Source organism: Natronogracilivirga saccharolytica, assembly GCF_017921895.1.
Classification (GTDB): Bacteria; Bacteroidota; Rhodothermia; order Balneolales; family Natronogracilivirgulaceae; genus Natronogracilivirga; species Natronogracilivirga saccharolytica.
In genome coordinates, this window is the sequence record NZ_JAFIDN010000009.1 from 115344 (window position 1) to 173014 (window position 57671).

A 57671-nucleotide genomic window follows, 5' to 3' on the forward strand; every position below is an offset into this window, starting at 1 on the left:
TCTGTCTGCTTCAAAACTATGGGTACAATGTGGTTATCGCTCACGGCGGCGGTCCTTTCATCAAGCAGGCACTTCTTCAGGCAAACATTGAGTCCGAGTTTATTGACGGACACCGTGTGACCACGCCCGAAGCGTATGAGCATGTGGAAAAGGCTTTAAAGGGTCAGGTTAACGGCACACTGGTAAAGCTGATCAATCAGTCCGGATACAGAGGGGTCGGGCTTTCAGGGAAGGACGGTAAAATTGCCACTGCCATCAAACGGCTGCATAAAAAGGAGGTTGACGGTCATGTCGAGGAGTACGATCTGGGACAGGTCGGCGATGTTGTAAGCATCGATACGCAGCTGCTGGATTTACTTTTGGAGCATGAGTTTATCCCGGTTCTGGCCTGCCTGGCCGCTGATGTGGACAGCAATGAGTACAACGTGAATGCCGATATGTTTGCCGGACACCTTGCCGGAGCTTTGAAGGCAGAAAAGTTTGTCGTTCTCACGGATGTTGACGGTTTGATGCGCGATATTGATGATCCCGCTTCACTGGTCTCAGAGCTTCAGATATCTGATATTTCATCACTGAAAGATAAGCAGGTCATCCGGGGGGGAATGATACCAAAAACCGAAGCCTGTGAAATAGCGCTGAAAAATGGCGCTGCCGCCGCAGTAATTATTAACGGAACCGATCCCGACCAGCTGCTTTCTGTTGGCAGAAGGGAACCGGTTGGAACAACCATAGTCTCCTGACTTATGCAAAAAATTAAAACCGCAGTTGTCGGAGCCACCGGCTATACCGGCTCTGAAATTGTTCGTATTCTCTCGCAACATCCCCGTGTGGAGCTTTCTCTGATTACTTCAGAATCCCGCGCCGGAGAAATGTTTTCTGACATACATCCCTTCTTTGCAGGGATAGTTGATCAAAAACTGGAAAAAGCCGAAAAGGTCGCGCAAACGGATCTGGATGTGGTGTTTCTGGCATTGCCGCATGGTGTTTCCATGGACTATGTAAAACAGTTTGCCGGACAAGATTTCCGGATTGTTGACTTTTCAGGTGATTTCCGGCTTCCAACTCCCGAAATCTATGAGCAGTGGTACCCCAAACAGCACAGTTATCCGGAGGGTTTTCCGAATGCTGTTTACGGATTGCCGGAGCTTTACGCTGACCGTATCCGCAACGCCGGCCTGGTTGCCAATCCGGGTTGTTTCCCGACCGGAGCCATTCTTGCCCTGGCGCCTCTGGTGCAAAAGGGGATCATAAAAAAGGACGGCATCATTATTGATTCCAAAACCGGGGTTACCGGAGCCGGGATCAAGGCCTCGGCCACCAATATGTTCTCCAATGTGAATGACAATTTTAAAGCCTATGGTGTAAAGAAGCATCGCCATACCATTGAAATTCAAAGTGTACTGGAGGATGTCGGAGGTGCTCTCGGACCAGTGCAGTTTACACCTCATCTGTTACCTGTAGACCGTGGAATTTTGTCAACGGTTTACTTGCGTCCAGACAGCACCGGAAGGAAGCTGCTCGATGACAACAAGGGAAAAGACGAGACCGGGAAACAACTACTGGAAAGTATTTTTAAAGAGTTCTACAAAGGCAAGACGTTTGTCCGTATGTGTGGGCAACCTCCGGCACTCAAGGATGTCCGTGCCACCAATTATTGCAATATATATGTTGATTATGATGACCGAACCGGTAATATCATGGTCATCAGTGCCATTGACAACCTGGTCAAGGGTGCTGCCGGACTTGCCGTGCAGAACATGAATGTTATGTTTGAACTCGATGAAACCTCCGGCCTGACCCATATACCGGTTAACCCCTGATGGTTTCCTGATGAATCTCTGATGGATCCCTGATTAACCCCTGATGGTTTCCTGATGAATCTCTGATGGATCCCTGATTAATCCCTGATTAATCCTTGATGGTTCTCTGATAAATCTCTGACTTCCCGGACATTGAGCTGATGATGTAATTACCGGTTTACAGCGAATTCAAAACAGTAAATATCATGATTAAAAATATTACCAATGTCAGAGGGTTTACTTGCTGGGGTGCCCACTCCGGAGTAAAATCTCTGCGCAGAGATCTTGCAATCATTTATTCTGAAGTTCCGGCCAGTATCGGAGCGGTATTCACGCAAAACCAGGTTGTAGCCGAACCGATAAAAGTCTCCAGGGAACATGCGAAAAACGGCCTTGCTCAGGCTATTGTAATCAATGCCGGTAATGCCAATGCCTGTACAGGTGAGCAGGGCTACGAAGGAGCAATGGCAATGGTCAAAGCCACAGCCGAGACGCTGAAGATTGATGAGGAACTGGTGATCGTATCTTCCACCGGTGTCATCGGTGAGCCGTTTCCTACCGAAGATATTGTTGAGGGAATAAAAGAAAATGCCCCCAAGGTGACCAGCCGGTCCTCTGCCGGCTCATTTGCTGCAAATGCAATTCTGACAACGGACACCTTTGCAAAGGAAGGTTTTCTTGAATTTTCCGTTGACGGACGAGAGGTTAATTTGGCAGGAATTGCCAAGGGATCAGGAATGATACATCCCAATATGGCGACCATGCTTGCCTTTATAGTTACCGACGTCGATATCGAACCGGCTTTGCTGCAGAAGGCAGTTTCAGAAACGGTTGATGATACGTTCAATATGATTACTGTTGACGGGGACACATCTACCAACGATATGGTTGCTGTTATGGCGAACGGAAAAGCAGGTAACGAGCGCCTGACCAGTGAAAAAAGCAAAGATTACAAAGTGTTCCGGAATCATCTGCAAAAGATGATGCAGCATCTTGCGAAGCTGATTGTATCCGATGGTGAGGGCTCTTCCAAATTTGTGGAGTACCGGGTGGAAAACGCACCGGACAAGACGGTTGCCAGGAAACTGGCACGTGCCATTTCAAGTTCCAACCTGGTAAAGACGGCCATGTTTGGCCGGGACCCCAACTGGGGAAGAATTGTATCAGCGGCCGGAAATGCGGGAGTAACTTTTGATTACACAGGCGTTGATCTTTACCTGGGCAATGAAAAAGAACGGGTCAAGGTTCTGGAAAAGGGTAAACCTGTCAATTACGACCGGAATTTCATGAAAAAACTCCTGCGGGAATCGCATATAAGCGTCAAAATGGACATGTGCGATGGAGAGGCAAAAGCTGTTGCCTGGGGGTCTGATCTGACAACAGATTATGTACTCTTCAATTCCGTTTATACTACCTGATCTATGAATCCGGTTTATTTTTTTTCTCTTCTTTTACGGTCAGGTACACAACAAAAATACTGCCGATGATTATGGCAAAGGTGACTTCAAGAAAGGTACCGGCGTCGAAATCGTTTTTGCTTTGTGACCAGAGATAATGAAGTAGCAAGTAGCCGGCCATAGGCGACAGACGAAACAGGATTTTCTTCATAATTGTATTACTCATTAACGTTAAAAGAGTAGGGGTGCGCCCGAAAACGCACCCCCTGTGATACTTACGTGCAGACTCCGTGTCTGCGGCTGTATGTTTCATCTTCGCCACAGCGTCCGGATTCATCGTCAGTAACCCTTCTGTAAGAGCCCCAAATAGCTCCCAGGAGCCAGATGGTACTTTCCAGTATCACGTCTCCGGCAGTGATATCCCTCATTTCCTGCTGATTCAACGGAGTAAGTGTACCTTGCGGGTAAGATATACTTTTCATTTTGCGTGCCTCCCTTGATTAGTCATCTGTGCTGCCATAACCGGCTTCGTATCCGGAGTTCCAGGCATCCACAAGATTTTGTCCGCCTGAATTCCAGATACTGCTTATTTCATTATACAGCAGGGTAACACCCACCGGAATCAGCCAATGAGGTGCACCTCCCGTGACTGCTTTTTGTTCGACAGAACTGAGCATTTCAAACGGTAAACCTTTTCTTTCTTTCATAGCAGTACCTCTCGAGTTAAGTTATGGGTTTGGGGTTAAGTGCAAGTTATTGCTGATCACTGTATATATAAATACATTGAATGCAAAAGATGTCCCCCATTTGTGCTCTTCAGGCTTTTTATATCAAGCTCGGCCTCATTCAGGAAGCCGATCATTACTTTTCCGGGCTTTTCGTACTCATAGCTGCGTCTGAGCCGGTTATAACGGATCGGACAGTCGAGCTCCTCCCTTATTTCATCCAAAAGGTGGAAAAGCCATCGCTCCGAAATCCCAAGCTTTTCAGCCAGCTCTTTCGGCGATCCCGTGCTTTTTTTCCTGATGAGAATGTCCAGTCTTTGAATTCTGCTCAGATACAAGTTTAATGCCATGATCATATCCTGTTTATATATGTTTCCGGTTTGTGGGGAAATCCGTTTTGCCCCGGCATCTGTTGCTGCCATAATCTGAAGTATTGTTTTTTCCTTACAATGAGATCCTCATGTGAACCCTCTTCCACCAATTCTCCGTTTTCAAGCACACATATTTTGTCGGACTGTATGACTGTACTCAACCTGTGTGCAATAAGTATGACGGTTTTGTTTTGCGAACGGAAGTGCATTAATGCCTGCTGAACATACCGCTCCGACTCGGAGTCGAGCGAGGAGGTGGCTTCATCCAGGATGAGTATTTCGGGATCCCTGTACAAAGCGCGGGCAATTGCAATACGCTGTTTCTGGCCGCCGGACAGGGTGGCACCGTTTTCTCCCAGATGTGTTTCAAATCCGTGCGGAAGCTGTTCAATAAACGGAAGGAGCCCGATTTTTCCGCATATATCGACTACCTTCTCAAAATCGGGGTGAAATTCACCCACGGCAATGTTTTCAATGATGTTGCCTGAGAACAGGTCAATTTTCTGAGGCACAACAGAAATGAATTGCCTCAGACTGTGCGTCTCGATGTGATTGATGTCATATTGGCCGATCGTGACACGCCCGGATGTGACCGGATACATCTTTTGCAGAATACTTGTCAGAGTGGTTTTACCTGAACCGCTTTCTCCCACAAACGCAGTCATTTTTCCTACCGGAATGACGATGCTCAACCCACGGAATACATCTGCACGGCTGCCGTACCTGAAGTGAAGATTTTCAATACGGATATCGCCGGCCATATCCTTGTTCAGCACAATCTTCTGACCTGCCTCCTCCTTGTCAATATCCATTATCTCGAACAGACGGTCAGCTGCAATCAATGCATCCTGAATGGTCTTGTTCATACCGATTAGTTCATTGACCGGACCGGTGAAGTATCCTGTGATCGCATAAAAAGACAACAGTTCACCCGGTGTCAGTGCACCCTGAAGTACAAAGTAGGCACCTGCCCACAGGACAATAATCGTAAACGATCGCGATGTCAGTTTTGAAGCATTACCTGAGAAAACCGAGTTGAGTCCGGAGCGGTAAATGGTCTTGAGAAGCCGGATAAACCTTGTTTCGGTGCGGATATTGGCGAAATCCTCCAGTCCGAACTGTTTGATGGTGGAAACCGAGTTCAGCGATTCAACCAGCTGCGCCTCAAGATCGGCGGCATCTTCCATCAGCTTTCGCTGCGTCTTTTTGTTCAGCCAGTTTGTGATGACATAGACCAGCAGATAAGTCGGAATGATTGCCAGCATCAGAAGGCCTAGTTTCCAGTAATAGGTGAACATCAGTCCGAATGAGAACAAAACGATGAAAACGTTGACCAGAATGGTTATGGCAGTGTCATTGATAAATGCCCGGATTTTCACGGCATCACCGATCCGTGAGGTAATTTCTCCCACTCGCATTGTGTCGAAAAAATGCTGAGGCAGCGAGAGCAGATGCTTGTAATACCCGAGAATGAGACGGGCATCAATGAGCTGACCTGTTTTCAGGGTGAGTACCGTCTTTATGACGCCGGTTGTTAACTGAAGCAGCAGGAGCATTAGCATTGCGATGCCCAGAAGATGCAGCAGATTCCTGTTACCGTCCGGCAGGACATGGTCCACAATGAGCTGAACGTAAATGGCTGTAGATAGACCAATAAGGGTGAATAAGGCGGCACCCAGGGTCGCCTGCAGCAGTATGCTGCGATGCGGCTTGAGCAGATACCAGAGCCTTCCGGCAATTGAGGTCTTGTAATTACCCTGCTCAAACGACTCACCGGGCATGATCAGTACAAGTACACCGGTCCACTCTTCCAGAAAATCTTTACGCGGTTTTTTTATCAGATTGCCCTCAGCGGGATCCATTATGACAATGTATCGCTGCGTAACCTTGTAAATAACCACATAATGGAATATCGTTTTTTTGATGCATACATGGGCTATTGCGGGCACGGGAAGCTCCGAAAGGCTCTCAGGACCTCCTTTGACTCCCTTGGCAGTCAAGCCCAGCTTTCCGGCCGCCTCGATCAGCCCCAGGATATTGGTTCCTTTTTTGTCCGTCGAAGCAAACTGCCGGATTTTGGAAACAGGCATATCCAGCCCGAAATGCCCGGAAACCGAAGCCAGACAGGCGGCGCCGCAGTCGGTTATGTCGCGCTGTTTAATTCTTATGTTTCTGCCTGACATTGTATCTGATGTTTAATTTTCTGGTGTGTTATCCTGCGTCGTGTCGTACCAGATGGGGTTAATCCAGTCGTCAATGCTGTCATGAAGCAGCTGCAACAGGCTCCTGCGGGTGACAATGAACCTTGCCTGCACCGTCATACCCTTTTTGATATTTCTGCGGATGCCGTTTGCCAGCTCCAGGTAGTCCCGGTCGAGTGTGCAGCGCAGGGTGAAGAAGAGCCGGCCGTCACTTATCTGAACGTCTTCCGATATAGATGAGACGGTTCCGTGCAGCAGTCCCCATTCATGGTGGTTGAATGCATCCACCTGCAGGCGGACAGACATACCTTCCCTCAGCAGTCCGATATCTGCTGATGCAACATGCACTTCGGCGATCAAGGCCGTGTCGGGTGAAATCTCTGCCAGCACCTGGCTGTTGTGCACAAAGCTGTCGTGAAAAGCGCCGAGGACATTTTGCAGGGTTCCGGAGACAGGGGAGCGGATGCGGTGCTGCTTTTTCTCAGTCAGCAGCTGATCATATTCGGAATCAAGCTGGTCTTTTTCCTCAATGAGCATTTCGCGGTCCGAGCTCCAGCGCTGCCGCTGCTGTTTGATGAAAAGCTTGTGCCGGGCTTTGCTGTTATCCCGCTCGCTGCAAACAGCTTCTGCTTCGGTTTTGCTTGCCGCTGCCACTGCAAAGAGCTCCTTTTTCCGGTTGCATCGGTTTTGCAGGTTATCCGTGACCAGCTGCTGCAGAACAAGCTGTTGTCTGAGCTCTTCCAGGGATTGCTGATACCGGGGTGTCACTAACCCGGCAGGTTGTATGGCAGGAATTTGCTGCCGGTCAATCAACAGTGTGAGGTCATCTATGAATGCGGCAACCCGTTTCCTGCGCAATCGATTTGCCCTGATGCGCTCCCTGATAACCGGCGATTCAAGCACCGCTATGATGTCGCCTTTTCCGACACGGCTGTTTTCGTAGATCTCCCATTTCCGGACATATCCCGGGACAGGCGAATAGACCGGTACGATATCCATTACCGGGCGTATCATGCCGTGCCCGCGCACTCCTACATCTACCTTTATCAATGGCAGTAAACCCAGTCCGGCGAACGCTATCGCCAGCAAAAACACATAAAACACACGTGTGCCGGTGCCATGGCGTGAAAAATTATTCTCCTGACTGTTTTCGATGATCTCTTTCGGAAATAGCTGACTCATGTTATGATCCGGGTCGTATCAGGCCTTAAATCACATTTTTCACCGTTATTTCGGTAAACCGGATAACCGAAGCCTGATCAGTTAGGGTTGCACTCTGTATTTGAGTTACAGAGAACCCTGGGACCAAATCATTTCTATTAAAAAAAATTAATTTATCTCTCTTTTATTAGTCGAAGCCAGCAGAGAGAGGGGAGACAGGAGTCCCGGGAGTCTTTTGATGTAACATTGTTTGGATCAGTGTGCGGACAGAATTCGGACGGAATTGACATCAGGGATGACATCAGGTCTGCTCATCCAGTATATCCTTAACCCAGGTCATGGCAGCCATCATGGAGGGCATTCCAAGCGTTGGAAGCGTAAGAAGGATTACTTGCAGAATTTCCTCTTTTGCCGCCCCGGCTTCAAGTGCCTTGCGTGTGTGCGAATGAACGGCACCTTCCTTTTGCGCTCCTGAAGAGATTCCAAGCTTGATTAACTCTCTCGTTTTTTTGTCTATCGGGCCGGCCTGATGCACGGCATCTCCCAGGTTTTCATAGGCTTTATTTATTTCCGGATAGGTCTCAGTGAACTCCCGGAATTTTGCAGGTTTTCTGGGCATGGCAAAATCGTCTTAAAGTTTTAATAGTTCTGTTTTCTTAGTTCTTCCAGATCCCTGAGTACAAAACGGCCGGTTAGCTGTCCCAGGAGGTTGTACAACGTGGTTTCAGCTCCATTACAAACTTTTTTCTCAAAACCGGCAATCCACAAACCCGGATGATGCTCCAGAAACTGCCGCTGCTTTTTTCTCCCGATGTCCCGTGATCCGTTTTCCGATTCAATTCCATTCATGATCAAAAAAAACATGAATTCCAGTTCAATCCGGATATGATCCGGAACTTCCCTGACAGCAACTTCCATTCCTTCCGACTCATACCATTGCAAAGCGTTCATTGACGAATCGGTCATCAACTGCTCATTCTGATCCAGATACATGGAACCATACGGAGGAGCAAGCAGTGAGAAGGGGCCGACAAACAGCCGGGCATGATCTGTTTTGAGTTTTTCCAGATCGTCAGGACCTTCCAGATTCCCGATTGTTCCGGTCCCGGAAGAGTCTGATGATCCCTTATTTTCTTCCCGTCCGGATTGGATGTCAGACCGGATATCCGGATAGGCTTCCAGTACCGCATCGTGCAATGTTGCAATATGTTCAGGGATTTCTTTATCCGGTGGCCGGTATGCGTCAGACAATCCCTTGTAGACAGCAGCCCGCAGTTCATCTTGTTCTTTTTCCATTGTTACGTAATATGGTCCGTACAAAGTTTCTCCGGGGACATCATAATATCCCGATACCGGCTACGGGTAATATAGCTTGTTCCGGCAGTGATGCAAACATCTGATTACGCCTTGCTTACACGCACCCGGACCGTAGCGTAATAGGCGGAGGTTCCGGTAAGCCGGTCGTATTCTGCAGGAATGATCTCATTGTTGTTTCCGCCCCGCGCTTTCTTTCCGAACTCAAGCGAAGCCCTGCGTCCGAAGGCCCAGTGTCCCTGTCCGTAGCTTTTGGCCACAGTACCGGGCCGCACACCTTCCCACAGCCTGGCTTTGCAAGTAATGCTGTTCTCCTTGAAGGACATCACGATGTCATCTCCCTCGGATATTCCAAGCCTGCGTGCATCCTTCGGATTGATTTTCGCAACGTCCTGATTCGCAACATCACCGGGATCAACATCCTTGAACTCATAATACCAGGGACTGTTCGCCGAGCGTCCCTCCCGGTTGAGCCTGGATTTGTGATCAACCAGAATCAGTCCGTCATTGTTGCCTTCATCTATAATCACAGGGGGCTCATAATGCGGAATGAATGCCTGCTCTCCGCGCGCTACATAATTGGCTGATTCCATAACCTGGTCGGTAGTAAGCCCGTGCTTTTCGGCATGCTGAGTAATAGCCCGTTTGAGGGGTTCGGAATAGAATTCAAACTTGCCGGATTCCGTCGGCATGTTACCCCATCGCCGTTTGAGCACGTAAGGGTCTGAATTCCATACACCGGTATTGTAAAATGACTCCCAGCTTTCGAATTTGTCCCCACCGCGGTGCCGGTCCGGATTCCAGTAATTCTGAGTGATATGTTTGGTCGCAAAGAGCTCCAGTTCCTCACCGTTCTGAGGTTCGGCACCGGTTTCCGGATCACGATACGTCTTGTAATGATCCAGAAGATTGGGAAACCCTTTTTCGGCCAGTTTTTCGGCAATCATCCACGGAACTTCGGTTTCATCTGATTTGACATTCCAGAGCCGGTCCACGACACGCCGGTGGAGTGTGACGTGCCGGTGCCTGTTGCCGTGCCGGACGACCGGAGCGTTTTTTTCAAACATTCCGTTAGCGGCCGGAAGCACGATGTCTGCAAACCAGCTGACCTCGGAAGGGTGGGTGTTGATGTCGACATAGAACGGAATGGATCCAAGTGCTTTTTCCCACCGCCGGGCTCCGGGTGCGGAGAATGCAAAGTTTCCGTAATAACTGATGGCTACTTTGATTTCATTCGGATCTTTATCAATGACACCGTCAGCAGCCTTGTTTGAAACCATTCCGGTACCTGCCTGGTTCTGAAAAATAGCAGGCAGATCAAGGCGGCCGCGCTGGTCAATGGTTGGATGGCCAAGTCCGTTTTTTGCCGTCTGGTCTAGGTAGTCGTCCGGGCCGGGAAGGGGTTCATTGAAGAAAGGGTTGCCGGACATATTACCGCCTTCCGTTCCCACGGCTCCCACAAGTCCCACAAGTGCATTTCCGGCAAGTGCGTTATATGATCCCCGAGGCTGGGCGACCGGTCCCCGTCCTACCATACTGATGGCCTGCGATCCGGCGCGGCCAAAGTCAATGGCTACGCGCTCAATCTGTTCTGCCGGAATACCGGCCCTTTCGGCGGCCCACTCCGGGGTCCGGTCCTTGAGCTCCAGGTTCCACCACTTAATGACACCCTTGGTGAGTTTTTCATCAAAAAGCTCCTCATCCACGGTTTGTCCGATCTTGAAACGGTTTTCACCGTCTTTGAAATCCCCGACAAACTCTTTGCTCCAGAGTCCTCTTGTCAGAATAACATGCGCGATAGCGCCCGCAACCGCACCATCTTCGCCGGGTTTGATGGGCATCCACTCATCAGCTTTTGCAGCAGTGGCCGACAACCGCGGATCAACTACGGCTACCTTTGCCCGCGCGATCATTTTTCCCCAGGAACTGTTGTGGTGCGACACCTGCCGCGTACTGGATACGGGATCCGTTCCCCAGCAGATAATGTATCTGGTGTGCTTGAGGTCCCACTGGGGAAATCCCCAGAAACCGCATTGATACCAGTGGCTCAGTTTCCCGGCTTCCTGACACAGACCGTCGCTGTTGATACGGTTCGGTGATCCGATTATCCGTGTCATCCGGTCATATATGATGGGATGGAGACCTGAGTTGCGACCCTGTACCATCATGTACTTGTGGGTCTCATCTTTTTCCCGGAGCTCCAGTATCCTGTCGGTGATCTCATCGATCGCCTCATCCCAGCTGATCGGGACAAAACCCGGATCCACACCGCGCTTTTTCTCCGGATTGGTCCGTTTCATGGGTTGTTTTAGTCTGTCAGGATCATACAGCTCCTGAATACCCATATGTGACCTCGGGCAGGCTTTGCCTTCGTTGACTTTAGAGGCATTGTTGCCACGTATTTTTGTTGCGCGTCCGTTCTGGATATAGACCTCAAGAGAGCACCATGACGCACATCCGTTACAAGTCGTAGGTGCCCAGCAGCCGTTTTTACCTCCTCTGACGCTGTCCGGTTTGCCGGATTCCGAGGCTTTCAGTGTTGAGAGGCTGCCGGACAGTGCCGAGCCGAAAGTGAGGCCGGAACCGGCCATCAGCGCTTTCTTCAAAAAAGACTTTCGTGATCCGGGAGCGGTATGAGATTGCGTTTTCATAATAATCTGTAAGTCAGGATGAAGGGCGTCCGGTACTATCCGAACAGCTGTTTTTTCTGTGATTCTGTGGAGAAGATCGTGTCATCTTCGTCTTCCTGAGCATCATTGTGTGTTTTGGAAGTAAGCTCACCTTTGGTCTGAGGGTAATCGCTGGCTGAGTTGAAAGAGCGGACATACTGCACTTTGGGCTCTGTGCCGAGATGCTCCTGCCGCCGGAAGGGGCGGTAAAGGCCAAGTACACGGCTGACAGAGCTTCCGGGATCATCCAGATCTCCGAAAATTCGCGCATCTGTGGGACAAGCCTCAATGCATGAGGGCAGCTCTCCATCCTTCAGACGGTGCAGACAGAAATCACACTTTTCGACAATACCGTGATAGCGATTTCCCTCGCCCAGAGCGGCACGTTCATTGTTATAATAAGGAAAGCGGTCTCCGCCGGTATCTTCAATGGTACTGGCGGGAGAGCCGGTTACACCTTCGATGAGCTCTTCTGTGTTTTCCCATTCGGAATGCGGTTCCCCGAAGTGTGCGTGCACTTCACCGTAGGGACAGTTGATGATGCAGGCACGGCATCCGATGCATTTGTCGGCATCATGAGCCACCACACCACCGGCCGTATGATGCAATGCTGAAGTAGGACATGCCTTGGCGCACGGAGCATTGTCACAATGATTGCAGAGCGTCGGCAAGTACTCATATCGTACATTCGGAAATGTACCGTTAGTTGTTGTGATATGGTGGGACCAGTAATGTCCTTCACGTAAATTGTTTTCACTTTTACAGGCAATATTGCAAGCCCCGCAGCCTGTGCATCGCTGCAGGTCAATAACCATGCCCAGCCTCTTGCCCTCCAGGTGACTGAGCTCCTCGTCCGTAAAACTGCCGCGCTGGCATCCCGAAGCGACACCGATGGCAGCGGCACCGAGTCCGGCACTGCGCAGGAAATCCCGCCTGGAAAGACGTCCGTCCTGTTCCCGCTGTTGTTTATCTGATGTTTCAGAGGCCAGGGGACATGACCGGTTCTGTTTTTGATGATCTGCTTGTTTGCTCATGACTCGTCGTTTTTAGAATCTGTGTTTGGAGGCGAAGGGGCTTGATGACCGCCGTCACCGGGGCTGTCAGCATCGTGTACGGCTCCGGCGGCGGGACTAATGGCCATGCGATAAAAGGGCTGGATGACCAGGCGTATGCCCAGGGCAAAAATGACCAGCATCAGTCCGATGACAAAAACCATGACCAGCCATTCGACCAGGTGCGGAAAGTATTCAAAGCGTATCAGAGTGTCGCGCACATGGTCATAGCGGTAGGCCAGTGCCGGGATGACCACGTTCATCGGGACCATCAGAAAGTTGGCTACCATCAGTGCTGATGCGGCACCCAGCATGCGGATGCGGTTGACCTGGTCGCCGATGCGCTCCTGCCAGAAGAGAAGTATCACCGGCAGCAGAATGCCCAGGCCGACATGAAAGACCCAGATGGTCCAGGCATATTCGCCGGTGAGCATCTGCTCAAGAATGGCAGCCGTAGCCGGGACATCAGCATAACTCATAACCAGCGATATGGTCAGGGCTGTAAAGGCACCGATCATGATCCACGACAGGAACCATCGGCCCAGCCGCCGGGCCAGCTCATGATAGACCGGTGAACCCCGGTCGGGCGAAAACAGCAGGTGCTGCAGCAGGACCAGTCCGGTTCCGACCACAAAGGCCGAGATCAGATAGACCACCGGCAGCAGCAGGTCATTCCACAGCGGACGGGCGGCCGCCACACTCAGAAACGATCCGAGCACCGCCACAAGAGCAGCTCCTGCCGGGACGCTGATATAGGCCATGTTTTTGACAATATCCTTGCGTCCCAGACGGTAAGCCCAGAGTTCAATGACCAGTATGACCAGGTAGGCCAGATGCAGCCAGATCATCCAGGTCAGCAGCGAACCGAAATCGGGCGCCAGAATAGGTCGCCAGACGCGGAAGGGCTGGCCCAGGTCGTGGAAAATGGATATCAATGCTCCGGCCAGGGCTGCCAGGGCCGTGAGCATGATGATCGGGCCCAGCCGGTCGAGCTCGCGGATGCCGGCACCGTAGCGCAGCAGCACAAAAGAGAGGACGGCTCCGACCTCGAGCAGTACGAAATACTCATAGAGTCCGACCCAAAGTCCCCAGGGTACCTCGGTCGACAAATTACCCAGGTTTCCGAAATACAGGACCCGGAAGACGCCGATAGCCCCGATCACAAGGGCCGCAATGCCGATGATCAGGGCGATGCGAAATTGTTTGTTGGTGCGCTTCAGGTAGCCCGAAGCTGTTTGCGAGGTTGCCATAGATCCGTTTTTTGTCAATGACTAGGTATGTTACTTCACTGGTTACTACCTGCAGGCAGCAGCACATTTTGAATGGGCATCGCTGGTATCTGATGACATGCCGTTAGGTCCGTTGGCGTGCCTGCCGTTGTTGTGCCCTTCACTTTGCTTCTGTGCATTCAGGAAAAACTGATTCAAATGATGCATTTAATAATACAAAAGCGCTTTCACGGGACCCGGCACTACTCTCAGTTACATGCAAATAATGGTAATACAACACGGGAAGCCGTCACAGGCCAATAATTGTCCCTGGTTGTATGGAAATGCAGCAGCAAAGAGCAGTAGTACCGGACAAAACCAATAACTAACAGATCACTTATCAGAAAATAATCGGATAAGTAAATCTCCTTTAAAAAATAAACCGGACTTGTTTAGATTCAATATAAGTTAGATGCAATTTTCCTGTTCCGGGCGGAGGTATCGTCCGGCAAGTCCTGATGAAATTGATTTTTTACGAGGGCTTGCTGATCAGGCCGTTACCATTTCAGACTTTATCGACATTAACCTTTACATACCCGTAAAATGCCGATGAACCGCTGAGTCGGTCATAGTCCGCAGGCATTACCTGATTGTTGTTACCACCGAGAGGTTGCTTACCGTTTACTCTGGTTGCATAACGACCGTAAGCCCAGTGTCCCATACCGAAGGGTTTGACGATCGTGCCCGGGCGCACACCTTCCCACCGAACCAGCCGGCACTCCAGTTCACCGGCTGATGAATGCAACCGTATTTTGTCACCGTCACGGAGTCCCAGTCGATCAGCATCTTCCGGGTTCAACTGTGCCACATCTTCACCGGCAATGCAGCCCGGATCGATATCCTTCATTTCATGATACCAGGAGCAGTTGGCGGACCGGCCCTCACGATTCAGTCGTGATTTGTAATCGACCAGCATGAAGGAGTTTTCGCGATCTTCACCGTGTACAAAGGGTTCTTCATAATGTGGAACAAAAGCAAGATCACCACGCGCCAGGTAGTTACTGGTGGCAAGAACGGTGTCCACATCCGTATCGTGCCGCTCGGCATGCCCGGTCAGGGCTTCTTTGAGCGTTTCGGAAAAAAATTCAAACTTGCGGGTCCGGGTATTCATGCTGCCCCAGCGCCCACGGTAGTTATAGGGCTCCGAATTCCACACTCCGGTCTTATAGAAATCATCCCAGCCGTCAAACCGGTCACCACCTTTGTAGTGATCTGGATCCCACAAATCCCTGGTGGCATGTTTAAGTGCATACAGGTCGAACTCTTTTTCGTTTTTCGGTTCGGCACCGGTTTCCGGATCCCGGTACTGTTTATAATGATCCAGCATGTTCGGGAATCCCTTTTCGGCCAGTTTTTCGGCAATCAGCCAGGTAACTTCGGTTTCGTCGGTCTTGGAGTCCCAGACACGATCAATAACAGGTCTGTTAAGCGGAAGCTGTCGGTGGGCATTGCCAATGCTTTTCATAAATCCGTGGCGTTCAAACATATGATGAGTGGCTGGCAGGATAATATCACAGAACATACTGTACTCGGCCACATGCGTGGTGATATGCACGTTGAACGGAATTTTTTCCATTGCTTTTTCCCAGCGATTGCTTCCGGGATTCGAAAAGGCAAAATTGTTGAAATAGGCAATGATCATTTTTATATCATAGGGATCGCCGTCCAGGATGCCGTCGGCAGTTCGATTGGTTACGACGCCACCTCCGGAGCTGCCTCCTTTGAGAGCAGGGTATTCCAGGTAGCCGCGTTGGTCAATCTTTGGTTTGGCTATTCCCTTGCGTGCGATATCATCCAGATAAGGTTCCACGGACGGAAATCCCTGTGAATATTCAGGGTTGGATGCCAGGGTGCCACCCTTGTTGTCCACTGAACCGACCAGTCCGTTTAATGCATGAGTAGCCATGGAGTTATAGGCACCCCGCACCTGCATTGTCGGGCCGCCGCCCACCCAGCAAATGGCTTGCGGAGCTGCCCGGGCAAAATCTATCGCCACCCGCTCGATCTGATCTGCGGGTACACCGGCTTTGCCGGCAGCCCATTCCGGGGTTCGGTCCTTCAGCTCCAGGTTCCACCATCGGACAAGTCCGTGGGTGTATATTTCTTCAAAGGTGTTTTCGTTTACAGTCCGCCCGGTCCGGAAGCGATTTTTACCATCTTTGAAATCTCCGACAAACGGACGGTACCACAAACCGCGTGTCAGAATGACATGCGCCATGGCCACGGCAAGAGCTCCGTCTTCACCCGGCTTCACAGGCAGCCATTCATCAGACTTGGCCGCTGTTGCCGAGAGCCGGGGCTCTACGGTTGCTACTTTCGCCCGTGACAAAACCTCGCCCCATGCGTTATTGTAGTGCGAGACCTGGCGGTTCGTAGCAATGGGGTCTGCTCCCCAGCAAAGTACGTACCGGGCATTCCGGACATCATACTGCCTGTATGCCCATATGCCTTCAGTATAATACGGACCAAATTTTTCCGCTTCTGCACAGATGGCACTGTGAGAAATATTGTTGGGTGATCCGATGATCTTCGGGAAGCGATCGTAAAGGATATCGCGCAGGTAGGTGTATCTGCCGCGGGTGACCATGAATTTGTGGGTCTCTTCATTTCGACGAAGTTCCATTATCTTTTCGGCTATGGTATCTATCGCCTCCTCCCATGTAATAGGGACAAAGCCTGGATCAACACCACGACCTTTATCAGGATTGGTCCGTTTCATGGGGGTTTTCAGCCGGTCGGGATCATATACCTGCTGCAATCCCATGTGCCCCCGGACACAAATATTTTCTCCGTTAACTTTGGAGTTGGGATTGCCTCGCACGCGTGTGGCCCGCCCGTCCTGAACGTAAACCTGTACCGAGCACCACGATGTGCAACCCAGACAAGCCGAGGCTTCCCACCGTCCGTTCTGTCCTGCACGGGGCTTTTCACCGGTACGGTCGGATGCCTTTAGAGTGTTCAATCCGGATGCGAACACAGAACCAAGTCCCAGGCCGCTGCCGGCCATCAATGTCTGCTTAAGAAAGGACTTTCTGGATTTGCGGGTAGTATTTTCAGTTTTATTCATGATCAGAAATATTAAATGATGATAAAATCGGATGTACGGACGCGGGCTGCCGTTTTCTCGTCCGGAAACGCTGGCCCCGAATCTCGTCGGGTGCATGTATTAATATTTTTACCCAAAAAGTTGTTTCTCCTGAGCCTGTTTGGAGTGGTCTATCGGATTGTTTTCGTGAGCAAGAGTCCCGGATTCGAACAGCTCTTGCCATTCCTCTTCCGGAATGTGGGTTACCCCGGTTTTCCAGTCATGTACACGCTCGGCATGAAGACGCGCCGACTCTTGTGACAAGTTACCGGCCAGTTCACCTTTGGTTTGCGGGTAATCGGCGGCAGAATTAAAGGTGCGCACATAGAATACTTTGGGTTCAGTGCCCAAATGCTCCTTGCGGCGCATCGGACGGTATTTGGCAAGAATTCGGCTGACAGAACTGTTCGGGTTATTCAGATCACCAAAAATTCGGGCATCTGTCGGGCATCGTTTAACGCAGGCGGGAAGTTTCCGCTCCTTGAGACGATGCAGGCAGAAATCACACTTTTCCACGATCCCGTGGTAACGGTTGCCATGACCGTAATTTTCCCTTTCCGGATTGTAATAGGGCGTGCGATTTCCTCCGACATGATTGGTTATTTCCTTTGGTGAAGCAGTTAGCCCTTCAAATAACGCTTCATCAGATTCCCACTCCTCGTGAGGCTCCCCGAAATGGGCATGTACTTCACCATAGGGGCAGTTAATGATGCACGCACGGCACCCAATGCATTTCTGCGGGTCATGAGCCACTACATCTCCGTGGACCCGATGCAGCGCTGAGGTCGGGCATGCCTTGGCACATGGTGCATTTTCACAGTGATTACACAGAGTAGGCAGGTATTCAAATCGAACATTTGGAAACTTACCTGTTGTGTGTGTGATGTGGTGGGACCAGAAATGACCGCTTCGCAAATTATTTTCGGTTTTGCAGGCGATATCGCAGCCACCGCAGCCAGTGCATCGCTGAAGGTCGATAACCATGGCAAGGCTTGTGCCTTCCAGATGTTCCAGTCCTTCATCAGGGGCGGTACGATTGCACCCGGCCGCCATTCCGGCTATAGCTGCACCCGCTCCGGCAGATTTGAGGAAGTCCCGCCGTGACAGTGAACCTCCGGTTTTCCCGGAGTCGGCTGATAATTTGGAAGCAGCATTTTTGTCCATGATACTTTCGTTTGATCCGTCTGATGAACCAGACAATTTTTCCGGATTTCGTTTTATGTCAGAGATTTGCGATCGGTTCATGACTCGTCGTTTTTAGAATCTGTGTTTGGAGGCGAAGGGGCTTGATGACCGCCGTCACCGGGGCTGTCAGCATCGTGTACGGCTCCGGCGGCGGGACTAATGGCCATGCGATAAAAGGGCTGGATGACCAGGCGTATGCCCAGGGCAAAAATGACCAGCATCAGTCCGATGACAAAAACCATGACCAGCCATTCGACCAGGTGCGGAAAGTATTCAAAGCGTATCAGAGTGTCGCGCACATGGTCATAGCGGTAGGCCAGTGCCGGGATGACCACGTTCATCGGGACCATCAGAAAGTTGGCTACCATCAGTGCTGATGCGGCACCCAGCATGCGGATGCGGTTGACCTGGTCGCCGATGCGCTCCTGCCAGAAGAGAAGTATCACCGGCAGCAGAATGCCCAGGCCGACATGAAAGACCCAGATGGTCCAGGCATATTCGCCGGTGAGCATCTGCTCAAGAATGGCAGCCGTAGCCGGGACATCAGCATAACTCATAACCAGCGATATGGTCAGGGCTGTAAAGGCACCGATCATGATCCACGACAGGAACCATCGGCCCAGCCGCCGGGCCAGCTCATGATAGACCGGTGAACCCCGGTCGGGCGAAAACAGCAGGTGCTGCAGCAGGACCAGTCCGGTTCCGACCACAAAGGCCGAGATCAGATAGACCACCGGCAGCAGCAGGTCATTCCACAGCGGACGGGCGGCCGCCACACTCAGAAACGATCCGAGCACCGCCACAAGAGCAGCTCCTGCCGGGACGCTGATATAGGCCATGTTTTTGACAATATCCTTGCGTCCCAGACGGTAAGCCCAGAGTTCAATGACCAGTATGACCAGGTAGGCCAGATGCAGCCAGATCATCCAGGTCAGCAGCGAACCGAAATCGGGCGCCAGAATAGGTCGCCAGACGCGGAAGGGCTGGCCCAGGTCGTGGAAAATGGATATCAATGCTCCGGCCAGGGCTGCCAGGGCCGTGAGCATGATGATCGGGCCCAGCCGGTCGAGCTCGCGGATGCCGGCACCGTAGCGCAGCAGCACAAAAGAGAGGACGGCTCCGACCTCGAGCAGTACGAAATACTCATAGAGTCCGACCCAAAGTCCCCAGGGTACCTCGGTCGACAAATTACCCAGGTTTCCGAAATACAGGACCCGGAAGACGCCGATAGCCCCGATCACAAGGGCCGCAATGCCGATGATCAGGGCGATGCGAAATTGTTTGTTGGTGCGCTTCAGGTAGCCCGAAGCTGTTTGCGAGGTTGCCATAGATCCGGGATTAATGGTTATAGATCAGGAAGTAATAATCAGATTGAATATGATCTCAGAAATGGAACTGGGAACGGAGGACTCCGATAACCGGGGTTCTGTCACCGGTTCCGTTGCCGCGTGTACTTATATCAACAAATATTACATTTGCCATGAATCGCAAATTAGAAGCCAGATAGCAGTTCAGTGCCAGTGTGAGGTTGCTTTGTTTTCCTCCCATATAGCCGGAATCGTTCAGATTCATATGACTGAAGCGGGCTGCTATTTCCAGGGCACGGCCGTTTTGCGGGGTTATAGTACCGAACCCGCCGGACGAATAGGCACGACTTTCACCGGTCAGAACATAGTTGGACTGTACATGCCAGCCGTGAAATAGTGGACTGTCTCCTTCATCCATCAGCACATTGACCATCAGGTATTCCGCCTCCAGCGAAAGCGGCCCGTGCATCAGAGCCAGTTCCAGTCCGGACTTAAAGGACCCCTCCAGATCCGGAGTATTAATTTGCAATCCGATCAGAGATTTTCCTCCACCGGAATCTCTGGCCTCAGGCCGGTCGCTGAAACCAATGATAGTCTGGTCCATCAGACTTTCATATACGACCGAGCCGCCGATGTGAAGTCTTCCGCTCCCGATTTCAGGTGCGAAGACACCTCTGAAGGCACCACCCAGCGGCATGTCTCCAGTGATATCTCCGCGCTGGCCGAGTGCCCGGCCGAATATCATGGATTTGAAACCGAGTGCCCGGCCGAACCGCTCGTAGGCAAGACCCATACGCCGCGAGTCAGCGATCATGTTACTGTTAGTGGCCCGCTCGATGAATGTAATATTGTTTGAGCTGGTCAGCTCGTTTAAACCCTGCGGCACTTTATACTGACCAATCCAAAGTCTGCTGCCGTCGGAAAAACGGCGGCGGAGCCGGAAATCATTCGGACTGACTCCGCCATCGGCAAAGTCCACTTCAATGCGCCCGTCCCAGTTTTCGATGACCTGGCCATTCACACCCAGCCGTGCACGGCGGTTATTGAAGCCGTTTTGAAAATCATCGGCATTGTTCAGGCCGATGAAGGCATCCATATGAACCCGCCCGCGAATATCGAAATCCTGTGATGATGAAATGGGTGCATTAGCAAACAGGAAAACAAGGATAATCAGCAAAAAACCGAAATAGTTTCCCATATTATTGTAATTTTTTTTTGTCATGATTGCAGGTGCAACATGTCACCAACTGATGCTATCTGCCGATAGTAATACTCAGGACAGATACTGCAAGAAATTCCAATACTTTTAATATTATTTATCGTAAATCGTAGAAATACGTTTATCTTAATAAAAGCAATGCGGAGTTCCATGTCAAGTCCGTTATGGTAGCGCTTTTCTGGTCATTGAAATCTGCTCTATGCATATTGTATTATCATTATATTACCAATTGGGCATGACAATACGTTTTGTTCCGGTTTTTTCGGAAATTATTTTTGAAGTGAATACGATTAAGTTCAAATAGATGTTTGCTATTTAGACATTTTCTGAATAATTACTACCGGTTTTACTTGAGTCCAAGGCCATGAGCATACATAAAACATTCGAATTTGACGAAAAGAAAGTACGGTTTGCACAATTAACCAAAGCGTTGAGTCATCCGGCCCGACTGGCTATTCTTGAAATTCTGGCAAGCAGGGAAGAGTGCATGTGCGGTAATATCGCCAACATGCTTCCGCTGGCTCAGTCCACCGTATCACAGCATCTGAAATCGCTGAAAGATGCCGGACTTATCAAGGGTACCATCACTGGTACCTCCATTTGCTATGATATTGATCCTTCAGCAATGCAAGAATGCTGTAAGTTGCTCGGTGAATTCTGTGACGGGATACAGAGCCATGATAAAGTGCAGAGCGAAAATGATATGCGTGTTTGCGCGAAATAGCATGTTGTGACAGACCGGACCGATATGAATTTACCTGAAAACAGATACAGACCGGACTGGAAAAACCGTTACAGCCGTCAGATAGGCGTCCCCGGGGTGGGCGAGATCGGGCAAGGCCGCCTGGCCGGTGCCTCCGTTCTGGTTATCGGAGCCGGCGGACTCGGAATACCGATTGTCCAGTATCTTGCCTCTGCCGGTGTCGGCCGTCTGGGCATAGCCGATAATGATGTGGTGAGCCTGTCCAATCTGCAACGGCAGCCGGCATACCGCGAGTCCGATGTCGGGCAGAAAAAAACAGAAGGCATTGCACGGATGGTCCGTGCGCTGAACAGTAGTATGGTACTGGATGTGCATGATATGCGCGTGTCGGAAAGCAATATCAGGTCACTGGTCAGGGATTACGATATTGTAGCCGATGCCACCGACAATTTTGCAGCCAGATACGGTATTAATGATGCCTGTGTGCTTGAGAATAAACCGATGGTCTACGGTTCCGTATTCCGGTACGAGGGACAGGTTGCTGTGTTCAATGTGCAAAACGGAAAAGGGGAGTTCGGACCCAATTTCAGGGATCTTTTCCCGAAACCCCCGCCACCTGAACTGGCTCCAAACTGTGCCGAAGCAGGCGTGTTCGGTGCACTGCCCGGCATTATCGGAAGCATTCAGGCCATGGAAATTATAAAATGGATCATCGGCACAGGAGACCTGCTGGACGGACGGATGCTCCTGTTTGATGGTGCGCGCATGTCTTCAGACTCCATTACCATCCCCGATACCGGTGCCCGGCACGAGATCCATTCGGTACAGTTTACCGATGCAGCATGTGCCTCTGATGATGTAGCACTGATTTCCCCCGAAATACTGTACAAATGGAAAAAAGACGGTAAGGAGTTTGTCCTGATCGATGTTCGCGAAGACCATGAAAGGGAAGCCGTGCACATAGGTGGTCACCATATTCCTCAAACCACCCATTCTGAAAATTCGGAACACCCGGATGAGCTTACCCGCGTTGTGCGTCCCGATATCCCTGTGGTTTTTTACTGCCGAAGCGGGGCGCGAAGCAGGCAGACGGTTTTGCAGTTGCAAAGTAGCGGTGATTATCCGCATCTTTACAACCTGGAAGGAGGGATTCTTGCATGGATTGACCGTATCGATCCAAACCTGCCCTCCTGCTGACCGGCCGCAAAAGCACACGCTTCCGGTCGTTTTTTTATCAATTACATTGCACGGGATTTTTTGGATCAGCCGGAACCCATTACTATCGGAATTGTTACCCTGTCTGACCGCGCCAGCCGCGGAGAGTACGAAGATGTGTCCGGCCCTGCCATCAGGGAGTACTGTGCCCGGAACATCCGCAATCCCGGAGAATTTGTTTACCGGCTGATACCGGATGAAGGCCCGCTGCTTCGTGAGACCCTCATCGAATTGTGCGATGATCATGGCTGTTCGCTTGTCCTGACCACAGGAGGAACCGGACCGACCGTCCGCGATATCACCCCGGAGGCTACCGTGGATGTATGCAGAATCACCCTGCCCGGTTTCGGAGAGCAGATGAGACGCATTTCGGTCCGGCAGGTTCCCACCGCGATTTTGTCACGCCAGACTGCCGGAATCCGCGGGAATAGTCTGATCGTCAATCTGCCCGGCAATCCCAAAGCCATTTCTGTCTGTCTTGATTCGGTTATTGGCGCTGTTCCGGGTGCGGTGCATCTTTCGGGCGGTCCGCACCTGCAACTGTATTGACAGCGGATTCATCCGGAAGAACTTCCATAAACAATATCCATGAGTCAGCACTCAGACATACATGCAGAAGAAGCCCTGGAAATTATCAGGCAGATTCCGCATTCCGAAGAGCATACAGCAAAAAGGTTTGCACTGGAGGTTCCTGTCGACGAATCGGTCAACCGGGTTCTTGCCGAAGATGTCAAGGCACAGGCCGACAGTCCGCGGCGTGATAACTCCGCCATGGACGGTTTTGTGTTCCGGAAAGATGACCTGGATCGCGGTATTCGGCGTTTCCCGGTATCGGGCGAGGTCCGGCCGGAACTGGAAACCCATCCTCCCATCCGTTCCGGACACTGTGCCCGCATTCTGACCGGCGCAATGATACCGGAAGGCGGGGATGTTGTGATTCCGGTGGAGCAGGTGGATGAAATCGGAGAGAAAGAGATCGAGATCAGGCAGATACCGCAGAAAAATCCGGTCAGAAAAAAGGGGGAAGGGTTTAAAAAAGGAGATGTGCTGCTGAAGGAGGGTGCGGTCATACGTCCGTACGAAATGGGGATGATCATCGAAGCCGGCCTGCACCGTTGCCGGGTGAGGCCGCATTTGCGTATAGGGCTGCAGGTCACCGGATCCGAAATCAGCGAAGAAAACAACAGCAACGGGCCGGTTTTGCAGTCACTGATGTCTTCCTGGCCGTCAACACAGGTCGAGGTCCACCCTGTGATCCCCGATAACCCGGACCGGCTCAAAATGCGGCTCCGGTCGCTGAAGGATACGAGCGATCTGATTGTGACCACAGGCGGTATATCCGCTGGCAAATATGACCATCTCTTCGATACGCTGACGGAGCTCGGTGCACGTCCGCTCATCCGCAAAATCAGACAGAAGCCCGGCAAGCCGCTTACGATTTTCATTTGGGATGAAACTGTTGTATGCTGTCTCCCCGGCAATCCCGTCTCTGCAGTATTCACCGCAGAAGTATATGCCCGATCGCTGGCTCGGCGTCTGCTGGGACAGGAGCCCGTCAGGCCGTTCCGCGCAAAACTTTGCAGTGAAGTATCAAATAACGGGGGGCGCACCCTGTTTCTGCCGGTCCGGCTGGATGTGGACAATGGCACGCTCCGGGCTGATCCGGGCGGGGATACCCGCATGCGGTCCCATCTGCTTCAGCTGTATCGCGGGTGCAGCAGCTATTTGATCGTTCCGCCGGATGCGTACCATGAGCCCGGCAATTACGTCACCTGTTATCCATTTTCCAAAATAGAAATGCTATGACATCCGATTTGCGCACCATATATATTCTGGCCGGGGGACACTCCCGCCGGATGGGTACCGACAAGGCTATGCTCCCCTTTGGCGGACAAACACTGCTGGAGTATCAGATTGATCGTTGCCGTCCGTTTTTTCGTGAAGTGGTAGTACTTAGCGGACAGCGAAACTACCCGGTGCCGGTCCGTCACATACATGACATCCATCCGGATGGCGGCCCTGTATCCGGAATTCATTCTGCCCTTCGGGATGCATCCGAAGGACCATCCGAAATGGATTCAGCAGCTATTATGGCGGTTGACTTGCCGATGGTCTCTGCAGGTGTTCTGCGAATGATGGCTTCAACCGGAATTCCCGATGATGCGGATGCGTTGGTCGCCGATGCTGCTCCGGTGCCCGGTGCAGCGTCCCGGACCGGTAAAGGAAATTCCGGACCGGACCCCGTCCATTATGACAATGCTCCGAATGATACGGCTCCGATGGATCACGCAACGCTTCAGCAGATGAACTGGATGACCCGTCAACCGCTGCTGGGCATTTACAGCCTTTCCGTAAATCCGGAACTGGAGTCCTATTTTCAAAGCGGTGACGGATCTGTAATGGGCCTGCTCGATCGTTTGAGGGTTAAGGTATTTCCGGTGCAACCAGCTGAAATACGCAACATCAATACGCACGAAGAATATGAGGAGATCCGTGCCGGGATTTCACCGGAATAGCAGCACGGATATCAGACCGGTTTAAAATCAAGAGGCTTATCCGATCAGAAGCAGCCACATCCACAGTCCCAGCAACGTAATGAACAGCGTCGGGATGGTGAGTATAATGCCGACTTTGAAGTAGTATCCCCAGGTGATCTTTACTCCTTTGTTGTTCAGCACATGAAGCCATAACAGGGTGGCCAGCGAACCGATCGGGGTGATTTTCGGCCCCAGATCTGATCCGATGACATTGGCGTAAATAAGCGCCTCACGCATCAGTCCGGAGGTGTCGGTTGCCTGAATGGCCAGAGCGTCAATCATCACCGTGGGCATGTTGTTCATGATCGAGGACAGGAAGGCGGCCAGAAAGCCCATAAGCATGGTTCCAGCGAACAGTCCGCGGTCGGCACCGGCCTGGATTACCTCGGCCAGCAATCCGGTCAGCCCGACATTTTGCAGTCCGTATACTACTACATACATGCCGATAGAGAAAACCACAATGGCCCATGGGGCGGTTTTGACGACTTTACGCGTGTCCACTGCCGGGCTCTGCGAGCCCATAATCAGAAAGAAAATCGCAATGGTACCGGCCACCAGTGAAACCGGCAGGTGAACAAACTCTACGACGAAATAACCGACCAGCAGTATTGCCAGGATGACCCATGACATTCGGAACATCCGGCGATCACGGATCGCATCGGCCGGTTTTTTGAGGTTCTCCATCGAGTAGTTTTTGGGAATGTCTTTGCGGTAGACAAGGTAGAGCACAACCAGGCTTCCCAGGATGGCAAACAAATTGGGGACGACCATGCGGGTGGCGTACTCGAGAAAGCCGATCCCGAAGAAATCGGCCGAAACGATGTTCACCAGATTACTGACGATGAGCGGGGTGGATGCCGTATCGGCGATAAACCCGCTCGCCATCACAAAAGGGAGGATCATCCGTTCCTTGAATTCTAAAGCGCGTACCATCGCCAGAACAATGGGGGTAAGGATGAGCGCAGCGCCGTCATTGGCAAAAAAGGCGGCGACCACCGCGCCGAGAAGCGTTACGTAAATGTACATGCGGATGCCGTTGCCACGGGCAAACCGGGCCATGTGAAGGGCCGCCCACTCGAAAAACCCGATTTCGTCGAGGATCAGGGAGATAATGATAATAGCGACAAAGGTCAGGGTGGCATTCCAGACGATGCCGGTGACGGTGATGACATCGGCGAAGGTGACCACTCCGGCAATAAGTGCGAGAACAGCTCCGATGGTGGCCGACCAGCCGATGGACAGCCCGCGCGGCTGCCAGATGACCAGGACAAGGGTTGCAATAAAAATCAGGGTTGCCAGTATGGTAAGCGACATATTCTGCTTTTAGTTTATATGCTTTGCAGTGGTACTTGGTTTATTTCCAGAGAAAAGTTATGGACAGGCGGTTGGTGCCGGAAGGGACGGGGGTTTCCAAACGGAGCTATTTACGTAAGGCAGGAATGATCAGCACGGGAATATCCACATTTCGAACCACCTGGTGACTGACACCTCCCAGGAACAGGTCACGGATATAACCGCGGCCCTGCCCTCCCATAATGATCATCGAGGCTTCGGAGTGAGCGGCCTTCCCGGTGATCTCGTGAGCAGCAGATCCTGCACCGATATCTAAGTGAATTTGAGCTTCGGTTACTTTTTGAAGACGTTCTTTAAGTGCCTCAAGCCGTTCCCTGTCAATGCGATTGAATTCGGCCAGTTTATCAGGCTGATCCATTCCGATGCGTCCCGTTGACTGGACGTGGTACAGGGTGATGTGCCTTGTGGCGCGGCCTGTATTTTGTGTCAGCAGATGTTCCAGTGCCTGGAAGGCACGGTCTGCGTTATCGGAGAAGTCGGTGGGATAAAAAACATGATACAGCGTGTCGCGGCAGGCCCGGACGCAGTACAAATGCTGATCGGACATCTTCATATTGATCAGGTATACGGGCAGATCACAGCGTTGCAGCAGTTCGGTGGCGGTACTCCCCAGCAGCAGCTCGCGATATTTGCTGTATCCCCGGTTGGCAATAATGATATAGCTGGCCTCCAGTTCATGAGCCGCATTGATGATTTCATGCGGGGGATAGGCATTGATGCCGAATTCTGCTTTGGTTTCGACCCGGATAGCCAAACCGGCATCAGACAGTTGATTCTCCAGTTTGCTTTTGAACGCTTCCAGTTTATCCTGGTATTGCTTTTTTGATGACTGGTCGAGCCCGCCGGGATAGGATACCGAAACGGATGTGTACAGTGTGATCTTTTCGGTGCCGAGCTGGTGAAAGTGCGGCAGACAGTCGATAATGATGTCGCTGGCCTGCGACTGATCGATTGCAACCAGCGCATGATGGAATGTTGGTGTCATGATGGTGTCAGGTTGTCTCGGATTTCAGTTCAAACAGCTTTTTCGGGATTTTGCTTTCTGCAATGAACGGCACACTGTACACATTTTCGGAATGCCGCTCTTTGATTTCCTCGAGCAGCGGCACTTCTTCAGCGGCCCGCTGCCGCAGCAAAGGATCCGATACTCCGGTGGCTGCAAGACTCTGGTTGGCGATCCATCCCCATGGTTGGATCCCGGCCCGGCGCAGATCGGATTGCAGTTTCGCCGCTTCGGTGATGGGCGTGGTTTCCGGCAGTGTAACCAGCAGAATCCTGGCGAAATTCTGGTCCTGCAAGTACATGAAGGGGGTTTTCATCCGGTCTTTGGACAACTGAGTATTGCGCAGGACCTCTTTGTGATAGCTGCCGGTGGTGTCGAGCAGCAGCAACGTATGCCCGGTCGGCGCGGTGTCAATGACCACAAACTTCCGGCGGGCCTGCTGGATGGATTTGGAGAAGGCCTGAAATACGGCGACTTCTTCGGTGCAGGGCGATTCCAGATCCTCCCGCAGCAGCCTCAGGTTTTCCTGGCTCATCGAGCCGGATTTGGATGCAATTACCTTCTCGATGTACTCCTTTTTCTCTTTTTTGGGATCGATCCGGCCGATGGTGAGATTTTCGGGCAGTTCCGCCGCCGAACCGAGCTGGTCATCGATGTGAGCCGCCGGATCCGTGGTGGTCAAATGGACCGGGTGCCCTTTTTGGGCCAGCTTCAGGGCAATGGTTACCGCCATGGCGGTTTTGCCGACACCGCCCTTGCCCATGGTCATCACAAGGCCGTGATCCCTATCGGCCGTGAGGTCGGCGATAAGCTTATCAAGCGAAGCGGTTGCATCCCGTCCGGTGTCCGCCACGGCGTTTGCATTCAAATTGGAGGAGTCCGGTGTTTGAAATACCGAGCGAAGCCGCTCCAGTCCCAAAATGTTGTATGGACGGAGTGGAAAGGTCTGTGCCGGCATTTTCCTGAGCGAATCCGGCATCCCGGCAAGGGCCAGATCGGCCATTTCCTGCATGTTTCGGGCAAAGGGATCCTCACGGTCCAGCGGTTCGAAATAGCCGTTGATGAGCAGGTTTTGGTTGGAAAGACCGAGCTCGCGGAGTTCCGCGCTGGAGCGATCGGCTTCTTTCAGGGCCGAGGCATCCGGACGTGATACCAGGTAAACGGTCGTCGCTTCGGGATCGCGCAGTTGTTTCACCACCCGCTCGTAGCGTTCTTTATTGGTTTTCAGAGCGGATGAAGGACCGATGCAGGACGCCCCGTCCGGGTTCTTTTCGATATAGTCGCTCCATGCCGCCGGAAGTTCGAGCAGGCGGAGGGTGTGTCCGGTCGGGGCGGTATCGAAGATCACCACGTCGAAGTCGGCTTCGGCTTCGGTTTCGGATGCATCGCTTGCCGGACGGCCTTCCCGGGCATTTTTATCGGGTGAACCGTTGCCCGGGGCCGGGTTTCCGGAGTCCGGGTTGCCGGATCCATTTGCGGATTTCCGCTTGTCGGTGACGTACCGGGTAAACTCGTCGAATGCCGCTATTTCGGTGGTGCAGGCACCGGAGAGCTCTTCGCGCATTTTCGCTATTTCATGATCCGGCAGCAGCCCTTTCAGCGGTTCGATAGCGCGGTTTCGATACTCCCCGGCAGCCTGCTCGGGGTCGATGTTCACGGCAAAAAGGTTGTCCGTGCCATTCACCGGGGTTACGGTATCGGCGATACCGGTTTCCAGAACTTCCTTAAGATTGGAGGCCGGATCGGTGCTGATGAGCAGTACACGCTTGCCCTCGTCGGAGAGCGTTACGGCCGTGGCGCAGGCGAGCGAAGTTTTTCCCACGCCGCCCTTGCCGGTGAAAAACAGATAGGGGGTGATGTTTAGTTTCAAAACAAGTGATCTGTTTGGGTGTATCGTAAAATGATTGTTTCGTATTGGATAGATCCGGGGTGTTTATCAGTGGGTCCGTGTTGTCAGCAACATCCGCCGCCGGGAGTACAACCGTTGGCGGGAGCCGGATTTCCGAGCAGCTTGTTGCTGGTAAATTGTTTCATTTGTTCCCGGTCGGGATAACCGCCTTCTGCGATGATGCTGCCATTTACAAGCAGTATCGGCAGGATTTCGGAGCCCTGGTCCTGGAGGCGCTGCAGCACTTCAGGATTGTCCCGGAATTTTTCGGGTTCCTGACCGAGGTTGTAGCGATTGACCATCACCCCCTGTGACTCCAGCCATTTGAGATCCTGAGCGAAAGTGACCAGCTTGTCATCTACATCGGGACCGCAGACACCGGTACTGCAACACATGGCGGGGTCGTAAACTTCAAGCAGGGTGGTGGTTTCGGTTTCTTGTCGCATAATATTATTTGTACTTGTTTATTCATGATTTAACAAATTATTCATCGCAAATATACGATGAATAAACCCGGAATCACAAAAAAATGATTGAATCCGGAATTAAAGTCTGATTATTAAAATCTGAACCGGACATAATTTGAAGTTTATGGTTTTGTGCCGTTCAGGGTAATGCTGAGCACCCGGAACGTATCGGGATATGATGAAGGATCACTGATCTTGCCGCTGATGATATCCCGGCCGGTGTCGTCCGAGTCGGCAAGCACCCGGCGAATCCAGTCGGAGGGAATGGAAATTTCCCGTTCTTTGCGGATGCTGATATCGGTAAAACCGGTATTTTCTACGATGTCAAGATACGTATCCTTCTGTGTGGCGCCCGAAACGCAGCCCACATAGGCCTCGGCCGCTTTCCGGATGGGATCCGGAATATCCCCTTCCAGCACGATGTCCGATATGCTGAAGTGTCCGCCGGATTTCAGCACCCGGAAAATTTCAGAATAAGCCCGGTTTTTATCCGGAACCAGATTAAGTACACAGTTGGAAAGCAGAACATCGAATTTGCTGTCATCAAAGGGCATGTTTTCGATATCACCGGTAATGAATTCCATATTCTCATAGCCGAGCTTGCGGACATTTTCCCGGGCCTTGTGCGTCATGGCATCGGAAAAATCGAGCCCTGTCAATCTTCCCGTAGCTCCTGTGATGGAGCGGGCGACAAACAGGTCGTTTCCGGCACCACTGCCAAGATCAAGAACTGACTGGCCGGGAGCCAAACCGGCATGTTCAACGGGAATACCGCATCCCAACTGCAGATCCGCACCGGGGTGATAGCCCTGTAGCCGGTCATAGGATTCGGCCATTATTGTAAAACCGGCACCGGTTTCCGACCCGGTTTTATTACTGGAGTCGCAACAACCGGTTGTTCCGCAGCAGGAAACATCCTGACCGGCATCTGATTGGATAGCAATGTCGCTGTATTTTTTTCTGACCAGTTCTTTCAGTTTTTCGTGGTGTTGGGTACTCATCTCTGTTGTTTTTGCTGATTAATGAATGGCAAAAAAGTATTGCTGCATGTGGAGCGTTTTACATATAATTCATCGGCAAATAACGATAAAAAAGAGTGCCAGCTCACTGTTTCGGGAAGTGTGAATAATAAATGCAAGGGTGTATTCAGCAGCAATCCGTGAAATTTCCGGTAGAGAACATTTCCCCGAGAGAACTCAGAATCTTGCGCAATTCGGCTATCCCATCCGGATCCAGGCAGTAACAGGTGCGGACACCGCTGCTTGTACCGGTAATCAGTCCGGCATCCTTGAGCACCTTCAGGTGTTGCGATACGGTCGATTGCGCCAGGGGGAGCACATCCGTAAAATCGCCGCAGAAACAGGTATCACGTTGTGTTAGCAGCTTGAGAATGGCCAGCCGCACGGGATGGCCCAGTGCTTTGCTCAGCTGTGCGCAACGTTTGATGTCCTGATCTTCTGTAGCTGTTCGGCTTCTTTTCAGCGACGGTTCTTCGATAGCGGGCATGAGATGTTGTGATCGGTAATAGCCGGATTGTTTTATCGGTATTAAACGATAAAATATAAAAAACCCGGACTCCGATTCAAAATGGAAAGGCAACGTATTTGAATCGGGATCCGGTGGAGCTCCGTATTACAGATGGAGTTGATTTATTCAGAAATAAAACCGGTAAGACAGGCGGATGTTCCGTCCCATCATGGGGATGTCGCGCTGTTCAATGCGCGACAGGTGATCCCGCCAGGTAACATCGAACAGATTTTCTGCAGTCAGGGTAATGTTATGAATACGGGAGGAGCCCAGACGGGCACCAAGGGAAGCTTCGGTCAGCGTATACCCGTCGGTTTCTTCTTCACTTGCGGCAGTGCGCTCCTGGGAGAGTACGTGCCGGACTCTGACCGATGCCCACCATGTTCCGGTATCGAATGTGGTTTCAGCAAAGGTTCGCAGCGGAGGCATGAAAGGCAGCGGTTCGCGTGAACCGTTTTCCAGTTCGCTTCCGCGGATATAGTCTCCGCCCAATGAAATGGACAGCTGTCCGGTCAGATTGCGTTTTGCGAAAAACTCTGCACCCAGCAATTCGGCATCGGTACTGAAATACTCAAGCACCGGATAGCCCCGCGACGGTTCAGTCTCCCCGGTAGGCCGAAGGGAGATATAATTGGTTACACGGTTGGCAAAAAGTGCCAGATGCAGCTGCCATCCGGAGGTGCGGTAATCCAGAAATAGATCAGTGCTGTAACCTGTTTCGTCATCAAGGTCGGGGTCGCCGACTTCGTAGGCGCCGGCAGCGAAATGAATGGCATCGGCGAAGAGCTCTTCAAGCGATGGGGTGCGGTGTGAACGTGCAAACTGTATGCCGGCGTCCAGATTGCCGGACAGCGGTCCGCTTGCACCGATGGATCCTGCCCATATTCCCTGGCTGCGCGTGGTGCCGGCCTCGGGGAAATCTTCATTGGAAAGCGAGCGGATGTAGTTCCACTCCAGCCTCAGACCACTTTGCAGCCGCCAGTTTCGCGGCAAACGCAACTCCTCGACGATAAAACCGGCAGTGGTCCAGCCGCGGGCGTCAGGGGTAAGTGCTTCTTCACCTCCGACCGAAACATCCCGCCATTCAAAGGTGATTCCGGCCGTTCCATTATCTATGGCACCGCGTTTACCATGCTGAAACAGCACGTCTGTCTGGAAAAAGTGGTGATCAACCGCCAGCTCGAGGTCAACATCGTCCAGGACACCATCTGCATATTTATACTCGATCTCCTCGTGGGTGTAGTAGTTGTATACCATACGGGCCTCGGCGGCATTCCAGAAATGGTGGTCCAGCTTGTAATGAGTCGTTCCCTGGACGGCCAGCCGCTGCATCTCCAGTTCCACCTCTTCATCCAGATCAAAAGGGTCTTCCGGAATACCGTAGGTTTTATCTGAATACTGGATGGATCCCCCGCTGTAACCACTGTTGTAGCGCCAGGCGCCGCCGGCTCCGATGTCGATGGACCGCATATCGGTACCCGGGATTTCCCCTTCGGGGGTTTGCATGTCGCCGGTGTTCCGGAGACTGCTTCGGAAAGTATAGGCGCGGTCTCCGAGTCCGTAGGTCAGACGTGTCACACCGTTCAGGGATGAGCTTCCGCTCTGTCCTTCGGCTCCAAGATAACCGGAAGTCCCGTCCGCCCAGCGGGAAGGGATATCGCCGGAATGAACATTGATAATGCCACCCATAGCACTGGATCCGTAAATCAGACTTGCCGGTCCCCGGACGATATCCACCCGGTCAAGGGAAGAGGGATCCATAATGACAGCATGGTCGTGTCCGGTCGCGGAAAAATCACCCATCTTCATACCGTTTTGAAGTACCTGAATTCGCTCACCGTCCATACCGCGGACGACAGGCCGGGCCGGAGCATTGCCCATGGATCGCATGGCCACACCGCTTTCACCATCCAGAAGAGTTCCGATAGAAGCGGTGTTGCGCTTCTGGACTTCCCTGGCTGTATAGCTTTGCGTGGGCTGATAGCGGGTGATGCGGTCAAAAAGAGACCCGACCACAAGCAGTTCGTCTGTCAGAACCACCTCCTGCTCCAGTGTGAATGCAAGATGACCGTCATCATCCATTTCGGATGCATCTGCTGGCCATGAGATATTGGTTTCCAATGTCTGAAAACCGACATGGCGGATGACCAGTGTCCAGGATCCGGATTGCAGTCCGGGCAATTCAAAATGGCCATGCTGATTGGCGGTGGTTCCGGATTGAAGTTCCGGTATCCACACCGTAGCTCCGGGCAGCGGATCGCCGGCGGTGTCGGTGATGATACCTTTCAGTGTTTGTTCTGACTCCCCGGATCCGGCAGCTCCGGTCATGTTAAAGGCTGATGCCGGTTGCAGAATGATCAGTGTCAGCAGGGATGCTGATGCACAGAGCCGGGCAAGTCGTAAGCAAAATTGTTTCATAGATAGCAGAGTACGCTTTCATTGTGATTGGCGAAATTGAAAGCAATCTCTGCTATTTATATGAAGTCTAAATAAATTTTCAGGGTTTTTTGACAGAACGTGCAGCAATCAGGCTCACTGATACAGCAATAAGGCTCACTGTTCTTCTTTCCACTTCACTTCATCGGCAAAGGTCTCTTTTTTCCAGACAGGCACCTCCTCCTTGAGTCTGTCGATCAGCTCGGCAGTGGCATCAAGCGCCTGTTTCCGGTGGGGCGAACTCACGGCGACAACCAGTGAGCATTCGCCTACAGGCACTTCACCGGTTCGGTGAAAAACCACAATCATCCCGGCATTATGGCGGTTACAGGTTTCAGCTGCAAGGGATGAGAGCACATTCAGGGCCATCTCTTCGTAGCAGTCATAATACAGGGTCTGAACCTGACGGCCCTTTTCGTGATTCCGGGTCATACCGGTAAAGATATTGACCGCACCGCAATCGGAACGGCCGGCAAAACCTGCAGCATCTTCGACGGAGGGAATCTGTTCTCCGATGACGATCCAGATGTTATCCTGTACGAGTTCCTGCATGAGTTTACTAATTATTTTGACATGTGAGCGTCAGCCTCCGATGGTGGTCATGGTTCGTCCCGGCATATCCGCAAGCTCAAACATGCCTGCATGCTGTTTTTTCTTGGCCCGGATGGATTCCCGGATGATGGGCTCAAGGTCGTCTCCGCGACGCAGCGGAGTACGCAGATCGGTTTCGTTCTCCGAGAACAGGCAGTTTTGAATTCCGCCGTTGGCCAGAAGCCGGATCCGGTTGCAGCTCCCGCAGAAATACTCGCTCATGGAGCTGATGATGCCGATGCGGCCCCGGAACCCCGGGATGGAATAGTGGCGGGTCGTGTCGTGGGCGGCGTCGGAGTCACGGACCAGCATATACCGGTCAGCGAGTGCTCCCCGGATGGTTTCCGCAGGAACCATTTTCCGGTCATCCCACCGGTTACCGTCGAACGGCATAAATTCGATGTACCGGACAGTCACAGGCATGGCCCGCGCAAGCTCTGCAAAATCGACGATTTCATCGTCATTCACTCCACGCATGACCACCATGTTCAGCTTCACGCGAAAATCATGGTCGACCAGCTGCCGGATATTCTCCATGACGCTTTCAAAGCCGGGCCGGCGGGTAATCAACCGGAAACGGTCGGGTTCGAGTGTATCCAGACTGACATTGATGTTTCGCAGACCGATGTCTGAAAATAAATCGATAAACCGGTCCACCAGCAAACCGTTGGTGGTCAGTGCCAGTTCGACAGGCCGTTTGCCAAGTGCCCGGAACATTTTGTCCACATCCTGCCGGACCAGCGGCTCTCCTCCGGTAATCCGGATTTTTCGCACACCGAGCTCACAAAACGTATCGATAATGGAGAGCAATTCTTCGTAGCTGCACAAGTGCTCTTTAGGAGAGAGCGGGACACCATCGGCAGGCATGCAGTAATGGCACCGCAGGTTGCACCGCTCGGTCAGCGAAACCCTCAGATAATCGTGGACGCGTCCGTGTGTGTCGTATAATTTCGGCATGGAGAGCAGGACAAAATATTGGATAGCAAAGGGTCAGCCGCCGGAAACAGGTGTGATCAGAGCCACTTCATCGCCGTCCTTAAGCAGTGTATCGCCGTTTACATACGCCTGGTTGACCGCCAGACGGATGTATTCACGATACTTTGCAATGACCGGCATCTCCTTGGCCAGCAAATCGATCAGGTCCGATCCGCGCGCTCCTTGCGGCAGCGATATCTGTTCGGACCGCCGGCCACGATGATCCGCCAGGACACTGAACCAGAGCAGGTTTACCGTGAACCCGGGTACGTTCGAACCGCCTGCATCTGCAACTGCCCTGTCTGCATTTTCAACTGCTTCGTCCGCGGCTGCCCCGTCCGGTTTCACTCCTCGCAAACCAGAAACAGGGCCATAAGCTACGGTTCGTTTTTTTTTCTGTTCCAAAGTATGTTGTTTTTGCATATTCTCAATTTCTAAAAACCGAACTTCTTAAACAACCATTTGTTGCTATCATGATTGATATTAGTCATAAACGGTCTTCGTTGCGGTATGCAAGGGCGACCGGTACGCTGCTGGCATCGCCGGAAATTATTGAGCGCGTGCGGGATGGAAGAATACCCAAGGGGGATGTGCGCTCGGTCGCCCGAAGCGCCGGAATCCAGGCTGCCAAGCGGGCATCCGAGTGGATCGTCTTTTGCCATACGATGCCGGTGGATTGGGTGGAGGTCTCGATGGAGCTGGAAGATGACCGGATCGTATTCACCGCCGAGGTGCGCTCGGTATGGAAAACCGGGATGGAAATGGAGGCGATGACGGCAGTCAGCGCAGCATTGCTCAACGCATACGACATGCTCAAGCCGCTGAAAGAGGATGTATCGATCGGGGAGATCCGGCTGGCCGGGAAAACCGGTGGAAAATCGGATATGTCCGACCGGTTTGACAAGCCGTTGAAAGCGGCCGTCGTGATTGTCTCGTCGGCAAAAAAGCAGGGCAAAAGAGCTGATCGCGCCGGGGACGTGATCCGGGAGTTCCTGGCGGATCAACCTGTGATTGTGAGTGAGGATGTGTATGTCGATGAGGATCCCGCAGAGCTTGCCGGGACATTGAAAAGACTGGCAAAAGGTACGATGGTGCGGAAGGAACGGGAAAGCGCTGATGGTCCGGGTGAGGAAGGGCAATCGGACAGCGGAGTTGACCTGGTGTTTGTGTGCGGAGCTACGGGCCCGACTCCCAAAGACATCACGCCACAGGTGATCCGGGATGTATCCGACAAGCTGGTTCCCGGAATGGGTGAGGCAATGCGCAGCTACGGCTATCAGCGCACACCCTTTGCCATGTTGTCAGAACAGATAGCCGGACTGCGGGGACAAACGCTGATGATCGCCCTTCCCGGCAGTGCCCGCGGAGCCGGGGAAAGCATGAATGCTCTCTTCCCGGGCGTATTGCATATTTTCCGGATGCTGAGGGGCAAGGCGTGATAAGAAAAAAGGGGGGGGATTGAGCTGAAAGACGACAAAAAGTCTGGAAGCCGGTAAACTCCGGAATCCAATAAACTATAAGAACCAACACCCCGGCTTTACGGAAAAAACACCAGTTTCATTCCGGCGATGAGCAGTACCGTTGCCAGCAGGCGCTTGATTGCAATATGGCCGATCCGCCGGCTTCCCATCCAGGATCCGATGCTGCCTCCCGCAACGGCTGCAATTACTATCGGAAGCGCAAACAGGGGAAGCGACAGGGTGGCAGTAATATTTCCGGCCAGTCCGGATACAGAGTTGAACAAGATGAACAGGGCAGAGACAGCGGCAGCATGTTTGGCCGTGGCCCAGCGCATCATGAGCAGGAGAGGAGTGAGAAAAATACCGCCTCCGGTTCCGGTTAGTCCGGCCAGCAGCCCGATGCCCCCTCCGGAAGCTGCCGCTGCAGGTATGGCGGGAGCCACTTTCGGAGTGTCAGGGCGCAGATCAAAAATAAAACGGGCGGCAGAAAACAGCAGTATCACCCCGATCACCATGTTGAATACCTGCGTCGGGAGGTTCAGATATCCGCCCAGAAATGCCATCGGAATGGAAAGGATTATGAAAGGCCAGAACAGCGCCCACCGGAAGTGACCGGCACGGTAAAACTGAAGAAATGTAATAGAGGCAACAAAGATATTGAGGGTCAGTGCCGCCGGTTTGATAATCTCCGGTGCAAGGCTGAACAGAGACATCACGGCAATATACCCTGACGCCCCGGCATGGCCGACCGATGAGTATAAAACGGCAATAATAAATATTCCCAGCGAAAGATACAGTAACAGAGAAGCTTCCATGCGCTCATGGTAAGCGTTTTTCTGCAATGTCTCAATATCCTGAGGCCGCGATGAGTACTCCGCGACCCATCCCGCTCCTGTGGATCAGGAAAATCCGGAGTACTTCGTGACCAATTCCGCTTCGCCGGTTTCGGCTGGATCTATTATTTTATATTTATCCGGACTGCAGCAGGTCTTTTGCTTCTTCCAGTGAAGGTACACGCCCCGCCAGAGCGATTTTCCCGTCAATCACGACGGCCGGAGTGATACGTACACCCAGCCTGGCCATTTCCTGGTAGTCGGTGACATGGATCACCTCGGCATCACGATTCAGTTCGGCCAGAGCTTCTTTTACCGTTTTTTCTGTAGTTTGACATTTCGGACATCCGGGTCCGGCTATTTGTACTTTCATAGTTTGCACCTGATTGTTTGATGTGTGTTGTGATTGTTATGATATTTTGCAGTTTCAATTTGGCAATAATGCCGGGCAGCAAGCATTACGGTCCGGTCAGAAAACGAAATTTCCGAAGAACCAACCGACTATGGTGCCTAGTATGATGATGGTCGGGATATACACGAGCGCTTTTTTGATACCGAAGATCCGGGCGATGGCCAACCAGTTGGGCAGGCTGATTCCGGGCCCGACCAGAAGCAGGGTCAGCGCCGGTCCGTACCCCATACCCATGTCCATCAGGGCATCGACAAAGGGTGCCTCGGTCATGGTGGCAAAGTAACTGAAGGCACCGATAAGCGTTGCCAGCAACGATGCCAGCATGGTATTGCCGCCAAGCCATTCCCGTACCCAGGCTTCCGGCAGAACCGCCTGAATGATGCCGACCAGAAATACACCTGCCAGCAACAGCGGAAAGATCACCCGCACGAACCACCAGGTTTCCCGCACCCAGAGTATGAGCTGATCCCGGTCGATCATCCGAAGTGCATAGATTGCCGCAGCAATGGTGACGCCGCCCCAAACCAGAATTTTGTGCAGGTAAGGACCTTCGCGGACAAGATAATTCGGAGCCAGAAGACTGATCAGAACCAGCGCGATCAGTCCTAAGTTGATGCCGGTTATAATTTTAGGACGGGTGCGCTGTGCATCACTCCCACTTTGCCCGACCGTTTTGTGATCAGTTTGATTCGCTGTTTCCCCGCGCCTTTCATGGCGGAAGGCAAACCGCATGACGAGTCCGACCAGGAAAGCGACCAGCAGGGCTGCGATGATCCGCACGATCACCATTTCTGCACCAAGGATGGTTCCGGTGTAGACCAGGGCCAGGATGTTTGCCGCCGGAGCAACCCACAGTATGATAAAGGCCACCCCGACACCCGCACCGGCAAAATAGAGTCCCGCCGCAACGGGAATTACCGTGCATGAGCAGGCTGCAACCAGGAAACTGGCGGCCGCTGCAAGCGGAAAGGATTTCATGATACCCGCCTGTTCGCCAAGCAGATCCAGAATGGCATTGCGGTTCAGAAAGGTGACCATGGCACCTGCCAGAAAGAAAGCCGGTACCAGGCAGGTCAGGGTGTGTTCCAGAATGTAGTACTCCAGCGAACCCCATCCCGCTGCGAGTAAATCGATAAGGAGAGACATAGGCGTCAGGCTGATAAATTCGGAGTTGAAAACATTGGTTATGGAAATAATGAAAACATGAGCAAATACTCATATTAAAAGGCAAAAAAAATCGCTTCAGAATTCAGTTTCATGGATACTGCGCTCTGCGGCATTTCTGACGATCCGGCCCGACAGGTCCAGAAGTTGAAACACCTCCTCGTCGGCGACCCGGTAGTTGATACGCACGCCGTCACGCTGAGGAGTCAGTATGCCGCTGTCGACCAGTATCTTCATGTGCCGGGATAAGTTGGACTGCTCCATGTCCAGCTGTGGTGCAATTTCGCAACTGCAGGTCAGTCCTTTTCGGACAGCCTCCAGAATGCGGATCCGGTTCGGGTGGGCAATCGCCTGCAATATTCTGGCGCGTAATTTCGAAGAAATGGCCGGCATGTGTGCAAGAGAAAAAATGGTGATGTTTTGATAGCAATATCAATATACAGTATATGAATATATGAGCACTTATTCAAGTATAAAAAGAGCACAGTCATGTAAAATAGTTTTAAAAGTGCAATTGAGGCTGAATGCGGTCTTCTATATATTATTCACAGGCGAACAGCACCACAGGTGAACCTCCTTCACTCCGAAATCCCTGAAAACTATGACACACTTGAGATGCTGCTTATCCGGCGGGTCGGACAAAATGATTCCCGCAGTTATGATACCGCTCTTCCTGCTTTTTTTTCTGGTGACAGCATTTGCCCTGGCACCATCTTCATCGGCCCAGCAGACCCGGTGGCTGAACGCAGGTTCCCTGCAGAACTGGTACTCCGAAATTGGAAATGAGAGGGAGCACGGACTGGTAACCTCTCAGCAGTACGGATTGCGATGGCCGGCCATTCTTGAATACCAGGACGCCCAGGCCGGCAAGGCTTTCTGGATCGGGCTGCAAGGTTTTGATGATGGTGAGAATGAACCATTTGATTACAAGGTCATTCACATCGGTCCCAGAGTTCAGGGTGCGGACCATTTTTTCCCGCGGGAGTTTGCCCTCCATTCACGGTACAGAGTTCCCGAAGTGATGGTGGAGGGCCGGCGGTCGGTGTATGACAATACTGGTTCGCAGCCCGATGTGGTTGATCCCGAACTGCCGTCGGACCGGATGATCCGAATACCGTGGAAACGTCTCTGGGACTGACGTTTACCCGTGAAATCCACCAGTTCAGTCAGCAGTTCCACGATAACTACCACATTTTCGAGTACACTATATCCAATGAAACGGGCATGTATCGTGACGTTCCGGAGCAGACACTCGACAGCGTCTATTTTTATTTCCAGTTCCGCTATGCGCCGGTCAGAAAATCACGCTACATGGTGGCCAATCATACCGGATGGGGGCGCAACACTATGAATGACCGGTGGGGTGACGGCCTGCAGGGACAATCAATCGGGGAGCCTTTTTCCGATGACGGACCACCCATGCGCGCCTCCTATGACTGGCACGGATATGAACCGGCGCGCAGCATCGACTACAACAATATCGGAGCGCCTCAAATTGACCCTGCGGACCAGTTCATGAGTCTTTCGGATACACTCGGACACCTGCTTGCTCACCACTTCGCCGGCCATGTCACGCTGCATGCGGACTCCTCACCGGACGATCCGTCCGACGACCTGCAGCAGCCGCGCACCAGGGGGCACATCAACTCGGACAGTGATCTCAAATCCGGAAATGATCCGTTTAACCGCGTGAGAACGGAGCGCGAGTACGAGCTGATGACCCGGGGCATCATGCCGCGCCATGCCTATCAGGTGCACGAGGTGGCAGAATTTATGGATTTTGCCGATCAGATCAGCGATCCCCGGTTGGGTACTTCAGGCGGGATGTCAGCCATGAAGGCATATGGCCCCTACACTCTGGATCCGGGAGATACGATCCGCATTGTCTGGGCGGAAGGGGTGGCCGGACTGAGCCGCGAAATAGCCGAAAAAACGGGTGAGCGGTTCAAGGCATATTACGAGGGCCGCACGGATGACGCACAGGGTCCGCTCGCGGACGGAACGACCGGAGAAATGACCACCCGCGCCAAGAATGAGTGGGTGATGACCGGGCGCGACTCGTTGCTGCAGACCTTCGAGCGTGCTATTGCCAATTACCGGAGCGGCTACAACATACCCCGTCCACCCCCGCCTCCATCCCGTTTTGAGCTTGCTGCATTCGATGATGCCATTGAGCTGAGCTGGGATTTCTCCGGCGATGAAAACGATGTCAGCGGCTTCGAAATTTATCGCGGCGCAGGCAGTTTTGAGGCACACCACAAGCGCATTGCCGAACTGGAGCCGTCAGCCCGCAGCTTTATTGATGACAGCTTGCAGAATGGCACGGACTACTACTATTACATTGCTTCGGTCGGACATGATGAGGAGCGTGTGAACATCGGGAAAACCCGGACTGGCATTCTTCGGAGCAGCCGGTATTATACTCAGACATGGGATCCCGTTTCTCCCCTTACCGACACCGGCATCCGGGGGGATGATGGCACTTCGCCCCGGACATTTGAACTGGTTCAGAACTATCCCAATCCGTTCAATCCGGCAACGAAGATCGGTTTCACTCTTCCGGAGGCTGCGGATGTGCGTTTGGAGGTTTTTGATGTGACCGGAAGACAGGTGGCTTTGCTGCTGAATGAACATAAACCGGCCGGCCGCCATGATGTCACCTTTGACGCCGGTGATTTGTCAAGCGGTGTGTATCTGTACCGCATTCAGGCCGGAGGTCATATCGAAACCCGCAAAATGCTTTTCATAAAATAGTGACAGCTGAGCTGCCGGCTGCAACTCAGCTCCGGTTGACAAAATGGGTCTTTCCGGGCACGCCGTCTTTGACGGCTCCCTTGACGACGGCCTGCCTGCCGTAGGTGTTGTTGATGGTGTCGATGGAGCGGTACAGCCGGCCGAGGCGGTCGTCTTCCCGGAAGAAGATTTCGAGCTGGTCGCCCGGCACCATATCGATGGTGTGCAGGCCGACACCCCGGAACGTATGTCCTTCGCGCCGGGCCTGCCTGAGCAGTTCCACGGCCACCGGAATGCAGGCATCCATCACGTATTCATCGATATGGGTGTATCCGGGTGTGGAGAAGGCAAAAGAGGTGCCCTGCCATTCGGCGTTCTGAAACCGCAAGTAGCAGCCGAAACGCCGGGCTTTTCGCCGGTATCCGCGCATCCGGTAACATACCTGCTGAATCGCCTTGACCAGCTCGGCACGCACCTGGCCGATGTCGGCGGTCCAGTCGGAGAAGGTGTGCATGAAGCTCACCTCGTCGGGCACATGACGGTTATTGTCGAGGACTTTGGCGCGATCCCGGCCGGTCACCATTTCGTAGAACAGACGTCCCTGCATGGCGCCGAAAATCTGTTCGAAGATGGCCGGACCGCGCCGCCGCGCGTCGGCGATCGTAAGGATGCTGTGGCGCTGCAGCCGCCGGTATCGCCGGCGTCCGATGCCCCAGACCTCATCCAGAGGCAGTTCATCCAGCTCCGAACGGGCTTCCTCCTCGTTCATAAGCAGAAGAAGCCCGTTGGGTTTGCGGAGTCCGGACGCCAGCTTGGCGTACGTCTTGCTCCGCGCCATGCCTACCGAACAGACCAGTCCGAGCTCGTTGTAGATCGCCCGTTTAAGCCGCCCGGCAAAATCCAGAATGGCCCGGCGCGGCTGACGCTGAAGAAACGTCACATCCAGAAAGTATTCGTCCATCGAGTATTTTTCCACATCGGGCGCGAAATCTTCCAGGATCGCCTGAAGCTGACGGCTGATGCCCTTGTACTTGTCATAGTCGATCTGCAGGAAGACCAGATAGGGGCAGATCTGATGCGCCTCGAAAGCGCTCATCGCCGTTTTGATGCCGAGCTGCCGCGCTTCGTAGCTCGCGGTGGCCACGATTCCGCGCGGGGTGCCGTCCGGCTTGCGCCATCCGCCCATCGCCACCGGGAGCCCGTACAAATTCCAGGCCCGCTGCTCGACCTGCGCGTAAAAGCAGTTCATATCGATGTGCAGGTACAGCCGTGGTTTCAGGCTTACATGCTGATGCTCGCGGGCAACGCTGCTGTACAGCGTAATACGGTGCACATCCTGCTCCAGGTCGTACGATGTGATGCGGTCGGGATTCATAAATACGCCATTTTTTGTCCGTTTTCTGATTTCTCCGTTTGACGGGAATGATCATATGTGTAATTTATGTGTAATCATGTTTCCGGACAACCCGGCAGCACAAAAAAGCGACAAAAAAGCGACAAAAAACCGACAGAAAACCGACAGAAAACCCCGTCCGAAATGGATAAATATCCGGCCATCAACGTGCTAAGCATTTTTGCGGGATTCCGTTCGCCGAAGGTGAAATTCGGCATCACCCCGCTGCGTTTTCAGCTGCCGGACGGGCAGAGTCACCGCATTGCCCAGATACGCCAGTCGCATACCGAGCGGGTCGGACAGGCCATGCACTATCACTTTGTTGTCCGCTCTGCCGAACAGCGCTACTTTCACATCGTCTTTGACGCAGGCAAGCTTACCTGGCACCTGGTTCAGGAGTTCGACGCCGAGCTCCTTTTCAATGAATGACGCATCCGGCAACCAGGCAAGCAGTGCCTTTTCCGCATGCCGTATCCATGCCCGCATCATGGCACATTCGTAAGCCCGGCAGGCGGCTGTCCCATGAGATCGCGGGATTTTCAATGGGACCGGCTGACGGTCTCGCCGCCCGCCATCGGGAATTCCAGCTCTCCGGCCGCGCTGTTCAATAACTGCGCAAAGTAATACCTTGCAACCCGTTCATCACCATTCATCCTGGCTGCTATGGATGCACCCATGAGCGTATTCAGCCTTCCGGGCCAGAGCTTGTCCGATGCCTCATAAGCTGCAAGGGCTTCATCCGGCCGATCCAGATCCATATATAAATTGCCAAGGGCTTCATAGGTGGGCTGAAGGGCACCCGGTGTTACCGGATGTTTTTCCACTGATCCTTCGAGCTCGGTTGCTTTTTGGGTGAGTTCAACGGCTTTTGTTTTATCCCCTTCCTCAAATGCGATACGCCCGGCCAGTACGTGGCGGTCGGCGTCAATGTAGGCCACCATATTATCATCTCCCCGCTCTTCAGCAATATCGCGAAGCTCCGACATGCGTTGCTTTGCACTTTTTGCTTCATCAAGGTTTCCGGTGTGAACTGCACCGAGTCCCCGCGCATACCAGGTCAGGGCTTCAGCCCAAGGGGATTCATCCCACGGAAGATACCCGGGTGTGCGCGGTTCAAGAGACCGGGCGCGGTCCCAGTCATGCTGTTCAACGGCGAGCCGGGCCGGAGTGGCCGCAAAATGATAAGCACTCACAAAGGTCTGCTGGTGCCTCTCTTTGTTCAGCGCTTCTTCAAATACCGCTTCGGCCTTTTCATCTTCACCACGCTGCAGATAGGCGTACACCTTATAATCGATTGCATGGATGTAGTGATGAGATTCGGCACCATTGACCGGAAAGTCGAGTGCCGCATCAGCCGAAAGCCTGTTCCATATAATGACCTCGGGCCAGTCGCCCAGACGGACATAAATATGTGACGGCATGTGCAGCGCATGAGGGGTATTCGGTGCTATCGCGGCATACGCTTCCACCATGTCCAGGGCATTTTCAGCGCGTCCGTCAACATCGGTTGCATGAATACTGTAATGAATGGCACCCGGATGTTCGGGTACTTCCTCAAAAATGGAACGGAGAACATCCTCGGCTTCATCGTATAGCGGATCACGATCATTAATGAATTGTGCTTTTGTCAGCAATGTCAGTCCATACAAAGCCGCAATATCATGATCTTCAGAAAAAGCTTGATATGCTGTTTTCACGCCATCGCTCCATCGGTCAATCCGTGTTCGGAAATCAGCGGATTCCGGCTCACGGAAAAACGCCTTCGTCGACGCTATCAGAGCGTTTTCCCGCTCGGTTTCAGCCAGATCATCAGCCTTTTGAATTTTTTTCCAGCCATACTGCAAATCATCGTTGCCGGGCCGGGTTCCCCAAAGCGGCTGGAACAACGTAGTGGCTATGCCCCAATAGGCCATGGCGCAGTCCGGATCTGCTTCAGCAACTTTCTTAAAGTTTTCCCGCGCTGATACGTACATCATATGGTGAAGCATGCCCAAAGCATGGTTGAAATCAGCCCGGACGTCTTCGTTACAGGCAACTCCGAAGTCAATCATTCCGATTTCCGTTTCATCAGGAATGGGATGGTCATCGTGCATGTGTTCATGCTGGGCCGTCAGGTCAGGGGCTGCAATCAACATGAACAGCAGCACGGTTGCGATGCTGCAAACGGTTCTTTTGTTCTTTATGTACATTGCCTTCCTCCATTGGTTGTGTGTGTATGTGCACTTAATAAAATAAACTTACGCCTAAGTATAATAAAAACAATAAAATTAAAGACATGCAACCGGGTCTTGCTCCGCTCTGTGGGCTTTTTCCCCGCTCTTTATTATACTGTCGGGTTCAACAGCACCTGTAACCTGAACCTTACCCGATGCAAACCTCCCAGCTCATCATAGCCGGCCTCTACTTCGCGGTGATCTTCGGCGTGGGCATGTACGCCACCCGCTACGTCAAAAATGCCACCGACTTTTTGCTGGCCGGACGGCGGCTCGGCCTGGTGCTGGCCACCGCAGCCCTGGCGGCAACCCACTTCGGCGGCGGCTTTGTCGTCGGCACCGGCGAATGGGGCTACATGTACGGCCTGACCGGCATGGCCTATGCCGTAAGCGTCGGGCTGGCGTTGCTGCTGCTGGCTGTTGTCGCCGCCCGGCGGATGCGCAGGCTCGGACTGGTAACCGTGCCCGACTACCTCGAACACCGCTATCACAGTCCGGTCGCCCGGTTTCTCGGAGCCCTGCTCTCGCTCATCGCCATCATCGGGATCCTCGGGGCGCAGGTGTGGGCCTCGCAGGGAGCACTGAGCATTCTGGGCATCGATCCCGTCGTCGCCGCAACCATTGCCACTTTGCTGTTCATCATATACACCGCCGCATCAGGACTCTGGGGCGTCACCCTGACCGATGCCGTGCAGCTGGCCATTATCTTCATCGGCATTCCGCTGGCCGCGGCCCTGGGCCTGCAGTCAGCCGGCGGATTTGACGGAATCCGGGAAGGCCTGGCCGCCGCCGAACCGGATGTTTCCGTCGACGGCTATTTTCATCCGGCCGGAGCAGGGGGGATGTGGATCGTGGCCGCACTGCTGCCCGCCATTTTGTACACGCTGATCGGACAGGATTTCTACCAGCGCCTGTTTGCGGCGCGGGATGAAAAAATCGCCGTGCGCGCGGCGGCCCTGGCGGGATGCATCCTCATCCTCTACGCCGTTTTTCCGACCGTGGCCGGCATGGCGGCGCGCGGGGTTTTCGGAGAGGGGATTGATCCGGCCCAGGCCATTCCGCTGCTGGTGGCCGAAGTACTCCCGGCGTGGATCGGAGCCATCGTGGTGGCCGCCATCATCGGTGCAATCATGTCGACCGCCGATTCGCTGCTGGTGGCCGGTACATCCCACCTGACTCATGACATGTATGCCCGCATCGGGCCGGCGGACCGGACCGGCGATACCCGCCGGATGCTGCTCATATCCCGCATAGGAACGGTTGTCATCGGCCTGCTGGCCCTGTTTCTTGCCCTTTATATCCAGCGGATCATCGATCTGCTGCTACTCTCCTACACCATGTACGCAGCCGGGGTGTTTGTGCCTGTGGTGATGGGACTTTACTGGCCGCGGGGCACGGCTGCCGGAGCCGTATCCGCCATCATCGGCGGATCGCTGACCGGACTCGCTGCAGCGCAGGGGTGGCTGGCGCTGCCGTATCTTTCAGAGTGGCCGCCGATTGTTCTGGGAGCGCTGGTGTCGCTGATCGTTTATGTTGCGGTATCGCTGATGACCGAAGCTCCTGATAGGCGGGATCCGGCTGAACAAGGTTGAACCCGCCTGAACCCCGCTGAACTCGTCTGAACTGCCTTGAACCCGGCTGTTTGCGGGCTGAACCCCGCTGAATACCGCTGATTCCGGCTAAACTCGTCTGAATCCAGCTTAATTCGGGCTGAATACCGCTGATTCCGACTAAGCCGCACCCGGTTGCCGGGAAGCAGGGCAAAGATTTACCGATAGGAAAATTCGGGATGGATCAATAAGTTGATGATGTATGTGCATGTATCTGCCTGTGTGCGTTTTTGTCCTGCCGCAGGGCAGCATCCCGGGCAAAACCCCATGAATCAGAAATATGAATCAGCAACCGAACTTTTTGTCCGAATTCCGGTTCCGGCTGCCAGACTGGGTGGCGGGTTTCCTGCCGCCGCCCGGCCATGTCTTCCGAAACGATGAGGAAAAAATGCGTCTGGCCATCGATCTGGCCCGGGAGAATGTCCGGCGCGATACGGGCGGACCCTTTGGCGCCGCAGTTTTCGACCGTGACAGCGGACGGCTGATTGCTCCCGGCGTGAATATTGTAGTGCCCGCCTGCTGGTCCGGCGGACACGCCGAGATGGTTGCCTTTGCACTGGCCCAGCAGGCGTTCCGGACACATGACCTTGGCGGACACGGAATGCCGTTTTGTGAGCTTTTTTCCAGCACCGAGCCCTGCGCGATGTGCCTGGGAGCTGCTCCGTGGTCGGGAATCCGGCGCCTGGTATGTGCTGCCGCCGATGAAGATGCCCGCCGCGTGGGTTTTGATGAGGGTCCCAAGCCGGACGACTGGGTGGCGGGTCTGGAGCAGCGCGGCATTGCTGTCCGGTCCGGTGTTCTGAAAAACGAGGCCGTTGCCGTGCTCAGGGACTATGCTGATCAGGGCAAACCCATTTACAATGCCCGTCAGGACGGGTCCTGAAACATGACATCCGCTCAGCGGGAACGTGACCTACTATCCGCGCCTGATGAAATAATCTTAAATGCCGGGGCTGTAACGCTCTTTTAACCAAAAAAAAACGAACCCACTGCCCGCGGAAATGATTCGGGCCCATATCCGGTTACAGAAGTACAATGGTGATGACCCATATTCTGTCATCAGGAGTGGCAGCGCCTGAACATCCGGGTGCCGGCCGCCATCGAACCATCATAATTTACCAGAAAACCCTTCACCAAAACTATTATCCATTATGATCTACCGCAGACTTGGAAAAGCCGGAGTGCAGGTCAGCGCCCTTTCATTCGGATCCTGGCTCACTTTCGGAAAACTGATTGATGACGCTACCGCTGAAAAACTCATGCATATTGCCTATGATAACGGCATCAATTTTTTCGACAATGCCGAGGGATACTATTTCGGCAAGTCCGAGGAGGTGATGGGCGATATTCTCAAAAAGTCCGGATGGGACCGCACCACATACCTGGTTTCCAGCAAGGTGTTCTGGGGAGGAAAGAAGCCGAATCAGACCGGACTCAGCAAAAAGCACGTGTTTGAAGCTTGTCATGCCGCCCTGCGACGGCTTCAGGTGGATTATCTGGACCTGTTCTTTTGCCACCGGCCCGACAAGAACACCCCCATGGAGGAGACCGTATGGGCAATGCACCAGCTGGTGATGCAGGGCAAGGTGCTGTACTGGGGGACCTCCGAGTGGAGCGCCCAGGAAATCATGGAAGCGCACGCCGTGGCGAAGCAGCACAATCTGGTGGCGCCGGTCATGGAACAGCCGCAGTATAATATGATCCATCGTGAGCGGGTGGAGGTCGAGTACAAAAAGCTGTACCGTCCGGATGTGGCCGGAATGGGTACCACCATCTGGTCTCCGCTGGCATCAGGCCTGCTCACCGGAAAGTACAACAAAGGGATTCCCGAAGAGCAGACCCGGCTCAAGGAGGAGAATCTGGACTGGCTAAAAGAAGCCATTCTCACTTCCGAAAACATCGAAAAGGCCAACAAACTGACCGGACTGGCGGATGAGCTGGATATGTCCCTGGCCCGGCTGGCTGTTGCATGGTGTCTGAAGAATCCGGATGTAAGCACGGTGATCCTCGGGGCGAGCAAGGAGCATCAGCTCGAGGAAAATCTCAAAGCCGTCGAAGACATTGACAAGCTGGACGATGCAGCGATGGATCGCATCGAGGAGATCCTGCAGAACAAGCCCGAACAGCCGATGTTCTGATCCGCTGCCTGCGGTCCGGAAAACTGTTTACTGGGTACTGTTCACTGACACACTGACACACTGACACACTGTCTACTGACACACTGTTCACTGTCACATCTCTGCAACAAACCGCAATGATGCATCGTAATAGTAACAGGAGGGCGGACTGCGTCCTGCTATTGCCGATTTTTTGATGAGCCACTCAACATTTTTCATGCCGGAATGACCCTGCGTTTGTTAGCCATAGCTTGCATCATGGTCCTGTTAGCAGCACCGGGACAACCGCTCGGGGCGCAGTCGCGCACCGAAGATGCCAAAGACCGTCTCGACGGCAAAGATGATCCGGCCATCGTCCAGGCCGCCCGGATCGCCTGGCATATCGGTATCGATGTGATGCCCGCATTCTTCTACTTTCAGCCCATCGAAGAGGACGAGCCGAAACTCCGGTACAACCGCCACCCCTATCAGGACCCACAATTCTCGGGAATCCGCAATTTCGATGACGGATACAGCGGACTTTGGGATATCCAGGGGACCTTTTCCCTGCCGCAAACCTCCCGGGCCATGCAGCAGGTTTCGGCAACCGTCAAGCGCAACATCGGTTACTGGAGTTTGTCCGCCGGCTATGAATATCTCAAAGAGGATGCCGCACCCTATCCGATTCATCAGGGGCAGTTCCTGATCGGGCGCAAATTCCGCTTTCATCCGAAGGGGGATGGGGGCTTGCAGTTTGGCATGCGGACACTGCAGCTTGACGGAGACTACTATCCGGGTCCCGATATCGGTGTCAATCTGGAAATGTTTCCTCTGCGGCCCTTTTCGATCGGTTACCAGGGTAACTGGACCTACACCCGCTTTGCTGATGTGATCAACCATCAGCTTGACCTGGGGATCCATCTGTCATCCAGCCGGGTATTTTTCCGCTACCGCTGGCTTGATATCGGCGGTATCAAGTTCGATACGCTCACCGCAGGGTACGGGATTTATTTCTGACGGCGGGCTCCTGATTTCGGTTGCTGACCCGGTTGCTGATCCGGTTCCTGCACGTGTTCCTGTACGGTTCACTCCTGACGACGGAGGATCAGTTCGTGATGCGCGCGGTTAACGCACAGCAATGCCTGGATCACGGCCTTCCGGTTGCCTGAAAGTGCCCGCGACCAGTCTTTTTTCCAGCTCTGGAAAAAGGATGCCCTGTTTGAGGAAAGGATCCGGAAGCCCTGGCTTTCCACCATGGCTTCGAGTTTTTTCGCTGAAAAGGTGAAGGGATGTCCCTTGTCAATGACCGCAAGCTCCATCAGCCCGCGGATGAACCGGCCCCAGAAGTGATACACATTCACTCTGAGATACATCATTCCGCCGGGCGCCAGGACCCTTCAGGCTTCGGACAGGATTTTTTCCGGCGACTCGGTGTGATCCAGAACGTTATCGGTAATCAGCAGGTCAAATTCGCCATCGCTGTACGGAAGTTTTTCCCCTTTTGCTTCGATGAATTCCACATTGTGCTCTCTGGCCTGCTCGCGGTGCGCGCGATAGGCAGGCTGCGACTCGAACAGACTGTTCAGCGGATCCGATGCGACGCTGCGCCGGCACCGGAGAAAGGATACGATTCCGACCGGACCTGCTCCCACTTCAATGACATCAGCATCCGGCAGACGAAATCCGTTCTTTTCAAGCTTTTCTTCGATGTCGGAAGCCAGAAGCTCCAGATAATCCGTTTCGTAAATATCGGTGACATTTTGCCACCACGCAGCCTCGTATTCCTGCGCCTTTTTCCATCGGGATTAACTGCCGGACGCGGACGTTTTACTCATATCAGCGGATTATGAAAGAGAATTCAATTGGTGAACCTGTTCCGTTACCGGAAAAAGCCGGCCGGATGGGATGCCTCAGCCGTGCTGCGCCGGGTACCGACTGCAAAAAAGCTACATACACGGGCTTTGCAAATTATTACGGGGAGGACGTAGGGTCACGGCGGATACGGCTTGCCATTTTTTGTGCAAAAATGCCCGTGATCCGCAGCGCAAAAAAAGTTCTTGACAAAAGGGTGGTTTATTTGTTACTATAATATTAGTACTAAAAGATTAAAGGTGTTGCAATATTGAATGTTTCTTACTTTTTAATCTGCTTGATTAGAAAAACCAAGTAATTAGTAATTTTAAAATGAGCACAATGAAGATTCCCATTATCTTTACTTTGCTAGTGCTATTCCTCGTGCAAGATTCCGCAACAGCCCAGCAATGGGTTCAAGATTACATTCAGCGCGAAGGATTTAACCCAGACAGTATAGTGGCGTACATCCATGGGGAAATGCAGGGAGAGGTAGACTCGCCAGTTCCTGACTTTTCGTTCACTCCGCTTGGAAGCAAACAGTCCCTTAGCCTTGATTACTTTAACGGGCAGCCGACCGTGTTGATGCTCTGGAAGAAAGGTTGCTCAGGATCACGCATGCAGCTGTTCGAGCTCGAAAAGCTGCATGAAAAATACGTCAGACAAGGATTGAATATTCTCTACGTATCGCCTGAGTCTGACTCAACCCTCAAGGCCTTTGAGAGAGAACATCATGTATCGGGAAAGATGGCAACTATTCAGGAAAAGGAGCTGAGCAATCCATATCAACTGTTTGCTACGCCATCTGTTTTCGTAGTGAATAAGGCGGGCTTGGTGCAAGATGTATGGTTAAAACCCAAAAAAGTGCTCGAACTTGAAGAAATCATAACTCCTCATTTAAAATAAAAGTAAAAACGGGTCACTGTATTAAAAAGCAAATCAACCGGATGAGATAGTGTTTTCATACTTACATTCAAGTTTTTAGTCGCAACATTAATTTGGCAAATCGTTAATTAGTGTCAAGTTGCTGCTAAAGAACGAGTCGGAAAGATTGATGTGAATATTTTCAAATTCAACGTAACTAAAGAACAACAATGAAAAAATCTCTGATACCTCTGGGCGAAACGGAAATGGAGATTCTGCACCACGTCTGGAAGCTGGAAAAGGCAACCGTGGCGCAGGTTCAGGAGCGCATTCTGGAGGATCGCAAGGTAGCTTACACAACGATCATGACCATCATGAAAAACCTGTCTGACAAGGGGCTGCTGGACAAAGAGCTGCAGGGGAATACCTATGTTTACCGGCCCGCACAGCCTGCCGGAGAAGTGCAGCAAAACCTGGTGCGGCAGTTTGTGGATAAAGTATTCAAAGGCTCGCCGGCCGCGCTGGTTCAGAGCCTGGTAAAGGCTGAAAAACTGAGTCCGGAAGACCGCGAGGAGATTGAGCGGCTCATTGGCAAAATGAAATGACCCTCGAAAGCGTACCGCCGCATGCCAGGCATGGCAAGATGCCGGCCCGGTCAATGCTGTCCGGTTAATCTGAACTACAAAACAAAAGATTATGGAAATCCTGGTGAGTCTGATACAAGAAGTCATACGCATAGGAGCGCAACCGTGGGTGATGCCGGTGCTGACGGTGGCCGGAATCTGGACTTTCGCGGCTGTTGCGGTTCGGCTGGCGCTTGCCGTACTCCCTGACCGTCATACAATGGTGCAATACCATGGGCGGATGGCGATCCTCTTCAGTCTGCCGCTGATGTTTGCGGTGGCATCGGTTGCGCATTTTTTGCTTCAGCCGATAGCGGTGAGCGGTGCGGCATCAGTGCAGTGGCTGAACACAATCGTGGTTACGGCATACGGACCGGCCCCGTTTGATGCGGGATCCGGTGATTCTGTTTCCTTGTTTTCGATGATTTCCACCCTGCCGTTTTTGTCCGGAATACTGATAGTCCTGGCCTTTGCAATGGCACTGTTCGGGGCAATCAGGATGGGTTTTCAGCTTTGGTCACTGCGGCTGATCATGCAGAACCCGGGGCAAAAGGCGGATGTGAGCGGGGATAAGATGGTCAGTAATGGCGAAAAGAGCGTTCTTCCAGGCAATGATACACGTACTGAAAATGACGCGCAGTCTGAGACCATTCGCCTGCTCATTCAAAAAATTTCACGCATACTCGGCATCGAAAAACACGTTGAAGTCCGTCAGCATCCCGGAATTGCGGTCCCCATGACCATCGGGTGGCGCCGTCCCCGCATTTTCCTTCCGGAGAAAACGTGGCCTGAACATGAGCTGGAGCTCATCCTGCACCACGAACTGGTACATATCCGGCGCGGACATTTTTTGCTGCGTACTCTCGAAGAAGGGGTGAGGAATCTGTTTTTTATCCATCCGCTGGTCCATCTTCTGGCCCGCGAAATCACAACCTGGCGCGAAATGGCTTGTGACTCGGAACTTCTGGCAACTTCCGCTACCGCCAATCGCGAATACGCCGAGCTGCTCTACCGGACTGTGCCTGCGCCCGGTATCGCGTCACCTGTGGCTTTGTCAGCATCCATTTCAGCAAACCCCGACATCAAAAAAAGGATCAAAACCATGGCACATTACCCGCGTGAATCAAATATCTGGAACCGTCGCCGCAGCACAAGTCTGACCCTGGCGGCCATCATCATGATCCCGGTGCTGATGCTGGCATCGTGCGATTTCGGCACCACACCCGATACCGAACAAGAAGAGGTATTCCGTGTCATCGAGTCGATGCCCGAGCCGGTTCGCGGGATGGAGGCGATTTTTGAGAATTTGACGTATCCCGAAACGGCGCGTAGTGCAGGCATCGAAGGCCGGGTCATAGTTCAGTTTACTGTGGATGAACAAGGCAATGTTGTCAATCCGGAAGTTGTCCGGGGTATTGGCGGCGGCTGTGACGAAGCAGCCATCGACGCGATCAAGGCAGTGGAATGGACCCCCGGGACTCAGTACGGCGAACCGGTGAGTACTGAATTCAATCTGCCCATCACCTTCCGGCTGGATGCGGGCGACGATGAATCATCAGATGGTGATCAGGAGGGCACGGAGACCGAAGCGGCCCGGCTGGATCTTCACATTCCGTCGTCCGACCTCACCTACATCGAATTTAACGGCAACCCTGTTTCCCTTGAAAATCTTTCAGAAAGGATCCGTGCTGCTACCGGTGAGGCAGCTTCATCATCCAACGGAACTGAAAATGAGCTGGTGGTTCAGCTTTCGGTAGATCGCTCCGCCAGTATGGGCATGGTTTCCGATGTCCAGAATGTGCTCCGGGAGAACCGCGTCCATCGCATCAATTATCAGTCGCTTTGAACATCCATTGAATTTTCAAAACAAATCGTTCAGCAGCCATGATTAGTCCAACAAACCGGTTCAAAAAGATCATCGCAATTTCGTAATTTTGTTTGATCCTGCCGGCAGCTCAGGCGCTTTATGCACAGGAAGCTGATGAGGCTCCCGTCGATTCCACATTTGAGGAAAAAATCAGCGATATGCGGCACGCGACTTCCGCCGGGAGCAAAAAGTGGAAGAAGTCAGAAAGCTTATGGATGATCAGGAGCAATGATTTTTTTGGAGGGCTTCTCTGACCTCAGCCTGACTGATTTTCCGGTTCGCGAATTAATACTTCTACGGGAATGCCAAGCTTTTTGTTTATCAATCTGATCTGGTTGAGGGAAAGGCTGCGCTTTCCGGAAAGAATCTCGCTGGCTCTGGAGCGTGATCCGAGAATGTTTGCAAGGTCATTCTGAGTGAGGCCAAGTTGCTCCATTCGGAATGTGATGGCTTCGATCGGATCCGGTGCATCAATCGGGAAGTGTTTTCTCTCATATTCATCGACAAGTATGCCGAGGATTTCCAGCTCGTCAGCCTCTGGGCTCCCGGGACGGGCATCAAATAGTACTTCAATGCGGCTCAGTGCCTTTTTATAATCCTCATCTGTATGTATTGGCCGGATCTGCATGCTTTAGCCAGAACTCTTTTAACTTGTTGCGTGAAATGACGCGCATGAGTAATATAATAAGTTCCCGAAATGGGAACAATATTTTCTTCTGTTTTTTCCCGTTTCAACTTTCAGGAATAAGATATGCTGATAAAGTAATCCTTAAAGCTGAGCAAATTATAGATCCGTTTCATTTCAGTGTTGGACGCAATCGTTTTGATACAAAAATCGCCATTTTGTGCGGTTGATTGTTACATTACATTGAACAACATTGCTAACCGGCACAATTTGCATTTAAAAGAAAAGAAGACAGGCATGAATTCAAAAAAAGTGACCTTCCGGGGAGCGCTGGGCGAAACCCTGGCCGGCCGGCTCGACCTGCCCGACAACATGAAAGCCAGCGCGCTGTTTGCACACTGTTTTACCTGTTCCAAGAGCCTCAAGGTGGTGGGAAATATTGCCAAAGAACTGGTGGCCAGTAATATCGGGGTGTTGCGGTTCGATTTCACCGGACTGGGCCAGAGTGAGGGCGAATTTGCCAACACCAATTTTTCATCGAATGTGGATGACCTGCTGGCCGCGGTGGATTTCATGAAAGAGGAGACGGGCGGACCGCATCTGCTCATCGGGCATTCTCTGGGTGGCGCAGCGGTGATCCAGAGCGCGCATCAGATCCCGTCGGCCAAAGCCGTGGTCACCATTGGATCGCCATCGGATCCCGGACACGTAATCAAGCACTTTGAGACGCATCTGGATGCGATCGAGGAAAAAGGCGAGGCCGAAGTGACACTGGCCGGACGGAAATTCACCATCAAGAAGCAGCTGGTCGATGACCTCAACGCAGTGCGAATGGATCGCTGCATCCGGGATTTGGAGCCGGCCCTGCTGGTGATGCATTCGCCGATGGATGACACGGTCGGCATCGAAAACGCTGCTCATATTTACAAGCTCGCGCGCCATCCGAAAAGCTTCGTCTCGCTGGATAAGGCTGATCATCTGCTCCGCGACGACAATCACAGCCGGTATGCCGGTGCCATGATCGCCACCTGGTCGCAGCTGTATCTGTGATGCGGATCCTGACGACCCGGAAAGCAAGCAGGCAGCGATTCAGTTTTATTTAACCGAATCACTGGATATCTCTCATATTTAAGTGTCTGGAGACAGGTTTGTTAATTATCAGGGTATCTTTTGGAATCATTAAATCCGTGTTTGAGTGCCGGCCGTCTTTCCAAGACTCATCTTTGCCGTAAAAAAGTCGCCACGATGCCGTTTCAATACAGTAAACAGTTATACCCGCTAAAAGTAGTAGCTAAAATTTCTACCATATTTATTCGTTGTTTTTCTGCTGAGTGCTTGCGATACTGCCAGTTGAACTTAAAACTGACCTGATGGATATGGGAAAAGCTGATATCAAAAAAGAGGTGGAACATCTTCTTAAGGATCACCCCAAAGATGCTAATTGGGATGATCTGATGTACAAAATATACGTCCGTCAGTCTATTGAACAAGGGTTGAAGGATTCTGAAAGAGGCCGGGTGATTACTCACGAGGAGATTAAGAAAAAGTATCGACTGGCTAAATGAGAGTCGCCTTGACCAAGAAAGCCGAGGAACAACTCGATCAGATCTTCAGCTACATTGCCACAGATTCTGCACTATATGCCTATCGAACATTGGAGATAATAATTGAGCAAGCTGAAATAATTGTTACAAGGCAGTTTTAGCCAATAAATAGTCTTAGAGATTTACACGATAACTTGTACTTCTCCCTCCTGCTTTTCCATACCGTACAAATGCTTCCATTTCGACTAATTGCTGAATATCTCTTGTAGCTGTAGCTTTTGAAACCCTGGTTATCCCTACATACTTGCGGGCATTCATTCCGCCCTCAAATCCGTCCGGTCCCTCGTCCAACATTCGGTTAATTACTTTCTTTTGACGTTCGCTGAGCTGATCTTTAAACCTGTCAAAAAACTTGACTTTTCGAAGTGTGAATTCTATCTGGCGTTCGGCTTTTTCCTGCGACTGGAGTAAAGTATCTATAAAGTAATGGATCCATTCTGTCACCTCATTCGATCGCTGTCCGGCTTTCAACGCATTATAGTAAGCCTTTTTGTTGGACTCTATGGTTTCAGACAAACTTAATAATGCCGGACGACCTATACTCTGGGACAAAGCCTTTTCTGCAATGGCACGCCCGATCCGTCCATTTCCATCTTCAAAAGGGTGAATCGATTCAAAATACAAATGCGCAAGCCCACTGCGAATCGGCCCGTTCTGCAATTGCCTTTTTCCGTCAGGGTCGGTTTTATTGAACCAATCAATAAATTGATCCATCTCTAAAGGCACCTGCGAAGATGGCGGAGCTTCAAAATGAACTCTTTCTTTACCCATGGCACCTGATATCACCTGCATAGGTTCTTCATGAGTTCGCCATTTTCCCACCATATTTTTGTCGCTATCACCAAATAACACCCGGTGCCAACGAAAAAGCATCT

Annotated in this window: 57 protein-coding genes and 1 pseudogene (2 of these 58 cut by a window edge); 22 read left to right on the plus strand and 36 right to left on the minus strand. The window is 52.4% G+C overall.

The features are described 5' to 3' along the window. From argB to argJ, 3 genes are all read left to right on the plus strand, one after another. Positions 1–740: the 3' portion of an acetylglutamate kinase gene (argB, locus tag NATSA_RS11460; protein ID WP_210512738.1), read on the plus strand. Its footprint begins 88 nt before the window's first position; the window shows 740 of its 828 coding nt (coding positions 89–828); its start codon lies off the left edge, out of view; its stop codon occupies positions 738–740. 3 nt (positions 741–743) lie between these two features. Next, positions 744–1820, plus strand: a complete 1077-nt coding sequence (argC, locus tag NATSA_RS11465; RefSeq protein ID WP_210512739.1) for an N-acetyl-gamma-glutamyl-phosphate reductase — start codon at positions 744–746, stop codon at positions 1818–1820. A gap of 185 nt (positions 1821–2005) precedes the next feature. Further along, positions 2006–3217, plus strand: a complete 1212-nt coding sequence (gene argJ / locus NATSA_RS11470) for a bifunctional glutamate N-acetyltransferase/amino-acid acetyltransferase ArgJ (RefSeq protein ID WP_210512740.1) — start codon at positions 2006–2008, stop codon at positions 3215–3217. 1 nt (position 3218) lies between these two features. Here the strand turns inward: argJ and NATSA_RS11475 are convergent, their stop codons facing one another. The 15 genes from NATSA_RS11475 to NATSA_RS11545 form a co-directional block, all read right to left on the minus strand. Continuing rightward, positions 3219–3407 carry a hypothetical protein gene (locus tag NATSA_RS11475; protein WP_210512741.1) on the minus strand — a complete coding sequence of 63 codons (189 nt, stop codon included), beginning with the start codon at positions 3405–3407 and terminating at the stop codon, positions 3219–3221. A 64-nt stretch (positions 3408–3471) separates the two neighbouring features. Beyond that, positions 3472–3678: a hypothetical protein gene (locus NATSA_RS11480; protein ID WP_210512742.1), complete on the minus strand. Its 207-nt coding sequence runs from the start codon at positions 3676–3678 to the stop codon at positions 3472–3474. An 18-nt stretch (positions 3679–3696) separates the two neighbouring features. Then, a complete protein-coding gene (locus NATSA_RS11485) occupies positions 3697–3903 on the minus strand; it encodes a hypothetical protein (RefSeq protein ID WP_210512743.1) in 207 nt (68 codons plus the stop codon). Positions 3904–3959: 56 nt separating this feature from the next. After that, positions 3960–4271 carry a hypothetical protein gene (locus tag NATSA_RS11490; RefSeq protein ID WP_210512744.1) on the minus strand — a complete coding sequence of 104 codons (312 nt, stop codon included), beginning with the start codon at positions 4269–4271 and terminating at the stop codon, positions 3960–3962. A gap of 2 nt (positions 4272–4273) precedes the next feature. Then, the gene (locus NATSA_RS11495; protein ID WP_210512745.1) at positions 4274–6475 is read right to left on the minus strand and encodes a peptidase domain-containing ABC transporter; all 2202 of its coding nucleotides are present in this window, start codon (positions 6473–6475) and stop codon (positions 4274–4276) included. 12 nt (positions 6476–6487) lie between these two features. Then, entirely contained in the window at positions 6488–7675 is a 1188-nt protein-coding gene (locus NATSA_RS11500) for an HlyD family secretion protein (RefSeq protein WP_210512746.1), read from the minus strand. 280 nt (positions 7676–7955) lie between these two features. Next, positions 7956–8273, minus strand: coding sequence for a carboxymuconolactone decarboxylase family protein (locus tag NATSA_RS11505; RefSeq protein WP_210512747.1), 318 nt, complete (start codon positions 8271–8273; stop codon positions 7956–7958). A 20-nt stretch (positions 8274–8293) separates the two neighbouring features. Then, positions 8294–8950 carry a TorD/DmsD family molecular chaperone gene (locus NATSA_RS11510; RefSeq protein WP_210512748.1) on the minus strand — a complete coding sequence of 219 codons (657 nt, stop codon included), beginning with the start codon at positions 8948–8950 and terminating at the stop codon, positions 8294–8296. 104 nt (positions 8951–9054) lie between these two features. Further along, positions 9055–11619, minus strand: a complete 2565-nt coding sequence (locus NATSA_RS11515) for a molybdopterin-dependent oxidoreductase (RefSeq protein ID WP_210512749.1) — start codon at positions 11617–11619, stop codon at positions 9055–9057. 35 nt (positions 11620–11654) lie between these two features. Further along, positions 11655–12671 carry a 4Fe-4S dicluster domain-containing protein gene (locus tag NATSA_RS11520; protein WP_210512750.1) on the minus strand — a complete coding sequence of 339 codons (1017 nt, stop codon included), beginning with the start codon at positions 12669–12671 and terminating at the stop codon, positions 11655–11657. Continuing rightward, complete coding sequence (nrfD, locus tag NATSA_RS11525; protein ID WP_210512751.1) at positions 12668–13939, minus strand: NrfD/PsrC family molybdoenzyme membrane anchor subunit; 1272 nt, start codon at positions 13937–13939, stop codon at positions 12668–12670. The genes NATSA_RS11520 and nrfD (NATSA_RS11525) overlap by 4 nt, the downstream gene beginning before the upstream one ends. 523 nt (positions 13940–14462) lie before the next feature. Beyond that, the gene (locus NATSA_RS11530) at positions 14463–17024 is read right to left on the minus strand and encodes a molybdopterin-dependent oxidoreductase (RefSeq protein WP_210512752.1); all 2562 of its coding nucleotides are present in this window, start codon (positions 17022–17024) and stop codon (positions 14463–14465) included. A 108-nt stretch (positions 17025–17132) separates the two neighbouring features. Continuing rightward, positions 17133–18287 (minus strand): 4Fe-4S dicluster domain-containing protein, encoded by a 1155-nt coding sequence (locus NATSA_RS11535; RefSeq protein ID WP_210512753.1) that lies wholly within the window; start codon positions 18285–18287, stop codon positions 17133–17135. Then, positions 18284–19555 carry an NrfD/PsrC family molybdoenzyme membrane anchor subunit gene (gene nrfD, locus NATSA_RS11540; protein ID WP_210512751.1) on the minus strand — a complete coding sequence of 424 codons (1272 nt, stop codon included), beginning with the start codon at positions 19553–19555 and terminating at the stop codon, positions 18284–18286. The genes NATSA_RS11535 and nrfD (NATSA_RS11540) overlap by 4 nt, the downstream gene beginning before the upstream one ends. 55 nt (positions 19556–19610) lie before the next feature. Beyond that, entirely contained in the window at positions 19611–20756 is a 1146-nt protein-coding gene (locus NATSA_RS11545) for an OprO/OprP family phosphate-selective porin (RefSeq protein WP_210512754.1), read from the minus strand. A 361-nt stretch (positions 20757–21117) separates the two neighbouring features. Between NATSA_RS11545 and NATSA_RS11550 the strand changes: the two genes are divergently transcribed. The 5 genes from NATSA_RS11550 to mobA are packed head-to-tail and all read left to right on the plus strand — an operon-like array spanning position 21118 to position 25187. Next, positions 21118–21477 (plus strand): ArsR/SmtB family transcription factor, encoded by a 360-nt coding sequence (locus tag NATSA_RS11550; RefSeq protein ID WP_210512755.1) that lies wholly within the window; start codon positions 21118–21120, stop codon positions 21475–21477. A 24-nt stretch (positions 21478–21501) separates the two neighbouring features. Continuing rightward, positions 21502–22653: a HesA/MoeB/ThiF family protein gene (locus tag NATSA_RS11555; RefSeq protein WP_210512756.1), complete on the plus strand. Its 1152-nt coding sequence runs from the start codon at positions 21502–21504 to the stop codon at positions 22651–22653. Positions 22654–22713: 60 nt separating this feature from the next. Beyond that, entirely contained in the window at positions 22714–23220 is a 507-nt protein-coding gene (gene mog / locus NATSA_RS11560) for a molybdopterin adenylyltransferase (protein ID WP_210512757.1), read from the plus strand. Positions 23221–23259: 39 nt separating this feature from the next. Next, complete coding sequence (locus tag NATSA_RS11565; RefSeq protein ID WP_210512758.1) at positions 23260–24477, plus strand: molybdopterin molybdotransferase MoeA; 1218 nt, start codon at positions 23260–23262, stop codon at positions 24475–24477. Continuing rightward, positions 24474–25187: a molybdenum cofactor guanylyltransferase gene (gene mobA / locus NATSA_RS11570; RefSeq protein ID WP_210512759.1), complete on the plus strand. Its 714-nt coding sequence runs from the start codon at positions 24474–24476 to the stop codon at positions 25185–25187. The genes NATSA_RS11565 and mobA overlap by 4 nt, the downstream gene beginning before the upstream one ends. Positions 25188–25223: 36 nt before the next feature. On the opposite strand, the gene NATSA_RS11575 is transcribed toward mobA, so the two are convergent. The 11 genes and pseudogenes from NATSA_RS11575 to NATSA_RS11620 all read right to left on the minus strand — a co-directional run bounded on the left by NATSA_RS11575 (position 25224) and on the right by NATSA_RS11620 (position 35853). Continuing rightward, positions 25224–26522 carry an arsenic transporter gene (locus tag NATSA_RS11575; protein WP_210512760.1) on the minus strand — a complete coding sequence of 433 codons (1299 nt, stop codon included), beginning with the start codon at positions 26520–26522 and terminating at the stop codon, positions 25224–25226. Positions 26523–26628: 106 nt separating this feature from the next. Then, a complete protein-coding gene (locus NATSA_RS11580; protein ID WP_210512761.1) occupies positions 26629–27546 on the minus strand; it encodes a universal stress protein in 918 nt (305 codons plus the stop codon). A gap of 7 nt (positions 27547–27553) precedes the next feature. Beyond that, entirely contained in the window at positions 27554–28333 is a 780-nt protein-coding gene (locus NATSA_RS15805) for an ArsA-related P-loop ATPase (RefSeq protein ID WP_419539885.1), read from the minus strand. A 135-nt stretch (positions 28334–28468) separates the two neighbouring features. After that, positions 28469–29434, minus strand: a pseudogene (locus tag NATSA_RS15810) (ArsA-related P-loop ATPase); the annotation flags it as partial. A gap of 83 nt (positions 29435–29517) precedes the next feature. Further along, complete coding sequence (arsD, locus tag NATSA_RS11590; RefSeq protein ID WP_210512763.1) at positions 29518–29898, minus strand: arsenite efflux transporter metallochaperone ArsD; 381 nt, start codon at positions 29896–29898, stop codon at positions 29518–29520. A 143-nt stretch (positions 29899–30041) separates the two neighbouring features. Beyond that, on the minus strand, positions 30042–30920 hold the full coding sequence (arsM, locus tag NATSA_RS11595) for an arsenite methyltransferase (RefSeq protein WP_210512764.1): 879 nt from the start codon (positions 30918–30920) through the stop codon (positions 30042–30044). A 145-nt stretch (positions 30921–31065) separates the two neighbouring features. Further along, positions 31066–31425 carry an ArsR/SmtB family transcription factor gene (locus NATSA_RS11600; protein WP_210512765.1) on the minus strand — a complete coding sequence of 120 codons (360 nt, stop codon included), beginning with the start codon at positions 31423–31425 and terminating at the stop codon, positions 31066–31068. A 147-nt stretch (positions 31426–31572) separates the two neighbouring features. Further along, positions 31573–33864, minus strand: coding sequence for a TonB-dependent receptor (locus tag NATSA_RS11605; protein ID WP_210512766.1), 2292 nt, complete (start codon positions 33862–33864; stop codon positions 31573–31575). 135 nt (positions 33865–33999) lie between these two features. Beyond that, a complete protein-coding gene (locus NATSA_RS11610) occupies positions 34000–34434 on the minus strand; it encodes a molybdenum cofactor biosynthesis protein MoaE (RefSeq protein ID WP_210512767.1) in 435 nt (144 codons plus the stop codon). Between the two features lie 30 nt (positions 34435–34464). Beyond that, on the minus strand, positions 34465–35430 hold the full coding sequence (moaA, locus tag NATSA_RS11615; protein ID WP_210512768.1) for a GTP 3',8-cyclase MoaA: 966 nt from the start codon (positions 35428–35430) through the stop codon (positions 34465–34467). 33 nt (positions 35431–35463) lie between these two features. Then, positions 35464–35853: a MoaD/ThiS family protein gene (locus NATSA_RS11620; protein WP_210512769.1), complete on the minus strand. Its 390-nt coding sequence runs from the start codon at positions 35851–35853 to the stop codon at positions 35464–35466. Positions 35854–35921: 68 nt separating this feature from the next. Between NATSA_RS11620 and moaC the strand changes: the two genes are divergently transcribed. Further along, positions 35922–36887, plus strand: coding sequence for a cyclic pyranopterin monophosphate synthase MoaC (gene moaC / locus NATSA_RS11625; protein ID WP_210512770.1), 966 nt, complete (start codon positions 35922–35924; stop codon positions 36885–36887). A 98-nt stretch (positions 36888–36985) separates the two neighbouring features. Here the strand turns inward: moaC and NATSA_RS11630 are convergent, their stop codons facing one another. The 4 genes from NATSA_RS11630 to NATSA_RS11645 form a co-directional block, all read right to left on the minus strand. Beyond that, the gene (locus NATSA_RS11630; protein WP_210512771.1) at positions 36986–37723 is read right to left on the minus strand and encodes a sulfite exporter TauE/SafE family protein; all 738 of its coding nucleotides are present in this window, start codon (positions 37721–37723) and stop codon (positions 36986–36988) included. A 154-nt stretch (positions 37724–37877) separates the two neighbouring features. Continuing rightward, entirely contained in the window at positions 37878–38114 is a 237-nt protein-coding gene (locus NATSA_RS11635; protein ID WP_210512772.1) for a thioredoxin family protein, read from the minus strand. Positions 38115–38210: 96 nt separating this feature from the next. Further along, positions 38211–39299 (minus strand): permease, encoded by a 1089-nt coding sequence (locus NATSA_RS11640; protein ID WP_210512773.1) that lies wholly within the window; start codon positions 39297–39299, stop codon positions 38211–38213. A gap of 96 nt (positions 39300–39395) precedes the next feature. Then, positions 39396–39710, minus strand: coding sequence for an ArsR/SmtB family transcription factor (locus NATSA_RS11645; protein ID WP_210512774.1), 315 nt, complete (start codon positions 39708–39710; stop codon positions 39396–39398). 265 nt (positions 39711–39975) lie between these two features. On the opposite strand from NATSA_RS11645, the gene NATSA_RS11650 reads away from it, so the two are divergent. Both NATSA_RS11650 and NATSA_RS15685 read left to right on the plus strand, forming a co-directional pair. Next, entirely contained in the window at positions 39976–40455 is a 480-nt protein-coding gene (locus tag NATSA_RS11650; RefSeq protein ID WP_210512775.1) for a hypothetical protein, read from the plus strand. Next, entirely contained in the window at positions 40434–42071 is a 1638-nt protein-coding gene (locus NATSA_RS15685; protein ID WP_336244712.1) for a T9SS type A sorting domain-containing protein, read from the plus strand. The genes NATSA_RS11650 and NATSA_RS15685 overlap by 22 nt, the downstream gene beginning before the upstream one ends. 25 nt (positions 42072–42096) lie before the next feature. On the opposite strand, the gene NATSA_RS11660 is transcribed toward NATSA_RS15685, so the two are convergent. Beyond that, positions 42097–43425: a DNA polymerase Y family protein gene (locus NATSA_RS11660; RefSeq protein ID WP_210512776.1), complete on the minus strand. Its 1329-nt coding sequence runs from the start codon at positions 43423–43425 to the stop codon at positions 42097–42099. Between the two features lie 162 nt (positions 43426–43587). On the opposite strand from NATSA_RS11660, the gene NATSA_RS11665 reads away from it, so the two are divergent. Continuing rightward, positions 43588–43872, plus strand: a complete 285-nt coding sequence (locus tag NATSA_RS11665) for a hypothetical protein (RefSeq protein WP_210512777.1) — start codon at positions 43588–43590, stop codon at positions 43870–43872. 110 nt (positions 43873–43982) lie between these two features. Here the strand turns inward: NATSA_RS11665 and NATSA_RS11670 are convergent, their stop codons facing one another. After that, complete coding sequence (locus NATSA_RS11670; RefSeq protein ID WP_210512778.1) at positions 43983–45632, minus strand: tetratricopeptide repeat protein; 1650 nt, start codon at positions 45630–45632, stop codon at positions 43983–43985. 179 nt (positions 45633–45811) lie between these two features. Between NATSA_RS11670 and NATSA_RS11675 the strand changes: the two genes are divergently transcribed. The 4 genes from NATSA_RS11675 (at position 45812) to NATSA_RS11690 (ending at position 50379) form a co-directional block, all read left to right on the plus strand. Further along, positions 45812–47248: a sodium:solute symporter family protein gene (locus NATSA_RS11675; RefSeq protein ID WP_210512779.1), complete on the plus strand. Its 1437-nt coding sequence runs from the start codon at positions 45812–45814 to the stop codon at positions 47246–47248. 298 nt (positions 47249–47546) lie between these two features. Beyond that, entirely contained in the window at positions 47547–48149 is a 603-nt protein-coding gene (locus NATSA_RS11680) for a nucleoside deaminase (protein WP_210512780.1), read from the plus strand. Between the two features lie 268 nt (positions 48150–48417). After that, positions 48418–49404 carry a potassium channel beta subunit family protein gene (locus NATSA_RS11685; RefSeq protein ID WP_210512781.1) on the plus strand — a complete coding sequence of 329 codons (987 nt, stop codon included), beginning with the start codon at positions 48418–48420 and terminating at the stop codon, positions 49402–49404. A gap of 237 nt (positions 49405–49641) precedes the next feature. Then, positions 49642–50379 (plus strand): hypothetical protein, encoded by a 738-nt coding sequence (locus tag NATSA_RS11690; RefSeq protein ID WP_210512782.1) that lies wholly within the window; start codon positions 49642–49644, stop codon positions 50377–50379. A gap of 68 nt (positions 50380–50447) precedes the next feature. On the opposite strand, the gene NATSA_RS11695 is transcribed toward NATSA_RS11690, so the two are convergent. Both NATSA_RS11695 and NATSA_RS15600 read right to left on the minus strand, forming a co-directional pair. Further along, on the minus strand, positions 50448–50738 hold the full coding sequence (locus NATSA_RS11695; RefSeq protein WP_210512783.1) for a hypothetical protein: 291 nt from the start codon (positions 50736–50738) through the stop codon (positions 50448–50450). Between the two features lie 21 nt (positions 50739–50759). Then, positions 50760–51014, minus strand: a complete 255-nt coding sequence (locus tag NATSA_RS15600) for a methyltransferase domain-containing protein (RefSeq protein WP_210512784.1) — start codon at positions 51012–51014, stop codon at positions 50760–50762. Between the two features lie 541 nt (positions 51015–51555). On the opposite strand from NATSA_RS15600, the gene NATSA_RS11705 reads away from it, so the two are divergent. From NATSA_RS11705 to NATSA_RS11720, 4 genes are all read left to right on the plus strand, one after another. Further along, positions 51556–52119 carry a peroxiredoxin family protein gene (locus NATSA_RS11705; RefSeq protein ID WP_210512785.1) on the plus strand — a complete coding sequence of 188 codons (564 nt, stop codon included), beginning with the start codon at positions 51556–51558 and terminating at the stop codon, positions 52117–52119. 188 nt (positions 52120–52307) lie between these two features. Continuing rightward, positions 52308–52682, plus strand: a complete 375-nt coding sequence (locus tag NATSA_RS11710) for a BlaI/MecI/CopY family transcriptional regulator (RefSeq protein WP_210512786.1) — start codon at positions 52308–52310, stop codon at positions 52680–52682. A gap of 91 nt (positions 52683–52773) precedes the next feature. Continuing rightward, positions 52774–54546 (plus strand): M56 family metallopeptidase, encoded by a 1773-nt coding sequence (locus NATSA_RS11715; protein ID WP_210512787.1) that lies wholly within the window; start codon positions 52774–52776, stop codon positions 54544–54546. Between the two features lie 92 nt (positions 54547–54638). Continuing rightward, positions 54639–54821: a hypothetical protein gene (locus NATSA_RS11720; protein WP_210512788.1), complete on the plus strand. Its 183-nt coding sequence runs from the start codon at positions 54639–54641 to the stop codon at positions 54819–54821. A gap of 2 nt (positions 54822–54823) precedes the next feature. Here NATSA_RS11720 and NATSA_RS11725 read toward each other — a convergent pair whose 3' ends face one another. Further along, a complete protein-coding gene (locus NATSA_RS11725) occupies positions 54824–55195 on the minus strand; it encodes a helix-turn-helix domain-containing protein (RefSeq protein ID WP_210512789.1) in 372 nt (123 codons plus the stop codon). Between the two features lie 240 nt (positions 55196–55435). Between NATSA_RS11725 and NATSA_RS11730 the strand changes: the two genes are divergently transcribed. Next, positions 55436–56242 (plus strand): alpha/beta hydrolase family protein, encoded by an 807-nt coding sequence (locus tag NATSA_RS11730; RefSeq protein ID WP_246481813.1) that lies wholly within the window; start codon positions 55436–55438, stop codon positions 56240–56242. 326 nt (positions 56243–56568) lie between these two features. Further along, positions 56569–56757, plus strand: coding sequence for a hypothetical protein (locus NATSA_RS11735; RefSeq protein WP_210512790.1), 189 nt, complete (start codon positions 56569–56571; stop codon positions 56755–56757). 153 nt (positions 56758–56910) lie between these two features. Here NATSA_RS11735 and NATSA_RS11740 read toward each other — a convergent pair whose 3' ends face one another. Beyond that, positions 56911–57671, minus strand: partial view of a Fic family protein gene (locus NATSA_RS11740; RefSeq protein ID WP_210512791.1) — the 3' portion only. Its footprint extends 352 nt past the window's final position; the window shows 761 of its 1113 coding nt (coding positions 353–1113); its start codon lies off the right edge, out of view; it ends in the stop codon at positions 56911–56913.

Bases quoted from the DNA above. Each gene is read 5' to 3' on its own strand.
- NATSA_RS11605 (WP_210512766.1), bottom strand. From the start codon at position 33,864: ATGAAACAATTTTGCTTACGACTTGCCCGGCTCTGTGCATCAGCATCC.
- NATSA_RS11600 (WP_210512765.1), bottom strand. From the start codon at position 31,425: ATGCCCGCTATCGAAGAACCGTCGCTGAAAAGAAGCCGAACAGCTACA.
- NATSA_RS11690 (WP_210512782.1), top strand. From the start codon at position 49,642: ATGGTCCTGTTAGCAGCACCGGGACAACCGCTCGGGGCGCAGTCGCGC.
- argC (WP_210512739.1), top strand. From the start codon at position 744: ATGCAAAAAATTAAAACCGCAGTTGTCGGAGCCACCGGCTATACCGGC.
- NATSA_RS11550 (WP_210512755.1), top strand. From the start codon at position 21,118: ATGAGCATACATAAAACATTCGAATTTGACGAAAAGAAAGTACGGTTT.
- NATSA_RS11645 (WP_210512774.1), bottom strand. From the start codon at position 39,710: ATGCCGGCCATTTCTTCGAAATTACGCGCCAGAATATTGCAGGCGATT.
- arsD (WP_210512763.1), bottom strand. From the start codon at position 29,898: ATGCGACAAGAAACCGAAACCACCACCCTGCTTGAAGTTTACGACCCC.
- NATSA_RS11725 (WP_210512789.1), bottom strand. From the start codon at position 55,195: ATGCAGATCCGGCCAATACATACAGATGAGGATTATAAAAAGGCACTG.
- NATSA_RS11735 (WP_210512790.1), top strand. From the start codon at position 56,569: ATGGGAAAAGCTGATATCAAAAAAGAGGTGGAACATCTTCTTAAGGAT.
- moaA (WP_210512768.1), bottom strand. From the start codon at position 35,430: ATGCCGAAATTATACGACACACACGGACGCGTCCACGATTATCTGAGG.
- NATSA_RS11610 (WP_210512767.1), bottom strand. From the start codon at position 34,434: ATGCAGGAACTCGTACAGGATAACATCTGGATCGTCATCGGAGAACAG.
- NATSA_RS11565 (WP_210512758.1), top strand. From the start codon at position 23,260: ATGAGTCAGCACTCAGACATACATGCAGAAGAAGCCCTGGAAATTATC.
- NATSA_RS11480 (WP_210512742.1), bottom strand. From the start codon at position 3,678: ATGAAAAGTATATCTTACCCGCAAGGTACACTTACTCCGTTGAATCAG.
- NATSA_RS11510 (WP_210512748.1), bottom strand. From the start codon at position 8,950: ATGGAAAAAGAACAAGATGAACTGCGGGCTGCTGTCTACAAGGGATTG.
- NATSA_RS11535 (WP_210512753.1), bottom strand. From the start codon at position 18,287: ATGAACCGATCGCAAATCTCTGACATAAAACGAAATCCGGAAAAATTG.
- NATSA_RS11490 (WP_210512744.1), bottom strand. From the start codon at position 4,271: ATGGCATTAAACTTGTATCTGAGCAGAATTCAAAGACTGGACATTCTC.
- NATSA_RS11635 (WP_210512772.1), bottom strand. From the start codon at position 38,114: ATGAAAGTACAAATAGCCGGACCCGGATGTCCGAAATGTCAAACTACA.
- nrfD (WP_210512751.1), bottom strand. From the start codon at position 13,939: ATGGCAACCTCGCAAACAGCTTCGGGCTACCTGAAGCGCACCAACAAA.
- NATSA_RS11515 (WP_210512749.1), bottom strand. From the start codon at position 11,619: ATGAAAACGCAATCTCATACCGCTCCCGGATCACGAAAGTCTTTTTTG.
- NATSA_RS11710 (WP_210512786.1), top strand. From the start codon at position 52,308: ATGAAAAAATCTCTGATACCTCTGGGCGAAACGGAAATGGAGATTCTG.
- moaC (WP_210512770.1), top strand. From the start codon at position 35,922: ATGATTGATATTAGTCATAAACGGTCTTCGTTGCGGTATGCAAGGGCG.
- NATSA_RS11640 (WP_210512773.1), bottom strand. From the start codon at position 39,299: ATGTCTCTCCTTATCGATTTACTCGCAGCGGGATGGGGTTCGCTGGAG.
- NATSA_RS11660 (WP_210512776.1), bottom strand. From the start codon at position 43,425: ATGAATCCCGACCGCATCACATCGTACGACCTGGAGCAGGATGTGCAC.
- NATSA_RS11475 (WP_210512741.1), bottom strand. From the start codon at position 3,407: ATGAAGAAAATCCTGTTTCGTCTGTCGCCTATGGCCGGCTACTTGCTA.
- NATSA_RS11650 (WP_210512775.1), top strand. From the start codon at position 39,976: ATGATACCGCTCTTCCTGCTTTTTTTTCTGGTGACAGCATTTGCCCTG.
- NATSA_RS11500 (WP_210512746.1), bottom strand. From the start codon at position 7,675: ATGAGTCAGCTATTTCCGAAAGAGATCATCGAAAACAGTCAGGAGAAT.
- NATSA_RS11580 (WP_210512761.1), bottom strand. From the start codon at position 27,546: ATGACACCAACATTCCATCATGCGCTGGTTGCAATCGATCAGTCGCAG.
- NATSA_RS11545 (WP_210512754.1), bottom strand. From the start codon at position 20,756: ATGACAAAAAAAAATTACAATAATATGGGAAACTATTTCGGTTTTTTG.
- NATSA_RS11695 (WP_210512783.1), bottom strand. From the start codon at position 50,738: ATGATGTATCTCAGAGTGAATGTGTATCACTTCTGGGGCCGGTTCATC.
- NATSA_RS11685 (WP_210512781.1), top strand. From the start codon at position 48,418: ATGATCTACCGCAGACTTGGAAAAGCCGGAGTGCAGGTCAGCGCCCTT.
- NATSA_RS11555 (WP_210512756.1), top strand. From the start codon at position 21,502: ATGAATTTACCTGAAAACAGATACAGACCGGACTGGAAAAACCGTTAC.
- nrfD (WP_210512751.1), bottom strand. From the start codon at position 19,555: ATGGCAACCTCGCAAACAGCTTCGGGCTACCTGAAGCGCACCAACAAA.
- NATSA_RS11575 (WP_210512760.1), bottom strand. From the start codon at position 26,522: ATGTCGCTTACCATACTGGCAACCCTGATTTTTATTGCAACCCTTGTC.
- NATSA_RS11530 (WP_210512752.1), bottom strand. From the start codon at position 17,024: ATGAATAAAACTGAAAATACTACCCGCAAATCCAGAAAGTCCTTTCTT.
- NATSA_RS15805 (WP_419539885.1), bottom strand. From the start codon at position 28,333: ATGACCATGGGCAAGGGCGGTGTCGGCAAAACCGCCATGGCGGTAACC.
- arsM (WP_210512764.1), bottom strand. From the start codon at position 30,920: ATGAGTACCCAACACCACGAAAAACTGAAAGAACTGGTCAGAAAAAAA.
- NATSA_RS11675 (WP_210512779.1), top strand. From the start codon at position 45,812: ATGCAAACCTCCCAGCTCATCATAGCCGGCCTCTACTTCGCGGTGATC.
- argJ (WP_210512740.1), top strand. From the start codon at position 2,006: ATGATTAAAAATATTACCAATGTCAGAGGGTTTACTTGCTGGGGTGCC.
- NATSA_RS11665 (WP_210512777.1), top strand. From the start codon at position 43,588: ATGGATAAATATCCGGCCATCAACGTGCTAAGCATTTTTGCGGGATTC.
- NATSA_RS11520 (WP_210512750.1), bottom strand. From the start codon at position 12,671: ATGAGCAAACAAGCAGATCATCAAAAACAGAACCGGTCATGTCCCCTG.
- NATSA_RS11630 (WP_210512771.1), bottom strand. From the start codon at position 37,723: ATGGAAGCTTCTCTGTTACTGTATCTTTCGCTGGGAATATTTATTATT.
- NATSA_RS11670 (WP_210512778.1), bottom strand. From the start codon at position 45,632: ATGTACATAAAGAACAAAAGAACCGTTTGCAGCATCGCAACCGTGCTG.
- NATSA_RS11680 (WP_210512780.1), top strand. From the start codon at position 47,547: ATGAATCAGCAACCGAACTTTTTGTCCGAATTCCGGTTCCGGCTGCCA.
- NATSA_RS11715 (WP_210512787.1), top strand. From the start codon at position 52,774: ATGGAAATCCTGGTGAGTCTGATACAAGAAGTCATACGCATAGGAGCG.
- NATSA_RS11485 (WP_210512743.1), bottom strand. From the start codon at position 3,903: ATGAAAGAAAGAAAAGGTTTACCGTTTGAAATGCTCAGTTCTGTCGAA.
- NATSA_RS11705 (WP_210512785.1), top strand. From the start codon at position 51,556: ATGAAGATTCCCATTATCTTTACTTTGCTAGTGCTATTCCTCGTGCAA.
- NATSA_RS11495 (WP_210512745.1), bottom strand. From the start codon at position 6,475: ATGTCAGGCAGAAACATAAGAATTAAACAGCGCGACATAACCGACTGC.
- mobA (WP_210512759.1), top strand. From the start codon at position 24,474: ATGACATCCGATTTGCGCACCATATATATTCTGGCCGGGGGACACTCC.
- NATSA_RS11505 (WP_210512747.1), bottom strand. From the start codon at position 8,273: ATGCCCAGAAAACCTGCAAAATTCCGGGAGTTCACTGAGACCTATCCG.